The sequence below is a fragment of the Marinomonas foliarum genome (assembly GCF_003337275.1).
GTDB classification, from domain to species: Bacteria; Pseudomonadota; Gammaproteobacteria; order Pseudomonadales; family Marinomonadaceae; genus Marinomonas; species Marinomonas foliarum.
In genome coordinates this window covers 1-50,093 of the sequence record NZ_QPJQ01000036.1, presented here as the reverse complement: position 1 = coordinate 50,093, position 50,093 = coordinate 1, and the positions used below count along the sequence as shown (strand labels likewise).

Sequence of the window (50,093 nt, the reverse complement as noted above, 5' to 3'; positions counted from 1 at the left end):
TCATCTAGAATCAGTTAAAAACCAATCCGGACAATCTTCTGAAGCCTCTAGCGAGCGCCCACACAAATTATCTGATTATCTATTTTAAAGAGCGTTTGACGTGTCGTTGAACTTGCTTACCAAGGTAAGTTGCAAACCGTTGCTTGCGTTGTTCTCCGTGTCAGTGGGGGCGTATAATACATTCTGAATTTTTTAGCGCAAGCTCTTTTTGCTCTTTTCTGAAAGTTTTTTTGTTTTTAGCTATAAAGTCCCAAATAAACAAAAGGCACCTAAGTGCCTTTTGTTTGAACAGAGCTAAACACTAACCACCAACGTAACTCAACATTACACCTGCCGCTACGGCAGAACCAATAACACCAGCTACATTCGGTCCCATCGCATGCATTAAGAGGAAGTTTTGTTTATTCGCCTCAAGCCCCACTTTATTAGCTACACGTGCCGCCATAGGAACAGCAGACACACCAGCAGCCCCGATCAATGGGTTTATTGCCTCTTTCGAGAATCGATTCATTGTTTTCGCCATTAATACGCCTGCTGCCGTGCCAATAGAAAACGCAACCAAGCCTAAGCCCAATATCCCAAGCGTCTCTAAATTCAAAAAAGCCTCGGAGCTCAACTTGGAACCCACACCCAAACCTAAGAAAATAGTGACAATGTTGATCAATGCATTTTGAGCCGTGTCACTCAAGCGATTAACAACACCACACTCTCGCATCAAGTTACCAAAACAAAACATACCAAGCAGAGGGGCCGCAGATGGCAAAAACATAGCAACAAGAATAGTCACAACAATAGGAAAGACAATTTTCTCTTTCTTAGTGACAGGTCTGAGTTGCTCCATTTTAATTGAGCGCTCTTCTTTTGTTGTCAAAGCCCGCATAATTGGCGGCTGAATAAGTGGCACCAATGCCATGTATGAATAAGCAGCCACTGCAATGGCACCTAACAGATCAGGAGCCAATCGGCTAGCAACAAAGATAGCAGTCGGACCATCAGCACCGCCAATGATGCCGATCGCAGCAGCATCAGCTAACGAGAAGTCCATGATACCTGAAGCACCAAGAAACACAGCACCAATCACTGTAGCAAAAATACCAAATTGTGCAGCTGCACCAAGAAGCAATGTTTTCGGGTTCGCAAGCATAGGACCGAAATCCGTCATTGCACCAACCCCCATGAAAATAAGCAACGGAAACAACCCCGTCTCAATACCTCCATGGTAGATATAATATTGTAGCCCACCAGGCGACACCATGTGTCCGGTCGCATCGTAAACCGGAGCTGCCATAAATCCAGCCCCAGGAATATTAACGAGCACAGCACCAATACCTATCGGTAGAAGTAACAGCGGCTCAAACCCCTTCTTTATAGCTAGAAAGACCAACAACAAACCAACACAGATCATCACAAACTGGCCAAGCTCTAATTGATAAATTCCTGTATCGTAATAAAGGTTTAATAATTTGTTTTCCATTTTTAACTGGTTCCTTTAATTACAAAGTAAAAAGCGACTGACCGACCTGTACGGAGTCACCTTCTTTTACATTAATGGAACCCACGACACCTGACTTAGGCGCAGAGATTTCAGTCTCCATCTTCATTGCCTCTAAGATCATCACCGTATCACCTTCTTCAACTTGCTGCCCCGGAGACACTAGCACTTTAAATATATTTCCAGCCAATGGAGAAGGCACACCCTCACCTGAAGCTTTAGCTGGAGCTGATGCCTGAACCTGGGAAGCTTGAGTATTTGCAACAGGCTGAATATTACTTACATCACCACCTTCCGACACCTGAACAACAAAACTCTGCCCTGAAACCGAAACAGTATAAACACTTGCCTCACCCGAAGACGCACTTGCAACCGTAGGTTTACTATCAACAACATCATCAATTGTCGGCACAGGCTCAAAAGCACTGGAGTCACCACGATTTTGCAGAAATTTAAGACCTATTTGTGGGAACAAGGCATAAGTTAAAACGTCATCAATCTGATCACCTGATAGCGAAATATTCTTTTCCTTTGAAAGACCAACCAACTCCTCAGTCAACTTATCCATTTCCGGGGCTAGCAAGTCCGCAGGACGACAAGTAATGGCATCAGCACCATCCAGAACTCTCAACTGTAGCTCACTATTAAACTCAGCAGGCGCAGCCCCATACTCCCCCTTCAAAATTCCCGCCGTTTCTTTAGAAATAGATTTATAGCGCTCACCAGTAAGCACATTCAAAACAGCCTGAGTACCAACGATTTGAGAGGTAGGCGTTACAAGCGGAATCAAACCTAGATCTTCACGAACTTTTGGTATCTCCTTTAACACTTCGTCGAATTTATCTGCAGCGCCCTGCTCTTTTAACTGACTCTCCATATTAGTTAACATGCCGCCAGGAACTTGTGCTATCAAAATACGAGAATCCGTACCACGAAGAGACCCTTCAAACTTCGCATATTTCTTTCTCACTTCTCGGAAATATGAAGCAATATCTTCTAATAACTCTAGATCCAAACCAGTATCTCTATCTGTACCCTGTAAAGCTGCAACTACAGATTCTGTTGCACTATGACCATAAGTCATCGACATAGAAGAAATTGCTGTATCAACACGATCGATTCCAGCCTCAACTGCTTTTAAAATCGTCATATCCGACAAGCCAGAAGTTGCGTGTGCATGCAACTGAACTTCCAATTGAGTCTGAGCTTTAAGCAAGCTCACTAATTCAAAAGCATCATATGGCGTCAAAATTCCCGACATATCCTTGATCGCAATAGAATCAGCCCCCATATCCTCAAGGGTTTTAGCATAATCAACCCAGTTCTGAGTCGTATGCACTCGGCTTTTAGTATAAGAAATCGTACCTTGCGCATGCTTATCTTGCTTCTTAACCGCCTTGATAGCTGTTTCTAAGTTACGAGGGTCATTCATTGCATCAAAAATTCGGAAAACATCTACGCCATTAAAAGCGGCACGTTCAACAAATTTATTAACAACATCATCCGCGTAGTGGCGATATCCAAGCAGGTTCTGTCCACGCAACAACATCTGCTGAGGCGTATTAGGCATGGCCTTTTTAAGCTCACGGATACGCTCCCATGGATCCTCACCGATAAAGCGGATACAAGCATCAAACGTCGCCCCACCCCAAGATTCAAGCGACCAAAAACCAACTTGATCCAGCTTTTCAGCAATAGGGAGCATATCGTCAATACGCATCCGCGTAGCGAACAAGGATTGGTGAGCATCACGCAAAACGACATCAGTAATGCCAAGAGGTTGCTTTGTTGTTGTCATGTTTCAGCCTCGTAAAGAGTAAAGTTATTAATATGAAATTAGGATTTTTTGCTTTTTTGGTGCTGATGAACAGCTGCGGTAATAACTGCTGTTAGCTGCGCATCAACACCAGATGAATTCAAACCCTTAGACGAATTTGGCGCAACGACAGGCTGTTCAGGAAATAAATAATTAAGCAGGCGCGACATATATTTAGTCGCAAATATCAAAATAATCAAAAACAGGAAAACAAATCCCATTCCCAAGACCATTAGCCCAAAACCATCTTCTAGCAGCCCATTCATAGCATTAACACCTTATCTATCTTGCCTTGTTTGTACAGACCTTATGTGGTCAGATGCACACCCAGCAGCACTGTTTATTTGTAATAGATAGTTTTTATCACAAACCAGAACAGTTTCATATTTTTTTTGCATAACAGTTAGACTTATTTCGTGAACAATTCCCTAGAAAAAGCATCACTCCCAATAAATACGACACACAGCAACAATATTGTATTAGCCGTCGCGCCCATGGAGGGCGTCATGGATCACACAATGCGGGCATTACTTTCCAAAATTGGCGGAATGGACTACTTAGTTTCAGAATTTATCAGAGTTACCCAATACCCAATCCCTTCAAGTACGTTTAAGCGCCTCGTACCGGAAAACCAGCATAACGCCAAAACCCAATACAACCATCCGGTACACACACAACTACTAGGTAGCAACGCTGAACTAATGGCACATAGCGCATCCAATGCAGTTGAGGCTGGAGCAACACATATCGACGTGAATTTTGGCTGCCCAGCAAAACGTGTAAACGGGCATGGTGGTGGCTCAGTTTTACTGCAAACCCCTGATTCACTACACAAAATAATGGGCGCGATTCGCAAAAATCTACCGAGCAAAATCCCTGTCTCTGCAAAAATCCGCCTAGGTTTCGAAGATGAAGCGCTCTTATTTGAAAATGTTGCAGCTATTGAAACCGCGGGAGTAGACACACTCACTATTCATGGGCGAACTAAAAAAGATGGTTACAAGCCTCCCGCTCGATGGGAAAAAATTGGCGAAATTCAAGACAAAACAAAAATGATTATTGTTGCAAATGGAGACATTATAGATACAGAGTCTTTACTACGCTGCAAATCTATCACTGGTTGCCAACACTTTATGATTGGAAGAGGATCACTTAACAATCCATTTATTTTTCAACAACTAAGGACAGAGCTAAACGGGAACAAAAGCAACATTGATAAAGCAATATTTATAAATCTGTTCAACAGCTACACCAATGAACTACAACAGCACTATGATGAAGTTGCAACACTTGGCAGATTAAAACAATGGTGCGGGCATTTACGATTCAATTTTATAGAAATCAAAGAAAACCTGCAGGTATTACGTCGCAGCAAAAGCACAAACGAAATAGCAGCGTCTTTTAAAGACATTATGAAATAACAAAGGGGACATAAAAAGAATAGCAAAGGAGAAAAAAAGAAGAGAAAATGGTGCACCCGAGAGGATTCGAACCTCTGACCGCTCGGTTCGTAGCCGAGTACTCTATCCAGCTGAGCTACGGGTGCATAGCAATTTTTAACTACATCTTGTATGTGGATAAATAAAAAATGTATTAAGGAAGGAATGGTGCACCCGAGAGGATTCGAACCTCTGACCGCTCGGTTCGTAGCCGAGTACTCTATCCAGCTGAGCTACGGGTGCATAGCAATTTATTCCCACATTTTATTCTGGATAAAACAAAATGTATTTTTTGAAATGGTGCACCCGAGAGGATTCGAACCTCTGACCGCTCGGTTCGTAGCCGAGTACTCTATCCAGCTGAGCTACGGGTGCACTACAATTTCTTTCTCTCTTTTTATTTAGAAAGGATAGCTTCTAAATAAGACTTGAAATGGCGGAGAGTGAGGGATTCGAACCCTCGATGAGTGTTAACCCATACACCCTTAGCAGGGGCGCGCCTTCGGCCACTCGGCCAACTCTCCGTAACAAGTGGGGCGCATTATATACGACACATTTGTCTTGTAAAGGCTTTTTTAAAAATTAATCTTCTAAATCTTGGTCGTCTTGTTCTTTTTGAATGCGAAGATAAATCTCTTCACGATGAACAGAAACATCTTTCGGTGCATTAATACCGATACGAACCTGATTACCTTTTACGCCCAACACAGTGACAGAAACTTCATCACCAACCATTAAAGTTTCACCAACACGACGAGTAAGAATAAGCATTTGAGTAATCTCCCTGTAATAGCTTTTAGTATTTTAGCAGAATTGCCTGACACACAGTGTAGGGCAATTCCTACAAGACCCTATTGTAGCGCCTCTCTAAAAATTAAACCATCCATCCATACAGGGTTTTATGTATCCAATTGTTACTCTTCACTCACCCCTGGTGACACTTCGTTTAATTTGAATGCGGAATGTAACGCTCGAACAGCCAATTCCATGTATTTTTCATCAATAATGACTGAAACTTTAATTTCAGATGTCGAAATCAACTGAATATTTATCGACTCAGCCGCCAAGGCTTTGAACATAGTGCTCGCCACGCCAGCATGAGAGCGCATCCCTACCCCCACAATAGAAACTTTAGCAATCTTGGCATCAGACAAGACAGCGTTCGCACCAAGCTCTTTAGCGATCGCATTCAATGTCAAAAGTGCCTGATCATATTCATTGCGGTGAACGGTAAAGGTGAAGTCTGTCGTACCATCTACAGATACGTTTTGAACAATCATATCTACTTCAATATTCGCATCACTGATAGGCCCAAGAATACGAGAAGCGATACCGGGTATATCTGGCACACCTTTCAAGGTTAATTTTGCTTCATCTCTATTGAACGCAATCCCAGAAACCGCTGGCTGCTCCATACCCTTAACCCCCTCAGTTGTAATCAATGTACCTTCACCTTCTACAAAACTAGACAGAACCCTTAGTGGTACTTGGTATTTACCTGCGAATTCGACAGAACGAATCTGCAATACCTTAGAACCAAGGCTGGCCATTTCCAGCATCTCTTCAAAGGTGATCTTTTCCAAACGTCGAGCACTATCTACTACTCTTGGGTCAGTCGTGTAAACTCCATCAACATCCGTGTAGATCTGGCATTCATCAGCCTTTAAAGCAGCAGCCAAAGCCACCCCCGTCGTATCAGAGCCACCTCGACCCAAAGTCGTAATGTTACCGAACTCATCAGCCCCTTGAAAACCTGCTGCAACAATCACACGCCCAGCGTCTAAATCTGCACGCATCGCGTCGGTATCAATTTTTTGAATTCGGGCTTTACCATGCGCGTTGTCAGTTGTAATACGAATCTGAGACCCAGTATAAGAACGCGCATCAAGACCACGCTTCATCAGCGCCATCGATAAAAGCGCAATGGTAACCTGCTCTCCTGTCGACAAAAGAACATCCATCTCTCGCGCATTAGGGGCAGCATTGATACTTTTAGCAAGATCAATCAGCCGATTGGTTTCACCACTCATAGCCGAAACCACAACCACTATGTCATCGCCTTGCTGCTTATGCTTTAACACCCGGTCTGCAACTGCTTCGATACGCTCTATAGTACCTACCGAAGTGCCGCCGTATTTTTGAACTAACAACGCCATAATCTTTCTATCACCCAAATCAAAGCTCAAACAGAGCGTATCAAGTTATACTCGTTCAGCAACCCAATCAGGCACCAACGCAAGCGCAGCAGGCAAACCATCTGGATTATTACCACCAGCCTGAGCCATATCAGGACGACCACCACCTTTACCATCAACCAAAGGCGCAATCATCTTAATCAGATCACCCGCCTTCACATTTTTGGTCAATTCTTTTGTCACGCCAGCAATCAGACTTACTTTGCCATCATTAACTGCCGCTAAAAGAATAACTGCAGATTCAAGTTTGCTCTTCAATTCATCAAGCAAATCGCGCAATGCTTTTGGATCTTCCACTTCCACTTGAGTAACAAGCAACTTGCCACCGTTAATATCTACGGCCTGCGAAGCCAAATCAGCGCCCGCTAAAGCGGCCATTTTAGCTTTCACCGTATCCAACTCTTTTTGCAAGCTTCGCGCATGATCATTCAAGGCAACAACCTTATCAAAAACACTGTCTTGATTACCCTTAACAAGGCTAGCAATACCATCAAGAACTGATTCTGTCTGACGAGTTATATCAATCGCAACTTTACCGGTCACCGCTTCTATACGACGAACACCAGCAGCAATACCGCTTTCTGTTACAATCTTAAAGAAACCAATATCACCCGTTCGGCTAACATGAGTACCGCCACACAATTCAATCGAGTAGTCAGCCCCCATAGTCAATACACGTACTTCACTGTCGTATTTCTCACCAAACAACGCCATAGCGCCTTTCGCTTTAGCAGACTCAACATCCATGATGTCGGTTTCTACTGGACGGTTTAAGCGAATCTGTTCGTTAACCATGTCTTCGATTTGCTCGATCTCTGTCGCCGTAACACCTTCAAAATGCGAGAAATCGAAGCGCAAACGCTCAGCATTCACCAAAGAACCTTTCTGCAGAACATGGTCTCCTAAGATACGACGCAGTGCCTCATGCATTAAGTGAGTCGCAGAGTGATTCAATGTGGTCGCCATACGTAAAGTACGATCCACCTCACCTGTCACTTGCTCACCAACTGTCAAACTCCCCTCTTTCAGCTCACCATAATGCAAGTGCGCTTTGGCTTGCTTTGTTGTGTTAGAAACCTTGAAAGCACCTGAGCCACTCAACCAACCTTGATCACCAACTTGGCCTCCAGATTCTGCATAAAAAGGCGTAGATTTCAAAATCACGGCAGCAATTTGACCAGCTTCAATCGTTTTAACAGATTCACCATCAACAAGGATCATCTCAATTTCACAAGCCCCCGCCAGATTGTCGTAGCCAGTGAACTCAGTAACCGAGTCCAACTCAATACTGCCAGACATATCCATAGAGAAGTTACTTGCAGAACGAGCACGAGCACGCTGTGCGTCCATTGCCACTTCAAATCCAGCTTCATCTATTTCCAACTCATTTTCACGAGCAACATCATTGGTTAAATCAGCAGGAAAACCATAAGTGTCATAAAGCTTAAACACCGTCTCGCCAGGAATAGTTTTTTTATCACCTAGCTCAGAAATCGCTTCCTCAAGGATTTTCATCCCTTGATCAAGCGTCTTAGCAAACTGCTCTTCTTCTTTTAATAGAATAGAAGCAACACGCTCTTTTAACTTTGTTAACTCCGGGTAGGCTTCACCCATCTCAATATCAAGCGCTTCTACCAATTTATGGAAAAAGATACCTGTTTGACCTAGCTTGTTACCGTGACGTATAGCGCGACGAATAATACGACGTAAGACATAACCACGGCCTTCATTAGACGGGATCACACCATCAACAATCATGAAAGAACAAGAGCGAATATGGTCAGCAATAACACGCAGAGACTGTGCACTCAAATCCTGAGTACCAACCACTTTCGCAGCAGCTTTAATCAGATTTTGGAACAAATCAATTTCATAGTTACTATGAACACCTTGCAGAATCGCAGCAATGCGCTCCAAGCCCATGCCAGTATCAACAGAAGGCTTAGGCAAAGGCGCCATATTGCCATCAGTAGAACGATTAAACTGCATGAAAACTACGTTCCAAATTTCAATAAAACGGTCACCATCTTCTTCAGGAGAGCCTGGAGGCCCACCCCAAATGTGTTCACCATGGTCAAAAAAGACCTCAGTACAAGGACCACACGGGCCAGTATCGCCCATCGCCCAGAAATTATCGGACTGATAACGACCACCTTTGTTATCACCAATACGAATAATCTTCTCTTCTGGCAGACCAATGTCTTTATTCCAAATGTCAAAGGCTTCATCGTCGTCTGCGTAAACGGTTACCAACAATTTTTCAGTTGGCAACTTCAGCACAACCGTTAGAAACTCCCACGCATAATGAATAGCGTCTTTTTTGAAGTAATCGCCAAAACTGAAGTTACCCAACATTTCAAAGAAAGTGTGGTGACGTGCGGTATAACCGACATTCTCTAAGTCATTGTGTTTACCACCTGCTCGAACACAACGCTGAGATGTCGTTGCTCGTGAGTATGGACGAAGGTCCTCACCCAAAAACACATCTTTAAACTGGACCATACCAGCATTGGTGAACAGCAACGTTGGATCATTTCCAGGAACCAAAGAGCTGGACTCCACGATTTGATGCTGCTTACTTTCAAAGTACGATAAAAATGACTGGCGTAACTCAGAACTCTTCATAATGGGATGAGACTCTATCTATATTGTCTGGACGAATTGGATTGCGTGAACGGCAGATTAACACATGCCTAATCGATGCAATGAAAAGCACAAAATAGTACACGCAAAGGATAGGTGTTTTCAAAAGAAACTGTCGTATTTTCACGCTTATTTTGTGCATAACTTAAGCAAGAGTAGGATTTACGGATGTAAACCTACTTTTACAGTATGCTTTTAGAAAGGGATTACTAAGAACCTTCACCGCGAATATAACGATAATGAGGTCGCGCGGTCATCCTAGTCACCAACTCATAACCGATGGTACCTGCATAATCTGCGACCTGTTCGACCGGCACATCGCCACCCCAAAGCACTACTTCCTGCCCCATGGCAGGCTCAGCAGCGAAATCTTGCATACGCACCGTAATCATATCCATAGATACACGGCCTGCGAGGCAAGCGGGTTTTCCATCAATTTGCAACGGTGTGCCATTTTCTGCGTGACGAGGATAACCGTCACCATAACCCACAGCGACCGTTGCCAATACATGATCTTCAACAGCCACATAACCAAGACCATAACCAACTCTATCGCCTTGCTTAAGTTTGCGGGTCGAAATCACTTTTGAAGACAAAGTCATCGCTGGACGCAAGCCCACTGCTCGACCACTCACTTCAGCAAAAGGAGAAATCCCATACAGCATGATACCCGGGCGAATCCAACCACCTTCAGGCACACTCCATTTCATAATCGCCGCTGAGTTCGCTACACTGGCCTCGATATCACCAATCGATTGACGAGCTTGCTCAAAATAAGCTAACTGCTGCATAGTCGTTAGATCTGACAAATCATCCGCACAAGAAAAATGTGTCATTAAAACCACCTCTCCCACTTGCCCACTGTCTTTCAACGCAGACACAAACATTGGCGCCGTTTCTTTGTCAACGCCAAGACGATGCATACCTGAATCTAACTTCAAGAAAATCTTTTCAATTTTTGCATGACTAGCTTGCAACTCATCAAGCTGCTGAGCATTCTCTAGAGCAGACCAAAAACCATGCTTCTCGCACAGCGCCCACTCTTCACCTTCAAATACACCTTCCAACAACAAAATAGGCGAAACAATACCCGCCTCACGCAAAGCGATTGCTTCTTCAATGGCTGCCACTGCAAAAGCATCCACCTCCTCATCCAAGTAACGAGAGACCTCAACCGCACCATGTCCATAGGCATTGCTTTTAACAACAGCAAACGCCTTACAAGTTGGCTGTAATTTTTTCGCATAACGATAATTTTGTAAGATCGCCTCCAAATCTACCGTTGCCGTGAGTGGCCTTGCCATTTTTGCCCCTTAAATTTTAAAAGCGTTTTTATTACTTATAACGTCTTACAGAAAGATCCTGTGAATCGATGTCAGTCTTATCGCCTGAGATAATATCCGCAATCACAGCGGCAGAGCCGCAACACATGGTCCAACCTAATGTTCCGTGCCCTGTATTCAAATACAAACCATCAATATGGGTACGCCCAACAACTGGCGTACCATCTGGTGTCATTGGACGAAGTCCTGTCCAATAATCTGCTTCCGATAAATCACAGCCTTGGTCAAATAAATCATGAACAACATGAGTAATAGTTTCGGTACGAACTTTTGGCAAATCAAGATTATACCCGTTTAGCTCTGCGGTTCCTGCGGCACGAATACGCCCGCCAAGTCGAGTCACAGCAACTTTGTAGGTTTCATCCATTACAGTTGAAACGGGAGCAAATTGTGAGTCTGTAATAGGCACAGTTAAGGAATACCCTTTCACCGGATAAACAGGAACAGAAATATCGATATCTGAAAGCAATTCTTTTGAGTAGCTGCCCATTGAAACCAAAATATTATCAAACTCAAAGTCACCCTGATCGGTTTTAACGGCGCGTACTTTACCACCTTCTACGACCAAGCGCTCAATCGCCACACCAAATTTAAATGTCACACCTAATTCATCACAGTGTTTTTTCAATTCTTGGCAAAAAACAAAGCAGTCACCTGTCTCATCGCCAACCAAACGAAGTCCGCCTTTAAACTTATCAATAACCGGAGCGAGGCCTGGTTCAACCTCTAAAATTTGTGCTGGTGTTAATACTTGATGCGGAACATTCAAAGCTTTTAGCACCTTAATATCTTTTTCAGACGCTTCGACTTGCTCATCCTTACGAAATAGTTGAGTCAAGCCACCCTGTCCGTCATCGTACTTAATACCAATATCTTTGCGCATAGTAATAAATTGATCTCGGCTGTATTCAGCTAACGCCACCATACGAGATTTATTAACGTCATACGCCTTTTCAGTGCAATTGATTAACATCTTGCCCATCCATGCTATTTTTTTAAGCTCTGGATCAGCACTGACTTTTAACGGCGCGTGTTTTTGCATCAACCACTTAATAGCCTTAAGAGGAATACCTGGTGCCGCCCAAGGTGCTGAATAACCAGGAGAAATCTGACCCGCATTAGCAAAGCTTGTCTCAAGAGCAACACCCTCTTGACGATCAATCACGGTCACATCAAAGCCTTTTTTCACCAAATAATACGCTGACGTCAAACCAACAACACCTGCACCCAACACGCAAACACGCATAAAAAACCCCAAAAGAAGATAAAGTTATATCATCTATATTTGCACAAGATATCCAGTTTTATCATCTTATTTTATTTGAATATAAAGAATAAAAAACTATAAAAACAAAAAAATAAAGCTGATCACAAATTAAATGTAAAAGACTTATTTGACTGATAAAATATCGACTTAATCAGAATATGCAGCGAGAAAGACATGAAAGAGCACCAAACATCCATTTTCGACCAAGCCATGTCACTGCTAAGTCACAGAGAACACAGCAAAAAGGAATTAACCACAAAATTAAAATTAAGAGGTCACGAGGAAGAAGAGATTGAAACGACCATTGAGCGTCTTGAAGAAATGAACTATCTCAACGACACTCGCTTTGCAGAAATTTTTGTCAGAAGTCGACTAAATAAACCTCTTGGCGCAAGCAGAATACAGCAAGAGCTAATACAAAAAGGCATTCACAGTGAACTAGCAAAAAAAGCCATTTCGAACTCAAATGCAGATTGGTTTGAGCTAGCAAAACAACTTAAAGAAAGAAGGTTCGGAGAAGAGTATTGCACCGACTACAAGGAAAGGGCCAAGCAATCACGCTACCTACAATATCGAGGCTTTGACTTCGAGCAAATAAAATATGCAACCTCATCGAAAGAAAGTTATTAGACGCAGAAACATTAGTACAGAGAAACTACAACTTCTGTTCTTTAGCCATCATGGCTGCTAAATAGCGCTCTTCCATTTCGACATATTTTTTCTGAACTGCCTCAATCTTTATATCTAATTCAGTGATTTTTTTCTGCAATCTCACAGCGTCATCTGACAACGCCTGACCATCCGATATTTCGGCTTCTAGACGCTTTTTTTCTTCTTCCAGCTCGTCATTGATTTCTTGTAGGTTCTCAATTTCTTCTAAATCCTGGCTATTCAAAAGAGCCTCATCACCGACGGCGGACTCTGTATAGTCATCAGGGTGGAGCCTTTTATTCTCGAGCACTTCATGCAACACCCTTGCGTCTTCTAAATCTCGCTCGAGCATTTCAACATACAATTCAGACTCATCCACCATTTGGCGCAAAGAACTCAACTTTCCAGCTTGTTCATGAATATAGGTATCAGATTGCTCTGTGAACGAGCCCTGATATAGTAAATCTTCTATATTTTTCATGGTGCTACGCTCTTCCTCCATAACACCATATATATCCATCACTTGGGAGTTTGGTTGCTCCCTTTGACTCAATAATGCTGTCGCTTTCTTTAAAGCCTCATCACGCTTAGCCGCATCTATGTTTAGGTTGTATTGAATCGTTTGCAAACTTACCAACTTAGCTTCTAAACTTTTAACGACTCGCCCACTTTCCAATAGCGATTTTTCCAACCTTACAATTGATATGTCATACGCGCTTAAATCCTTCCCTTCCCCTGCGTTATCTATTTTTACTTTATGAACCCCTTCTTTTAGCGCTTCAATAATATTTTTTTGATAAGCCGCTAACGCCTTAAGGTCTGCAACTTTGTCATCTAACTCAGTCTTCACTGGATCTAAAAAAACCGACTCGCTAACGTCATGTATAAAGTTTTCTAACGCATTAACATAGGCAGCATGTTCTTCATCCCCCTTCAACTCCTCTAAATGCATCGCCAATCGCTCAGCAAATTCATGCATACAGGCCATTTCTGCACGCAGTGCAGCAAGATCATTATCCAAATCAGGCTCTACAGACAACTCAGCTTGTAATTTATCCAGCTGATTATTCAAATCAGATGTTACACCAACTTGAGAAAACACCTTATCCCCTGCTTTCTGGATAACTTTATTTAACTCATACAACAAAGATTGATTCACCTTAAGGGATTGAAGAAGCGCATCGATTTCTTGAGCTTGATCTACACGATCTAGCAGTCCTTTAAAAACACCCAATAACATAACTATTTTTTCATTAGGCACAGAACGCTCAATAATATGCATTTCGACATCTAGAAAAATAGCCCAGCAAGACAAAGCAGATCGTCCTTGCGAGTCAGCTTTTGATGACTTATCCAGTAAGTCAGTACAGATATTCCGTTGCTGTTTTAATAATGCTAACCATTGTATTTTTTTAGCCTCGGAGACAGTGTCATTATCCGAAGGATAAGCAGTACTATTCAATGCTTCATCAGACCCCATCAGCACTTTCTTCAAAGCAAAATAACGGTAGACAACAAATAGCAGGATGATAAATAGCATCACACTAGATATTACCAACCCCCAGTGCCAGATTTGCATAACAGCAGCCTCTTTAATTACAAAGAAAAATATCTTAAAAGGTTAGCCTCAAAGAAACCATAAAACCTACATTTTTTAAAGCATGCCCCACAAAAACAAAAAAAGCAGGCCGAAGCCTGCTTTCTAAATATAAAAAACCAAAAAAATTAGAAGTCTAGTTGCTCAACTTCTTCATCGGCTTCTTTCGCAGCAACATTTGCCTTAGCATCTGCTTTTTTAGGCAATAAATCTTCACGAATCTTCGCTTCAATCTCTTGAGCAATTTCTGGGTTATCCGCTAAATATTGCGCAGCATTGGCTTTACCTTGTCCAATTTTATTACCGCCATAAGCGTACCAAGCACCCGCTTTATCAACAAAGCCTTGCTTAACACCCAAATCAATTACTTCACCCATACGGTAAATACCAGCACCATACATAATCTGGAATTCAGTTTGTTTAAAAGGTGGCGCGATCTTGTTCTTCACAACCTTAACGCGGGTTTCATTACCGATCACTTCATCGCCCTGCTTCACCGAGCCGATACGACGAATATCCAAACGAACAGAAGAGTAAAACTTAAGTGCGTTACCACCGGTTGTGGTTTCAGGAGAACCAAACATTACGCCAATCTTCATACGGATTTGGTTGATGAAGATAACAAGGCAGTTTGCATTCTTGATAGATCCAGTCAATTTACGCATCGCTTGAGAAAGCAAACGAGCTTGAACACCAACAGAAGAACTACCCATTTCGCCTTCAATTTCAGACTTAGGAACCAAGGCAGCCACAGAATCGACGATAACAACATCGACACTATTAGAGCGCACCAACATATCTACGATCTCAAGAGCCTGTTCACCCGTATCTGGTTGAGAGATCAAAAGATCCGCAATATTAACGCCCAGCTTTTCAGCATAAGAAGGGTCAAGCGCGTGCTCAGCATCAATAAAGGCACAAGTCTTACCTTGTTTTTGCGCTTCTGCAATGACACTCAATGTTAATGTCGTTTTACCTGAAGACTCTGGTCCGTAGATTTCACAAATACGACCATAAGGAAGACCACCAGCACCTAGCGCAATATCCAGACCTAACGATCCAGTAGAAACGGTATCAATATCAAGCTTGGCACCTTCGCCCATCTTCATGATGGCACCTTTACCAAATTGACGCTCGATTTGAGACAGCGCTGCATCCAGCGCCTTTTTCTTGTTGTCTGCAATAGATGACATGATGAATTCCTTGTGGATACTTTTCGTTGTGACTAATTGTCGTTGTCGGTAACTCTATCGTTTTTTTTGGGTAATCTCAAGAAATACTGTATATAAAAACAGTATTATTTTTAAACTCTTTCAAGCATCTCTTTTACACCGCGAAGAGCCTCTAAAACCGTCCCCTCTCTTACCGCCTGACGATCCCCAGAAAACAAAAATCGCTCTACTCTGGCTTCTTCACCAATCCGTTGCCAGCCAATATAAACACAGCCCACAGGCTTTTCTGGTGAACCGCCCCCAGGACCTGCCACACCACTTACAGCAATAGAAATGTCGCCGCCCAATTGTAAAGCACCAGCACACATCTCTTTTACAGTTTGTTCAGACACGGCGCCAAAAGACGACAGGGTTTCTTCTTTCACTGACAAACCACGCATTTTAGCTTCATTGGCGTAACTAATCACACCACCGAAAAACCATGCCGAGCTACCAGCTATTTCCGTGCATACCGCGCCAATCAAGCCACCAGTGCAAGACTCTGCCGTGACGAGTAACAGCCCTCTTTTTTGTAAGAGCTCTCCAGCTTGTTGTGCCGCGTGTGTCATTTTTTGCATTGGATTCATTATCATTATCCCTTAAATCCTTGGAAAATATCCCGTAGAATACCCCTCTATTTTTTGGATCACAATCGAGCTTTCCCAGATGAGCAAAACACCAGCAGATAACCATACACCAATGATGCGCCAGTACTTCGGCCTTAAATCACAGCATCCGAACCAACTGCTATTTTATCGCATGGGAGATTTTTACGAGCTTTTCTACGACGACGCTAAACGCGCGTCTCAGCTGCTTGATATTACACTTACCGCTCGCGGTCATTCTGGAGGCATGCCTATTCCCATGGCTGGCATTCCCTTCCATGCAGCAGAAAACTACATTGCACGCTTGGTTCGCATGGGCGAGTCCGTTGTGGTTGCTGAGCAAACTGGCGATCCAGCCACCAGCAAAGGCCCAGTTGAACGCCAAATCGCTCGCATCGTCACACCAGGCACCATCAGTGACGAAGCCTTTCTTGAAGAAAAGCGCGAGAACCTTTTACTATCACTTGCTCACCAATCCCGTAAAGGACTCGATGTTTTTGGTTTTTCATATTTAGACATGGCCAGCGGCCGTTTTTGTCTGTTTGAAGTGGACGGTCACGAAGCGCTTTCTAGCGAATTGCAACGCTTATCTCCGAGAGAGATTTTGATCTCCGAAGATTTCCCTGCACGGGACACACTAAAACTAGAAAAAGGTATTGCAGAACTTGGCCCTTGGCATTTTGATTATGAATCCAGCTATCGCCAACTTATTCAGCAATTCAACACCAAAGATTTATCTGGCTTTGGTTGTGAAGCGTTAACCGCAGCTATAGCTTCTGCCGGTGCCTTACTGCAATACGCCAAAGACACACAACGATCTGCTTTGCCGCACATTCAATCCATCATGGTTGAGCACAAAGACGATTCTGTACTGATAGATGGCGCAACACGACGCAACTTAGAAATTGATGTCAACCTAACTGGTGGCACAAGCAACACGGTTGTGGAGGTATTGGACAAGTGCTCAACACCAATGGGCAGCCGTTTGTTAAAACGCTGGTTGCACACGCCCATTCGTGATTTGAACGAAATTCAGGCTCGTCAACAGGTTGTCGCTGAGTTAAAGAACAATCAAACTTACGATACTTTTGAAACACCACTGAAAAAAGTCGGTGACTTGGAACGTATTTTATCTCGTGTTGCTTTACGCTCTGCTCGTCCTAGGGATTTATTACGCTTACGGTTTGCCCTTGAAGCCGCACCAGAAATTAACCAGCTGCTAGCAAGTGTCCAATCACAACGCCTTGCAGAACTGAATCAACGTATTATCGCCCAGCCAGTCATTACAGAGACACTGGCAAGTGCCCTCGTTGAAAACCCACCATCCGTGGTTCGTGATGGCGGCATTTTTGCTAAAGGCTATGATGAAGAATTAGATGAGCTATTGGCGTTATCTACTAATGCCACCGACTTTCTTGCCGAAATGGAGCGCAGTGAAAAAGCTCGCACTGGAATCAGCTCATTGAAAGTCGGCTTTAATCGAGTTCATGGTTATTACATTGAGATCAGTCGCCTGCATTCCGACCAAGCTCCAGTGGAGTACATTCGTCGCCAAACACTAAAAAATGCTGAACGCTTTATTACGCCAGAATTAAAAGCCTTTGAAGACAAAGCCCTCAGTGCAAAATCCAAATCACTTGCCCGTGAAAAAGAGCTTTATGAAGCTCTTCTCGATCAATTAAATGAAGTTCTAGGCGAACTACAAACCACCAGCCAAGCTCTGTCACAGTTAGATGTACTAAACAATTTCGCCGAGCGCGCTAACATACTTAATTTCAGCTGTCCGGAATTACACAATCGCGGTGGCATTCAGATTATTGGCGGACGCCACCCGGTTGTCGAATCGGTTATTTCAGAACCCTTCGTGCCAAATGATCTCGACCTAAATGACAAACGCTCACTACTGATGATTACCGGTCCGAACATGGGTGGTAAATCCACTTATATGCGCCAAATCGCTCTCATCACTTTGTTAGCGCATACAGGTTGTTTTGTGCCTGCTGAATCTGCTTCCATTTCAGTAGTAGATCGAATCTTTACGCGTATGGGCTCATCAGATGACCTTGCTGGCGGTCGCTCAACCTTCATGGTAGAAATGACAGAAACAGCAAACATCCTAAACAACGCCAGTAAAAACAGCTTGGTTCTTATGGATGAAGTTGGACGTGGCACCAGTACTTTTGATGGCCTATCTTTGGCTTGGGCTGCTGTGGACTATTTAGCTAACAAGCTAAAATGCCACGTATTGTTTGCAACGCATTACTTTGAACTCACTACGCTAGCAGACCAGCTAGAAAATGCTGCCAACGTTCACTTAACAGCGACCGAGTACGAAGATGAAATCGTCTTCTTGCACAAGGTTCATGAAGGTCCTGCGAGCCAATCATACGGTCTACAAGTTGCACAACTGGCAGGTGTTCCTCGTGATGTTATTGGGCACGCCAAACAAAAACTTAAAGAACTAGAAGTCGTAACAGGAATAACCCCTGATAGTCACTCTTTGGAGACTTCAGCTATTTCAGCAACTTCAACCAAAGTAAAAAACAAAGAACGTGCTATACAGGAGAGCAACAATGGCTACCAACCTCAGCAAGCCGATATGTTTGCTCAGGCAGAGCAAAACGTCTTGAAAAATGCGCTTGAAGAACTAGATTTAGACAATATGACGCCGTTAGAGGCTATTAGTGCACTGTACAAGCTAAAATCTCAGCTTTGATATTAGTGATGTAGATATAAGCTAATAGCAGATAAATTTAGCCTAATGACGATTGTTGCTTGCCGCGAAATGGCCTATACCTCTAAAATAGTGCGCAATCATTTTTATAGCTTGTAAGGAGAAGTCGAATGGCTTTCATCGTTACCGATAACTGCATTCGCTGCAAATACACTGACTGTGTTGAAGTTTGTCCTGTGGACTGCTTCTACGAAGGCCCTAACTTTTTGGCAATCAATCCTGACGAGTGTATCGACTGTGCATTGTGTGAGCCTGAATGTCCAGCCAATGCCATCTTCTCTGAAGACGAATTGCCTGAAGACCAAGAAGTCTTCGTAGAGTTGAACCGTGATCTGTCTTTGATCTGGCCAAATATTGCCGAGAAAAAAGACGCACTTCCTGATGCTGCACAATGGGATGGTGTTGAAGATAAATTAGAGCATTTAGAACGTTAATTTAACGCAGTACTAAGTATAAAAAAAGCGACTTTAAGTCGCTTTTTTTATACTTAACATTAATACTAATGGACAAATGATAAATTTTAGGCAAAAAAAAGGGCGCCTATTGGCAGCCCTGCTTTTTGCTAACATCCTGTAAGCAACTCTTCCGATAAGTAAAACATCACTGTTTGCGTCGTCCTGAAGCTTCCAAACTGTCCTTATTTCATGGCGTATCCATCAAACCACGTTTATTCCCTTGAACAATCCATTGCTCTTGAACATCCGAATTCAATCCTCAACACCATTAATGGCACTCCATGTGCTTTTCATCCATGAATTCAGTCTGGATAAGATTCAATTTACCAGTTTTTAAAAGTTAATCAAATTCTATAAATACGACTGAAATTTTGTTTTTCTCTTTTATATCAACTAGATAAAAAATAACTACAGCGAAACATTAACTTTAGCCACACGACAAACGGGGAACACTTACAGACATGTAGGAAAAGGACTACAACCCCTCCCCCCTAGCTTTCGCACTGAATAGCACAGCATCAGATGGCAACAAGAAACTCATCAGCCCACTTGACCGCATCGAAGTACGTGGATTTTAGATCCTCAAAATCTTGAGCATCTTTAACTGTATGCCCGTTACTGTAGCTTTCTACCAAGTCCAGGGCATTCCCGACTCTTCCAGAACGATGAACGATGGCATTAATAAACTCATTTGGCAAAGGCAGTTCACCAAGCACTTCATCCAGTTTCATACCGGTGCACACATCAATCATCGACAACATCCCAGCTAGAAAATACTTATCTTGATTATTATAGCCTCGGCTATGGGCGAATAATTCTGCATGTTTCGCTCGAATCAGTATCTGCTCTAACAGCACATGACGTTCACCAACCATTTCTGACATTAATAAAAGGTTTGTCAGTGATTTCAGTTTTTCGGCGCCAATCAACATAATTGCCAATCGTACAGAATCAACAGAAGCGACCAGACCTGTGGAAGGGGAATTTAAGTATCGCAATAACTTATGAACTAACCCAGCATCTTGACTGACAATTCTGTCTAGGTCATCAATGCTGAGCGTTGACGTATTCAACAGCGAAGACATTAACTGAAGTAGCGTCATACTGTTTACTTTTGATGCTTTGCTGGATATCAACTCAGGCTTTTCAAAGAAATAGCCTTGGAAATATTCCACACCCAGTAAACGACAAAACTGATAGTCTTCCCACGTTTCGACTTTTTCGGCAATAATGTGAGCATTAAACCCTTTCAACAACTCAACCTGCTGATGAAAGCCATCATGTCCCAGCGTCAAAATATCTAGTTTGATGTAATCAGCTAGTTCGACAAAAGGTGTTAATTTGCTATCAAAAACAAAATCATCCAGCGCAATTGTACAACCAGAGTTCGCCCAGCGTCGTAAAGAAGCTAGCAAGATGGCATCAAAGCCCGAGTCTTCTAATACTTCAATAACAATATTTTCTTTATCTATTGGCATTCCGCTAGGGCTTAACAAATATGCTCTTGGGAAATTAATAAAGGCCTTACTTGAGCCAACGAGATTTTCCATACCAAACTCGAATAAGCCCGCAGAAATAACCTGTGCAGTCGCCCCGACCTCATCCATGATATCTGCTTGTACCGCCATCATATTCTTGCGGTAAAAAAGCTCGTAACCCATTACAGCAAGACGGCTATCCACAATTGGCTGTCTTGCCAATGCAATATTTGAATGAGCTGACAGTGAATTTTCAACCATATTGTTTCCATTTCAATAAAAGTATCGGGGGTGATTCATACAGTGTCTCAATATTGCCTAAAAATTGCCATTGGGCATAGGCAATAATCTTGGTAACATGGACGCATTAAATGTAGACAACTATATAAAATAAAATAAAGCAAAAAATCTGTGGGGAAAACAATGCCAGTATATCGCTCCAAAACAACTACATCGGGCCGTAACATGGCCGGAGCTCGTGCGCTGTGGCGTGCAACCGGAATGACAGACGATGATTTTCAAAAGCCAATCATTGCGGTGGTCAACTCTTTCACTCAATTTGTACCGGGTCATGTACACCTTAAAGACATGGGTCAACTGGTTGCTCGTGAAATTGAAGCCGCTGGCGGTGTAGCGAAGGAGTTTAATACTATCGCTGTCGATGACGGCATCGCCATGGGCCATGACGGCATGCTTTACAGCCTTCCATCTCGTGATCTGATTGCAGATTCTGTTGAATACATGGTTAATGCCCATTGTGCCGATGCTATGGTCTGTATTTCAAACTGTGACAAAATCACACCTGGAATGCTAATGGCCGCTATGCGTATTAACATTCCTGTGATTTTTGTGTCTGGCGGCCCAATGGAAGCAGGCAAAACCAAACTGTCTGAGAACAAACTTGATCTAGTCGATGCTATGGTTATCGCAGCTGACCCAACAGCAACAGATGAAAAAGTCGCTGAATACGAGCGCTCTGCATGCCCTACATGTGGTTCTTGTTCTGGTATGTTTACAGCCAACTCCATGAACTGCCTAACCGAAGCACTTGGTCTAAGTTTACCGGGCAATGGCACGACACTAGCAACTCACTCAGATCGTCGCCGTTTGTTTCTAGATGCGGGCCGTCGCATCGTAGACATCACTAAACGTTTCTACGAAAACGATGAAGCAAACTGGGCACCACGCTCAATTGCAAGCTTCGAAGCCTTTGAAAATGCCATGACGTTAGACATCGCTATGGGCGGATCAACCAACACAATCTTGCATTTACTAGCGATTGCCCGTGAAGCCGGTGTTGAGTTCACTATGGAAGACATCGACCGCTTGTCTCGTAAAGTGCCTCAGCTTTGTAAAGTAGCGCCGAACTCACCGAAGTACCACGTTGAAGATGTACACCGTGCAGGTGGTATCTTTGCTTTGCTAGGTGAGCTTGATCGCGCAGGCATTTTACACAACCAATGTCACACAGTGCACTCGAAAACCATGCTCGAAGCATTAGAGACATGGGATATTATGCGCTCACCGACTCCTGAGATTGTCGAGTTTTACAAAGCAGGACCTGCTGGCATCCCAACGCAAACCGCCTTCAGCCAATCTACCCGCTGGCCTTCTCTAGATGGTGACCGTGCAGAAGGTTGCATCCGTTCTATCGAAAACGCTTTTTCCCTCGAAGGCGGCCTAGCCGTACTTTATGGCAACATCGCGGCTGATGGTTGTGTTGTAAAAAGTGCCGGTGTAGACGAATCGATTCTTGTGTTTGAAGGACGTGCTCACGTAACGGAATCTCAAGACGAAGCAGTTAAGAACATTCTTGATGATAAAGTAGAAGCCGGTGACATTGTCATCGTTCGCTACGAAGGTCCTAAAGGCGGCCCGGGTATGCAAGAAATGCTTTACCCAACGTCTTACATCAAATCAAAAGGCCTTGGTAAAGACTGTGCTCTACTAACAGATGGTCGTTTCTCTGGTGGTACATCTGGCCTGTCTATCGGCCACGTTTCTCCTGAAGCGGCTGCCGGCGGCGCAATTGGTCTTGTTGAAAATGGCGACCGTATTTTGATCGACATTCCAAACCGTTCGATCAACGTATTGCTATCTGACGAAGAATTGGCCCACCGTCGTGCAGCGATGGAAGCAAAAGGCGCTGCAGCATGGAAACCTGTTGAAGAACGTCCTCGTAAAGTGTCTCCTGCACTCAAAGTGTATGCACACTTTGCAACCAGCGCAGACAAAGGAGCAGTACGCGATATTAGTCAAATCGACTAATATCTGAAAAGTAATAAGCAAAAGGCCGCTTTGCCAAATATAGGCGTTGCGGCCTTTTTCATTATCGATAACACAACTCATTACAGGAAAGACCATGCTCAGCTATCGCCATATTTATCATGCAGGCAACCACGCTGATATTTTAAAACATTTGACGGTCAGTCAAATATGTCGCCATTTCATAAAAAAAGACGCGCCCTTTTTCTATTTGGATACACACGCTGGCATTGGTCAATATTCCCTAAACTCTGAACAAGCGCAAAAGAACAAAGAATTTCACTCAGGTATCGCACGATTGTTAACTGAAGATAACCTTCCAGAGCCATTGGAAGATTTATTAGACATCGTCCGTGATATGAACCCAACGGATAAGTTGGAGTACTACCCTGGCAGCCCGAAAATTGTCGATTACTACGTTCGCCAAAAAGACAAACTACACTTATGTGAGCTACACCCAAATGATTACCCTCTTTTAGCGGCGCTTTTTCCAAATAAGCGTAAAGCCAATGTGGTTAAAGACAATGGCTTCGCTGCAGTTAAAGCCATGTTACCACCACCGCAAAAGCGTGGATTCGTTCTAATGGATCCACCTTATGAGGTAAAGAAAGACTACCAATACGTGGTTCAAGCATTGGAAGACGGTTACAAACGCTTTCCTCAAGGCACTTATGCAATCTGGTATCCTGTACTAAACCGCCAACAGGCAAACGAGCTAATAAAATCAGTCAAAGCCACTAATATTCGAAATGTGCTGTTACTTGAACTTTGTATTCGTAATACAGAGCAAGAGCGTGGTATGGCCGGCAGCGGCATGATCATAGTGAATCCACCTTGGACATTAGAAAAAGAAGCTAAGGAATTTTTACCGGTTTTGAGTGAATTGCTCGCCGAAGATAATGAGGCTGACTTCCAAGTCACTTGGATCACCCCAGAATAACCAAGCTTTATAGGAGCGCGTCATGAACACCCCTTTCGAACTCGCGTTTAAATATATGCCAACGCCTGCTTTTATAATAGAAAGTAGTTCCGGCAAACTATTATCGAGCAATCGCAACTTTGAAATTTTATTTGAAAACTTCAATGCAACACCATCCGACACATGGGAATCCCTTTGTGAAGATGCTGTCTGTGCAGAAGATTGGCAAACACTCCAAAATAAAATTAAAACAGGCAATATTGAACGTTGCGAGAGCGTTATTCGTGTTGGTGACAAGCTCGTCAATATGCAACTTGAAATGCGCCACCTTGGAGAAACAGTGCTTGCTTGTGTTTACAACACCGACCACATGGATCTTTCTGCGGCCGAAAACACACTGCTAAAATTCGCCTTAACCGAATCCTCTGCTGGGTTGTGGATCTGGGAAACAGGGTCAGATTTGGTCTCTTGTTCAAAATCCATTGCTACCTTATTGGGCTATCCTCTGGATCAAACACCACGTTCTACAACTGAATGGCACGCCCTTGTTCACCCAGATGATGTGAAACGATTAGCGACCGTCGTCAATGAGCATGTGGCTCTAAACCAAGATTATTACGAGGTAGAATATCGTATTCTGACTAGTGATCAACGTTACCTATGGGTAAAAGAACGTGGTAGAAGCTACACCAAAGGTCCAGATGGCAGCATCAAGAAAATCATTGGATTCATGGTCGATATCAGCCCCCAGAAAGCATTAGAAGAACATCTGCGCAACCAAGCAACCTTCGATGAACTAACAGGCTTATTAACCCGCGGCGCAGCGCTGACACACTTCAAAAAACAATTGGGGCTGGCAAAGCGTCAATATACGCCGTTAACCATGGCGAAAATCAACCTTGATGCTAATGAACGCCTAAGCAAGCTCCCAATGGAAGCACGTAATATAGCCATTCAAACTTCCGCTCGCTATATCTATAAAAAGATACGCGAGGCCGATGTATTGGCACGGGTAGAGCCTGATAAACTGCTATTGTTGCTACCTAACACCAGTGTAAAAGATGCCAAGACGCTATTAAAACATATCATCACCCCAACAGAAGATGAGCTGTCTGTATTATTGGGAGGCAACTCAGATCCACTGGACTTCTGCGTTGGTATAGCCGCCTTTCCAGAAGATGGTGAAACGATAGAAGAGTTAGCTCTCAGCGCAAATCAAGCGGTTGAAAATGGACAAGCCTCTTGTAAACAAATTGTCGTTAACTAGATAGAGCTATCTAAAATAAAAACGCCGCATTTTTCAATGCGGCGTTTTTATTTTCTCCAAATATGATTACGTCGTATTATTCACCTTGTAGCGTTAATACAATCCGCCTCGCACCGCCATGATCTCGATGCTCACCTAAATAAATGCCTTGCCAAATCCCTAAGCATAACTGCCTATCCCGAATCGGAATCGTCAAAGACGACCCCAACCTGCTTATATACAGTCCCTAGATATGTCGTCGCTGCCTTCATAAATATGCTCATAATAGGGCTGATCTTCTGGCACCATATGAGAAAAATGTTTTTCCATATCTCGGCGAACCGAAGGATCAGCATTTTCGTTTGAAATTTATATGCAACAACCCTATCGAGACCGGCGACATTTTTGACAACGCGGCTTCCACCTGACCGGTGATCAAATGAAAACCTCGGTGCATCGCAGGCAATTGAACTTCAACTTGCTGCCACATAACGAATTACTCTGCGCTGGTTCTTTGGTAAACAGAAAAGCGGTAGTCGTATGGATTCGGTCCTTCAGCAGCAAACGCTTCTTCACCTATCAGAGTAAACGATGGCCAATCTACTTCAGGGAAAAAGGCATCGCCTTTTACTTCTGCATCAACGTGAGTAACATACAAACGATCTGCGCGCTCAAGCGCAAGTTGATAAATTTGCGCACCACCTATTACCATGACTTCTTCTTGGCCATTGACCAAGCAAATATCTTCGCCAAGGGAAATGGCGTCTTCCAATGTCGTCACCACGTCGATTCCTTCTGCTTGATAAGCCGGATCACGACTAATGACAATATTGCGACGACCTGGCAATGGCTTGCCAATCGATTCAAAAGTTTTACGTCCCATGACAATGGGCTTTCCCATGGTCGCTTGTTTGAAATATTTAAGATCATTCGGCAAATGCCAAGGCAAAGAGTTATTAATACCGATGGTTCGGTTCGTAGACATAGCAACAATAAGTGACAACATAAAACAACCTGCGTAAAAATCTTGGCTCTTCTTTGCTCTGACAATCCAAGAGCAAAGGCTTCTGATATAATCAATGGCATTTATTATACCCATGACGAACCAGATTGCATTTCTTAACCTGAACTAGCAAACGTCATCAGGAAAAACAGACAAGGCATTTTTTATGAAACAGTATTTGGATCTTTGCAACCGCATTGTCAACGAAGGTGAATGGGTCAAGAACGAGCGAACAGGCAAACGTTGTCTAACCGTTATAAATGCCGACCTAACCTATGATGTCAGCAAAGGCGAATTCCCTCTGGTTACCACACGCAAAAGTTACTGGAAGTCTGCTATTGCCGAAATCATCGGTTATTTAAGAGGCTACGACAACGCAGCGGACTTTCGGGCGCTGGGCACCAAAACATGGGATGCCAATGCCAACGAAAACGACGTTTGGCTAAATAACCCTTACCGCAAAGGCGAAGATGACATGGGGCTTTGCTACGGCGCCATTGGTCGTAACTTCCCAAAACCAGACGGTGGTCATATCGACCTATTAAAGCAAATTGTTGATGATCTAAGCCGTGGCGTGGATAACCGTGGGGAAATCCTCACATTTTATCACCCAGGCGCGTTTCACATGGCGTGCCTTCGCCCTTGCATGTACAGCCATCACTTTTCATTGCTTGGTGATACACTTTATCTGAACAGCACTCAGCGTAGCTGTGATGTGCCGCTTGGCTTAAACTTCAACATGGTTCAAGTATATGTATTACTTGCCATCGTTGCGCAAATCACTGGCAAAAAACCAGGTAAAGCTTTTCATAAGATAGTGAACGCTCACATCTATGAAGATCAGCTAGAATTAATGCGTGACGTACAACTGAAACGTGAGCCTTACCCTCTGCCAACTCTAAAAATTAACCCAGAAATCAAATCTTTAAAAGACATAGAAACTTGGGTCACTATGGACGACTTCGAAATCGAAGGCTACCAATTCCACGAACCTATCGCTTACCCTTTCTCTGTTTAAGCAGCAAACAAAAAAACCAGCCCTATGGCTGGTTTTAATCTAACACTAAGTCTTTTAGCTATTTTGAAACATTCGTTTTTGGAAATGTATTTAGCTTGAAGCCAGCAATGATTAGGCCCGCACCAATGATAACCATTGGCAAAGAAAGGAGCTGTCCTTGCGTCACCCAGCCAAAAGCAAGGTAGCCAATTTGGATGTCTGGCTCACGGACAAATTCGACTAAAATTCGGAAAATGCCGTAGAAGAGTAGGAACATACCAGAGACACAGTAACGCGGCTTGGTTCTTTGCGAGAAAAACCAGAGAATAGTAAAGAGCGCGACACCTTCCAGTGCAAATTGATACAACTGCGAGGGATGTCGAGCAAGTTGCAACGGATCATTAGGGAAAATCATTGCCCAAGAGACATCTGTTGGCTTACCCCATAGTTCACCGCCAATAAAGTTACCTAATCGTCCAGCACCTAAACCGATAGGAACGAACGGTGCTAGAAAATCGGTTACATCAACAAGGTGCTTGTTGTAGCGGCGCGCAAAGAAGTACATAGCAGCAATAACCCCTAATAATCCACCATGGAAGGACATACCTCCTTCCCAAATGCGCACCAGAATAACTGGATTATCAACAAAAGCAGGAAACTGATAAAACAAAATATAACCAATCCGCCCTCCTAAAATAACGCCAAGTGCACCATAAAATATTGCGTCACTAACCATTTCAGACGTCCAAAGACCGTTAGAACGTTTTGCACGATACATGCCGAAAAAATAGGCTCCGGCAAAGCCAACTAGATACATAATGCCGTACCAATGTACGGAAATTGGCCCTATGGATACAGCAACAGGGTCAATATCTGGGTATGAAATCATAATAGTGAAGCGAACCTCTGGTAGGAGTTAATCTACATTGTTGGTTTTGGAAGGTCGAATCAAACGCTCAATATTGGCTTCGCGCATGAGTCGAGTCATGGTTTGTGTGACTGCTTCGGCATGAGATAGTTTCATCACCTCTTCAAGCATTGCCTGGGCCTGCCCCATAGAAATATTACGGATCACTGCTTTCACTTTAGGAAGGCTAGTTGAACTCATAGATAATACATCGTATCCCATGGCCATTAACAAAATAGCCCCCATAGGATCACCTGCCATTTCACCACACACACTTAAACCTACGCCTTCGTCTCTCACTTGATCAACAATGCTATACAAAGCACGTAACACAGATGGATGAAATGAATTATATAGATCGGCCACACGAGGGTTATTTCGGTCTACTGCCAATAAGTACTGGGTTAAATCATTGCTTCCCACCGACAAAAAATCAACCAATTCAGCTAATTCATTAACCTGATAAACGGCGGCAGGAATTTCTATCATCACGCCAACCTGAGGCATTTTAACGTCGTATCCTTCTTCTTTTACTTCAGCATACGCACGACGGATAAGAGCAAGTGCCTCTTCAACCTCTGCCACATTTGAGATCATTGGCAGCATGATTTTTAGATTATGTAGACCTGCACTGGCTTTAATCATGGCACGAATTTGCGCCATGAATATTTCCAGGTGATCCAAGGTTACCCGAATACCACGCCAACCCAAGAAAGGGTTGGCTTCATTAATTGGAAAATAAGGTAGTGCTTTATCGCCACCAATATCTAAAGTACGAACCGTAACCGGAGCAGGCGCAAATCCTTCTAATTGCTGACGATAAATAACTACCTGTTCAGCCTCAGTTGGAAAACGATCTCGCACCATGAAAGGCACTTCAGTACGGTAAAGGCCGATCCCTTCCGCCCCTCGGTCTAGAGAACGGGCAATATCAGCAGACAAACCAGTATTCACAAACAAAGATAAACGTCGGCCATCTAGGGTTTCACAAGGTAAGTCTTTTAGGGTTTCATATTCTTCTTCGAGCTGACGCTCTTCATCAACAATTTGCTGGTAATTATCAATCAGAGCTTCGGATGGGTAGGTATAAACTTTACCCAAATATCCATCTACGATCAGATCTACTTTATCAAGCTGGGCATAAGGTAAATCCAGCGCCCCCATGACAGTCGGAATACCCATCGCACGAGCCAAAATAGCAACATGCGAGTTACCCGATCCCATCACAGAAACTAAACCTTTAATCTTATCAATGGGGATTTCACCCAACATAGACGCTGTGAGTTCTTCACCAATAATGATAGATGGTTCGTTGAAGCGCTCTGCTAAATTCGGCGCTTTCTCTTGAAGATGCGATAATATCCGACGCCCAAGGTCACGAAGATCCGAAGCTCGCTCTCGTAAATATGGATCATCCATGCGATTAAACTGGTTAATGTGCGCTTGGATAACATGTCGTAGGGCACCTTGCGCCCAGTTACCCTCTTGAATTTTTCGAACCACTTCACCAGCGATTGAGTTGTCATCGAGGATCTTTAAATACACATCGAATAGTGCTTTTTCGTCTGCTGAAAGGTGCTGACTAATACGATTGCTGGCACGTCGGATATCTTGTCGAACCGCATCAAGTGCTTGATAGAAGTCTTGAATATCCTCTTCTGGATCAGTGACTATACGGTCAGGGATAACATCTAAATCAGCGGGGGGAAATACCACCACACCTCGGCCAATGGCTACACCAGAACTACCCGGGATGCCCTTATAGCGAAAGTCAGATCCGCTCGGAATAGCATTAGGACTAAGATTCGTAATCGCGCCAGTCGCTTCTGCATGAGCGATAACTCCAGCGAGTTGAGCGGATAGCGTAATTAGAAAAGCTTCTTCACCTTCATCAAAACGGCGCTTATCTTCATGCTGAACCACCAGCACGCCTAATACTTGGCGGTGATGTATGATAGGAACCCCTAAAAAAGAACGATAACGCTCTTCTCCAGTGCCTTTTAAATAATGGAATGATGGGTGAATATGGGCATCTTCAAGGTTAACAGGCTCTGCTCTTCGACCCACTAGACTTACCAAGCCCTCATCCGCTTTCAAGCTAATATTACCAGCCATATCGGCATTCAAACCACGTGTTGCCATTAAGACATATTCTTTGGAGTTTGAGTCGACTAAATAAATCGAACACACTTCAGCACGCATAGCTCTGCGAACACGTCGAACAATAATGTCGAGTGCAGCAGACAAGGACTGTGCGGCAGTCACCTCTTGGGTAATACGTCTTAATAAACTTAACATAGCTCTCCCATCAATCTATATAACCTCCATCATTAAGACATAGAGTTATTTTTTATCTAAGCTGCGGTGCGCACTTGGAATAAGTTCTTTCAGCGCCCGGCGATATACATCTTTTTTGAATGCCACCACTTGACCAAGCGGGTACCAATAACTCACCCAGCGCCAGCCATCAAATTCTGGTGTTTCTGTTCCGTCCACGCACACTGATGAATCGGTGCAACGAATAGAAAGTAAAAACCATTTCTGTTTTTGCCCGATGCATAAAGGTTTACTATTGTGTCTTAGCATGCGCTTAGGAAGACGATAACGTAACCATCCACGAGTCTTTCCTATTATTTCTACCTGATGGGGATCTAAGCCTACTTCTTCTTTGAGCTCTCGAAATAATGCGTCTTCAGGTGTCTCGTCGGATTTGATGCCTCCTTGAGGAAATTGCCAAGCATTTTGCCCAACACGTCTCGCCCAAAGAAGCTGGCCACGCTCGTTCATCAATATGATGCCCACATTCGGTCTGTATCCGTCTGCATCAATCACGAGCCATCACCTTCTAATATAAGAATAAATTAGATTCATTGTTCCATAATTCCCCCATCTGCACAATTAAGACTACTGTTATTTATTGTCTTGGAGGCTATAATTCACGCACTTTTGAAGAATTGAGGGCAGCTTGTGACACTCGCAATATTTGACTTAGATGGCACATTACTAAATGGTGACAGTGATTATACATGGGGGCAATTTCTCGTTGAAAAAGGCTTGGTCGATACTCAGGCCTACAAAGAGGCTAATGATAAGTTCTTTGTTCAGTATCAATCTGGCACTCTAGATATTCATGAATACCTTGCGTTTAGCCTAGCCCCCCTAACAAAGTTTTCTAAAGAAGAGCTAACTAAATTACACAACACCTTCATGCAGGAAAAAGTTCAGCCGATGATGCAAGAAAAAGCCAACGCTTTGCTAAAACATCACAAAGAGCAAGGCCATTTCTTACTGATGATTACTGCGACCAATCAGTTTGTTACTGGGCCAATTGGCGATGCCTTGGGCATGGATCATATCATTGCGCCAGTGCCAGAGATTATTGATGATCACTACACAGGAAAAATTGTTGGCGTGCCAAGCTTTCAAGCTGGCAAAGTCACTCGCCTAAACGATTGGCTGGCTGAAACTGGTCACACGATGGAAGGTAGCTATTTTTACAGTGATTCTCGTAATGATTTGCCATTACTAGAATTAGTCAGCCACCCTATTGCTGTTGATGCTGATGAGACTCTAACAAAAATTGCGCAAGATCGTGGCTGGCAGCATATTTCGTTAAGAGATTAATTAACAAAATAATAAGAATGCCAAACGAAAAAGTGCTGCCAGATCCAATCCGACAGCGCTTTTTTGCTATTACAGTCTAATAAGCAAACGGAGCTTATAAGCCCATATTGTTATGAATACGATAAAACATTGCTTTAAGGTATTCTGTTTCTTCAATCGCAGGATGCACAGGATGGTCAGGCGCTTGAGTACCACGATAAATCAATTGTGAGAAACGCTCTAATTGACGGCTGTTACTACGGATAATATCGTGTAATCGAGCTGTCTCTAAATGCATTGAACAAGAACCAGAAACTAAGATACCGCCCTTTGCAACCAAACGCATCGCTAGCTGGTTAGCGCGATGATAAGCACCCTCGCCTGCTTTAATGTCTTTACGACGAGCAATAAAAGCCGGTGGATCCATAACCACGACATCGAAACGCTCTTTATCTTCAATCAATGACTGCATCGCTTCAAATGCATCGCCATGCATCAAGGTTGAGCCGCCTTCATATTGATTCAATCTAAGGTTTTCATCCACATGGCTTAAAGCACTTTCAGAGGCGTCGATAAAAGTCACGTCCGTCGCACCTGCAGAAGCGGCTTGAACTCCCCAACCACCAATGTAAGAGAAAACGTCTAGTACACGTTTGCCATCGCAAAAACCTTGCATAGTTTTGCGGTTTTCACGATGGTCATAAAACCAACCTGTTTTTTGTCCGTCCCACACAGGGGCTTGGAACAACACATCATTTTCTTGTAGGAAAACCAATTCTGGCACTGAGCCGAAAGCTTCTTCCACATAAGTTTCCAAGCCTTCTATTTGACGCATCTTGCCATCATTCTTCATCAAAATAGCCGATGGTTTTACCACATCTTGTAAGGCTTCAACGACTTCACCTTTTACTCGTTCCATTCCCGCTGTGGAAATTTGTACAACTAAAATATCGCCAAAGCGGTCAACCACTAGGCCAGATAAACCATCAGAATCGCCGAACACTAGACGGTAATACGGCGCAGCATAGGTCATTTCTCGCAGAGATAGCGCAATTTTAAGGCGGTGAACTAATGTCGACTTATTCAGAAAAGTGTCCGTACTACGACTAATTAAGCGACCACAAATTAATGTATTTGGGTTAATCGTTGCAATACCAAGAGGTTTACCTTGTGCGGTTTCGACAACGACTTGATCACCAGGAGTAAATTGCTTTAATGGCGTATCTGAAGTATTTACTTCATTGCTGTAAATCCATTGATGCCCAGCTCGTAAACGGCGATCAGCTTGACCCTTTAGTCGAATAACACTCAAAATTTTCACCCAGTATAATTAAAAAAACGTTATTATAGTTACTCTAGTTTCAATTGCCACGAATTACGTAATTGTCCCCATACTTGCTACAAAAAAGTGCACCTAAGTCATGTCACAAACATTAAATGAAAATCAGCTAAGACGTATATTACAAGGCATTAGTATTCCACCGCAGCCACAAATCATGGTGGACTTACACATGGAACAAGCCATGCCTGATCCAGACATGGCACGCATATCTGACATTATTTCACAAGATGTCAGTCTATCTGCTGCGGTATTAAAACTGGTTAACTCAGCAGCATTTAGCCTACCTAGAAAAATCGCCTCGGTCCAACAAGCCGTCATGCTTCTGGGAACAAACAGCGTAACCAATATCGTAAATGGCTTAGCAGTAAAAAGTGAATTGTCCGATGACACCATACAATCTCTGCACAGCTTTTGGGATACAGCAACAGATGTAGCCGCGATCTGTTCGAGCTTAGCCAGCCAGTTAAACGTCAAATACCAAGATGAATGTTACGCGCTTGGTCTTTTTCACAATGCAGGCATTCCTCTGATGCTAAAGCGTTTTAAAGGCTACAAAGAAATATTGATAAAAGGCTATCAAGACCCAAATTTCCAATTAACGAACTTTGAAAATCTAGCCTTTAAAACCAATCATTCAGTCGTTGGCTATTACCTTGCAAAATCTTGGGGATTACCCAAAAGCTGCTGTGCAGTTATCGCCAAACATCACAGAATTGACTTTTTATTCTCTCATCGAGTTGCTGGCGACTCTATCAATTTAACCTTTGCATCTATTTTGAAAATGGCTGAGCACATTGCCGCTGCCCACAAACACATAGGCAATGTAGATAAGGATTATGAATGGGAAAAAATCGGCCATTACGTACTCGATCATTTAGAGCTGACCGAATACGATTTTGAAGGACTGATCGAAACCTGCCACGAACAAGGACTGGGGTTAAATTAAGGTCCGTTCGCCTAGCGTGAAAACATGACCAAATGATCTAGGTGTACACTCAAGCCTATTTCTTGACCCACCGAGTGATTGTGATGAGAAGAAGCAAAGCAATAAACGACTTTGCCGGAAGATAATTTAACTCGGTATAGAAAGTGCGAGCCACGAAACCACTTACTCACAATCACACCAACAAACTCACTATCATCATCATGCAAAATATCATCAGGCCGAACTAATAAATCCACCTGCTCATTATCAGCAAAGCCATGATCAAGCTCTCCACGTATATTCCCCAAATCGGAATGCACGCAATTCGAACCACACACAGTCGCCGTTAGAAAATCACCATGGCCTATGAAGCTCGCGACAAAACGTGTTTCAGGGCGATGGTAGATTTGATACGGTGAACCCGTTTGATGCACTTCTCCAGAATCCATAACCGATACTTGATCCGCCATCGCAAATGCTTCCATCTGATCGTGAGTCACCAATAAAGCACTCATTTTCTCATGCTGGAGAATACGGCGAATATCAGGCACCAACTCTTCCCTCAATTTGGCATCTAACCCCGAAAAGGGTTCATCCATAAGTAATAACTTCGGCTTTGGTGCAATCGCTCGAGCCAAGGCAACACGCTGCTGCTGCCCACCAGACAAAGAATGTGGATATCGTGATTGAAAGCCTGCCAATCCAACTAAATCCAGTAGATAAGCAACCCGCTCTTCTATTAAATTTTTCTGCCAAGCAGACAAACCAAAGGCAATATTTTGAGCAATCGTAAGATGTGGAAACAAGGCAATATCTTGGAAAACCATACCAATATAGCGATGCTCTGGATTCACACTGTGTGATGGATTTGAAATTATCTCACCATCAATTCGTATTTCCCCTGTCATCAAAGATTCAAAACCGGCAATAGCTCGTAATAGTGTCGATTTACCGCAACCACTAGGGCCGAGTAAACAGCCTATTTGCCCTTCTGATAGCTGAAACGATACGTCTTTGACGACAGCCTCTTTGTCATATCCGACAGAAACACCACTGAGTGTTAATTCTTTCAACGATGTATAAAGCGGTGATGATGTCATATGAAACCTTATTTTTAATACCCAGTACGCGATGAAATAGAACGGCTTAATAAAATCACTGGTACCAGCCCCACCAGCACAATCATTAACGAAGCAGGTGCAGCATCAACGAGCCGCTCATCAGAAGCCAGTTCAAATGCTCTTACTGCCAACGTATTAAAATTGAACGGCCGAAGCACTAAAGTAGCCGGTAACTCTTTAAGTACATCGACAAAAACGATCAGCATGGCCGTCAACACAGATCCTTTTAACAAGGGCACATGAACCCGAACTAACACCTTAAAAGGAGACATCCCCAAAGAGCGCCCAGCCATGTCCATACTGGGTTTAATCTTGCCAAGACCATTCTGTACAGCTCCCAAAGAAACCGCCATAAAACGAACTGAATAAGCAAACAACAGAGCTACCAATGTACCTGAAAAAAGCAGCCCCACTCTTTCGCCATTGTAATGCTTTACTAAATCAATAATCCTATGGTCTAGCCACGCCAAAGGCACAATAGTACCAATCGCGATAATCGTTCCAGGCAGAGCATAACCAAGTCCAGCTACGCCCACTGACGCTTTAACCGTCTTACCGTTATTTAAGCGAATGGCATAGCTCAAAACTAGGGCTAAACTCACGACAATAAGAGAAGCAATAGCGGCTAAGTAAAAAGAATTCCATGCTAGCTGGATAAAGTTTGAGCCAGGCATCTCAGCTTTAAACATTGCCCAATATGCCAACACGATGACAGGGATAAAAAAACCAACCAAAATAGGCAATGAGCAAAAGAGAGTAGCAAGCAAGCCACGCCCCCCCTTCAAAACCATACGACGGTTACTGGCCTTTTTTAAGCCAGATGCATGATAACGTATACGGTGCCTAGAGCGTCGCTCAAGCAAGATCAACACAGCAACAAACAGCAACAAAACGCCTGCTAATTGGGAAGCCGCCGCAATATCACCAAATCCATAAAAGGTACGCAAAATCCCCGTCGTAAAGGTGTTTACACTGAAATATTGTACCGTCCCGTAATCCGCCAATGTTTCCATTAGCGCCAAGGTCAGACCCGTGACAATCGCTGGGCGAGCTAAGGGAAGAGCCAATTTAAAAAAGACTGCACGACCAGAATAACCAAGTGTTCGACTGACCTCTAAAGTGTTCTCAGACTGCTCTAAAAAAGCCGCTCGGCTCATTAAATAAACATAAGGATAAAGTACCAAGGTCAACATCACCATGGCGCCCCCTAAAGAGCGTATTTCAAAGAACCAATATTCACCATAGCGCCAACCCGTAAACTCACGGATAAACGTTTGCACAGGTCCAGCAAAATCCAGCACACCCGTGTAGGTATAAGCAATAATGTAAGCAGGCATTGCCATTGGCAACAACAATGCCCAGGAGAAGAAAGTACGACCAGGAAAGTTACACATACTCGTCAACCAAGCAAAGGGCACACCGATCAACAGCACACCGATCCCAACGCCTAGCATTAACAATATTGAGTTTGAAATGTATTCAGCTAATACCGTCTGATAAAGATGTTGCCACACTTCACCATCACCGATTAATACATTCACTAAAACGACTAAAATGGGTAACGCCAAAATAGCGGCAATCATCATTGCCACTATTTTCAACCAATTCCATTTAAATTTACTTGCTACACTCAGGGGAGCTAAATCAGCCATTAAATGTCAAAAAACCTTAATAAAACGCTCTTTATTTAGAGCCTACGCCAGAAAAAATCACTTCCAACCAGCTGTATCCATAATTTCAACAGCTTCACGGTTATTTTCACCTAATTGGCTTAATGAAATCGTGTCTGCACGGAAGGTGCCAAATGGTGCCAACATTTCAGGAGCACCAACGCCTTTTACTACGGGATATTCATTGTTCACATGAGCGTACCATTCTTGCGAAGCTCGATTCGTCAGGAACTCCAGCAACAATGTTGCATTCTCAATGTTCGTTGCCGCTGCAGTGATACCTGCACCACTCACGTTTACATGAGCACCGCGTTCGCCTTGCGCTTGGTTAGGCCAAAACAATTTTACGTCGTTATAAACCGCTCTTTCATCTGCGCTATCACTTTGACCAAGACGACCATAGTAATAAGTATTCGCCAACGTTAGATCACATACACCCGCAGAAACGGCTTTTAATAGATCCACGTCACCACCAAAAGGCGGACGAGCTAGGTTAGAAACAAGCCCTTTGATCCATGCTTGCGTTTTCTCATGACCATCGGCTTCCAACATGGAAGCAACCAGAGATTGGTTATAAATATTGGCAGAGGAACGCACACAAATACGCCCTTTCCACTTCGAGCTCGCCAGGTCTTCGTAGGTAGACAGCTCACTTGGAGCAACTGTCTTAGGATTATAAAAAATAACACGTGCACGTTGGGATAAACCAAACCAATAGCCATCACTATCTCGTAAGTGGCTTGGTATGTTTGTACTTAGCACGTCGTTCTGAATAGGCTGCAATACTCCGGCCGCTTTCGCTCTGTATAAACGACCAGCATCAACGGTAATAAACATATCCGCAGGACTGGCATCGCCTTCCGCTTTTAAGCGACTTAACAGTGCATCAGCAGAACCCGTTATCAGGTTTACAACAACATCATTCTCTTCAGAAAAAGTGTTTAATACAGGCTTGATAAGAGACTCTTTTCGAGCTGAATAAATATTAATCTCTCCTTTTGCCTGAGCCCCTAAAGGGAGAAGAAGCGACGCAACCAATGTGACAAAACCAACAGAGCTCAATATAGATTTTCGACCTTTTTTATCAAGCAAGCTAGGTAACATCATTCGACCACTCTCCTTCTAACTATTCTCAGCCACTTACTGGATAAAAAAGCAAAAAACACGCTCTAAAGCCCATAAGGAACATCATAAAAATGAGACAAGAAATTAGCATAACAGAACGCTAAACACTAGCGATTATCATTTGCTTGATCACTTTAACAAGAGCAAGCAACTATAGAATAGTAAGACGCCATTAGAGATTAACTTATGCCAAGAAGTTCACTTCATAAATAGGCGATAAAGGGAATATTAAATGAGTTGATTTAGCCCATCGCCAATCATCAACGCATCGTCTAATTCATACACAACACCTTCATTTAAACCCGCTGCTTTCGCTACTGCCATAGGAAAACCTTCACGTACTAGGTCATATTCTCGCTCGGCACGGATACAAGCATTCAAGTAACATGCTAGATTCAATACGCATGCCAATGGATTAGGCTCTTCATTTGCAAACGGGCGTTTGTGTAACTGTACCGCCAGACCAAGGCCTGCTGGAAATTTCCACAAATCCATTAAGGCTTTTCCAGCATCTTGAGAGGTGAAGCCAAGTAAGTCTTGCTCTGCTTTTACTCGACCAGCTTTACGGTTAGCGACTAACTCTTGAATTTCTTGGGCAATTGTAGGTTCTGTAAGGTGCAATAACAAACGACCTATATTATGGACAATACCAACAGTAAAGGCTTCATCGGCTTGAACAAGCGGAGTACGTTTAGCTAACCATTGCGCCAACTCGGCAACTCGAAAAGAATCAGCCCAGAACTCTGGTAATTTTAAGCCTTCTACCTTGGAAACAGAGCTTGCAAAACCGGAAGCAATAACCAAGGTCTTCAACTTATCGGTACCCAGCAAGACAGTCGCCTCATCGATTGATGAGATTTTCCTCGATAAACCAAAGTAAGCCGAGTTAACCACACGCAGTACTTTCAGTGAAATTGTTTGGTCATGAGAGACTTTTTCCGTGAGTTCAGAGTAATTAACATCTGGATCACTTAGCAACTGAATGAGTTCACGAACGACATCTGGGACATTAGGGAGTTTATCGGTTTGCCTTAAAAGATCTTGTGCCTGCATACCATTCCACCTTACTCTGGTTGGTTATATTACTGTTTAAGCAGAATAAAACAGCGCCTACTTTTTGCAACCAGAAATAAGTAGTGTTTTGCAAGCAAACCAGAACTTCCATCTAGGCAGGAAACAAAAAATGACAAATACGTTATGAGAACGAAGACAAACCGGCCGCCCTAGCAACCAATTTCTTTTTCAAAGAAATGTTTTGATTAAACCCCTTCATGCCTATATTTCTCAACTGAACAATGAGTGGCTGTTGAGTAGAAAATAAACGTTTAAACGATTCCATGCCTGCAGCCATGGCAATATTATCCAGCATACGAGCACGCTGATAACGACGCAGCACCTTACTCGCACCAAGATATTCACCACGTCGATGAGCCTTTTCTAGAACGTCCACTAACGCCTTAACATCACCAAATCCCAAGTTTGCCCCTTGCCCTGCAAGAGGATGAATCGTATGCGCTGCATCACCTATTAACGCTAGCCCTGCTTTTACATATTGTTTGGCATGACGCTGTCGCAATGGAATAACCTGACGTGTTTGCATGATACCCAAGACATCAAAACGCTTGTTCATCGCGTAATGTAAACGGCGGCAAAATGCTTCTTCGTCGAGAGCCATTAGAGATTCAGCTTCTTTCGGTGGCACAGACCAAACAATGGAAACAAAATGTTTTTGCTCAACAGAAGGAAGCGGAAGAAACGCTAAAATACCTTCTTCGCCAAAGCTCTGCCAAGCGGTATTTCCATGGGGCTGGGCAATTTCAATAGTGGTCACAATAGCATGGTGACCATAATCCCACTCAACAGTATCAAAAGCATTTTCGCTACGAAGTTTGGACATCGCACCGTCTGCTGCAATGATCACCTGAGCATCAAGAGTATGACCAGAAGCTAACTCAACTCTCACACCAGACTCACTCAGCTCATGAGAATCTAGTGTATCGCCTAAATACAAGTCGATATTTTTTGAGCTTCTAGCTTGTTTCATTAGTTGCTGATTCAATACCGCATTTTCAACGAGATGCCCAAGCTCGGGCAGCACAACTTCTCCGGCATTAAAGTCAACATGCCCTTCACCAAGACCATCCCAAACCACCATATTGTCATAAGAAGCAATACGATCACGGGCAATTCCCTGCCAAACATTTGCGGTTTCAAGTAAGGCTTTTGATTGGCTAGAAATAGCACTCACACGTGCATCATAAGCGGGCGGAGTCGATAGACGATATTCGCCATCATGTTTATCGACAAGCGCAATACGTAAAGAAGATTTGGCTAATAATATCGCTGACAAAGCACCTACCATGCCGGCACCCACTATTATCAAATCATACGATTTAGCCATCATATGTACTCCGTCTCGTCTTTATAGTAATTATCGTTTTTCAGCCATGAAAGCTTCAATATCAGCGATTTCTTTTGGCAACCCGTGAGTTAAAACATAAGGCCCATCAGCACGAATAAGCACATCGTCTTCAATACGAATACCGATGCCACGCCACTTTGCATCTACTGATTCGTTGTCTGCCGAAACATAAAGGCCAGGTTCAATGGTTAACACCATGCCTTTTTCTAACAAGCGAGATTCACCAGCGATTTTATAAGCGCCACAATCATGAACATCCAAGCCTAGCCAATGTCCTGTATTGTGCATATAAAAGTCTCGATATGCTTTGCTCTCGATCAGGAAATCCACATCGCCAGTTAACAATCCGTGAGTCACTAAGCCTTGTGTTAATGTCCGAACCGCTGCGTTATGACAAGCTTCATACGGCGTTCCTACTTCAAGCTCTTTCATTCCCGCATGGTAAGCATCTAATACCACTTGATATAAAGCAGCTTGCGGCTCACTAAACTTACCTGTTGCAGGAAAAGTACGAGTAATGTCCGCGGCGTAGCAACCCAACTCTGCCCCTGCATCAATTAAGATCAGGTCACCCTCTTCGATTTCTTCGTCATTTTTGATGTAATGCAAAACGCAAGCATTGCTGCCTGAGGCGACAATATTGTTATACGCAGGCTGGCGCGCACCGGATTTCATAAACACGTAATTCAACTCAGCTTCTAACTGGTATTCGTACATCCCCGGGCGAACAGAGCGCATTGCCTGTTTATGGGCTTCAACACTAATTTGCGCAGCCGCTTCCATAATGGCAATTTCTTCTGCGTCTTTGTGCAAACGCATTTCAGCAACCTGAGGGAAAAGATCGATAAAACTTGCTGGTGCCACAGCGCCGATTCTGACCCGTGCAGCAATGGCATCACGCCAGCCGGCAATTTTTTCACGAAGAACATCGTCATTAAATAAATACACAACATGCTCGGCACCATCTAAAGCGGCAAACGCAACCTTATCTAACTCTTCCAGCGGAGCCGCATCACTTGCGCCAAAATTTGCTATCGCCCCTTCGCTACCAAAACGAAAACCATCCCATTGCTCACGCTCAGGATCTTTTGGTAGAGTGACGAGCGTCATCTCGCCACTGCCATAAATAATGGCGTAGGCGCTTGGCTCAGGATATCCCGTTAAATAGAAAAAACTACTATGAGGACGAAACTCATACTCGCAATCATTATTGCGTGTCGCCAGCTCACCAGTTCGCAACACCACTACACTGTTCTCAGGTAAGGATTGCATCAAGCGTTCGCGGCGAGCTTGATAAGTTTGAGTATCAATTTTCATAGAAGGTCTCACTTATTAATTGTCATTCCATCAAATACCATTGGTTACACTTTGCTTAGACGCTTTTTAGTGCGAAGGACTTAATGCAAAGAATTCTGTTTAGTATGATCAACATCTGGGTTGATATCATGATGCTCTGTGTACAACATCATCGCTGATAATCTGACGTATTCCACCAGCTCTGTTAAATCAGCTTCATTATCATTGTTATCTTCTAATGCGCGCATTTCTGCCTGCATGCCAGAGATATTGGCAAAATCACGTAAAATTTGCTTGGTTTCATCAGAGAGTTCATTCTTCTGACCAGATAAACCATAACCCGCTAAAAAGCCATGCGCCCATTGAGATAAAGTAACGCCTCTTTCACACAATTCAGCATCTTCATCTGAAATACTGGGCACAAGTGCAAACTCGCCATTTTGAAATAAAGTTAACGTTGCAGTATAAAGTTCAACAATAACAGCTCGACTTGCTTCTTCTTTCCAGCCCTCAATGTCACAAAACTCTACCACCATATTCAGCCAATCTTCTAATGGCAGAGCCACACCAGAAGCCAAATAGCCACAAAGCTGACCATGCAACTCGGATGGTGACGCCGTAATAGATTCTGTAACAAAAACATCGGCGATCAAATCAAAGTCCAATGCGTCTTTTAACATTTCTGTGGACATATCATGCCAACCTTTTGCTGTTCAGTTTATAAAAAAGAAGCCGCACCTAATGGCGCGGCTTTTTGTCCCATTTTGCGATCTTCTCTCAACAATATGGGGCTATTATACAGACCTTTCAAGTCTGCTTAGCCTAGTTGTTTCAGGCCAGATTCCAGCGTTTGCAGAATCAAAGTATTGATTGTCATGGGGCCAACACCACCAGGAACGGGTGTGTAAGCGGCAACACGGTCCTTCAATGGACCCAGTTCGATATCACCAATACCACCTGGGTGGTAACCAGCATCAACAACGACAGCACCGTCTTTAATCCAATCAGCTTTGATCAACTCAGGTTTACCTACTGCGCCAACAACCACATCGGCCTGCTTAACAAATTCAGATAAATTCTGAGTGCGAGAGTGACACATTGTTACCGTAGCATTGGCGTTCAGCATCATCATTGCCATCGGCTTGCCAAGAATCGGGCTACGACCAACCACAACAACATGCTTCCCTTCTAATGGGATGTCGTAAGCGGCAAGCAAACGCATAATACCCGCTGGAGTCGCTGCACCGTATGCCGGCTCTTTCATTGCCATACGGCCAAAGCCAAGGCAAGTCACACCATCAACATCTTTATGAGCTGCAATGGCGTCGAAGCACAGACGCTCATCAACTTGTGCAGGAACAGGATGTTGTAGCAAAATCCCATGCACATCTGGGTTATTATTTAGCTCATTAATTTTGTTTAAAAGCTGCTCTGTCGTAGTGCTTTCAGGCAGTTCAATGGCCATAGAGTCCATGCCAACACGACGACAAGCATTGCCTTTCATTTTCACATAAGTGGCTGATGCTGGATCAGCACCCACTAATATTGTTGCTAAAATAGGGGTGCAACCGGTACGCGCCTTAAGCTCAGTAACTTGAGCCTCTAGGCGGTTTTCAGTTTCTTTGGCGCAAAGTTTGCCGTCAAGAACCAGTGCAGTCATGAATGAGCTCCAGTAAAATTAGAGTGATGTATGAGGGAGCGGCATTATACCTCAACTTTTGTTTCGATACGCAATGCCTAAAACAATTTGTTCCTCAAAATGGAAAATCTTCCCCTTTTCGTTCTTTAACACCTAATTATGCAGGCTCTAAATAGTCCACTAATAGCTGCAAATTACGCTGACCTCGAAACTCATTCACATCCAGCTTATAAACTAAGCGTGCTTGAGTCGCTTTATCATTGGGCCATTGGTCTAAATCGACAAAAAAGCTAATCCCATCCAGCAATAGTCCACTGCTCGGCTCGCGCACCATAAGCTTCAAATGCTTTTCACCCACGATGCGCTGCTGCAGAATATCAAACACGCCATCAAAACATGGCTCTGGGAACATTTGCCCCCACGGACCAGATAAACGAACTTGCTCAGCAAAACTCAGACTAAAATCTTCTGGCGCCAGCTGGCCATCAGTCAACAAGGTTGCTTCTAGCTGTTCCGGCGTCACCCATTCAGTAATAATGGCATCGAATGCCAATTGAAAAGCCTCATAATGCGATTCTTTAATCGACATGCCCGCCGCCATAGCATGACCACCAAATTTGCTAAGCAACTGTGGATAACGCTTGGCCAATAAGTCCAATGCATCACGAATATGTACACCTGGAATCGAGCGCGCTGAACCTTTTAACTCATCTTCACCAACACGAGCAAAAGCAATCACCGGACGATGACATTTATCTTTCATCCGCGAGGCCAAAATACCAATCACACCTTGGTGCCAGTCCGCATCATAAAAGCACATGCCATTTGGCATTTCCTGCTCTTCATCCAATAAAGACTCAAGCACTAATTCTGCCTGCTCTTTCATATCCGACTCAATGGCTTTGCGCTCGCGATTAAACTGATCTAATTGCTGTGCATAATTACGTGCTTGATGTGGGTGTACAGCCAACAGACATTCAATACCAACCGACATATCATCAAGCCGCCCCGCCGCATTTAATCTAGGGCCGACAACAAAACCCAAGTCTGATGCCTTCAATTGAGTATAATCACGACGCCCTACTTCTAATAAAGCAAGGATACCTGGACGCGCCAAACCGGCCTGAATTCGCTTGATGCCTTGCTGAACCAAAATACGATTATTGGCATCCAAAGGCACCACATCAGCTACCGTACCAAGCGCAACCAAATCCAAATAGTCCGCCATTTTCGGTTCTGGAATATGCTGGTCAGCAAACCAGTTACGACTATTTAATTCGGCTCTTAATGCCGACATCACATAGAAAATCACTCCGACACCAGCTAAGTTTTTACTTGGGAAACCACAACTAGGATGATTTGGGTTCACAATAGCATCCGCATTTGGCAGCGTATCACCGGGCAAATGGTGGTCAGTAACCACGACTTTCATGCCATAAGCTTTGGCAGCTTGAACACCATCAATACTGGCAATACCATTATCAACTGTCACCAATACATTGGGAGAACTTTTTTGTGCGACCTCAACTATTTCAGGCGTCAGACCATAACCAAACTCAAAGCGATTTGGCACCAAGTATTCTGGAGCAATCGCTCCCATTGCCTCTAAAGCAAGAATCCCAAGACTGGTACTAGTCGCACCATCCGCGTCAAAATCGCCAACAATCAGAATCTTCTGACCTGCAACAATTGCATCAGCCAAAATCTTTGCCGCGATTGTTAGATCAAATAAAGAGCTAGGCCTTAGTAAATTAGGTAGACGGTAATCAAGCTCTAGGCTGGTGCCCACCCCCCTCGCCATAAAAATACGACGTAAACTCAAAGGCATGTCTTCTGGCAAGTCTTCAGCAATGGCTGGAATGGATCGACGCTCTATTCGCATAACTATAAACACTCAAAAACTAAAATGGTTACAAAACAATAGAGAAGGGTAACACAAATAGGATATTCCATTTTATGGCAAAGTGATTAAATACCTATAACATCGCAAGATCCGTTTGCTTAACTATAAATGTAAGTCTATAAATAATTATAGGCGTTGTACTAACAAACAACTTTTAGGATGAAAGATGACCTTATCAATAAAAACTCGTTTGATTATGATGGGTACCTTACTCGCCGTAGCCCCAACAGTGATTGTTGGATTAATTGTCAGCCAAAGTGCGCTAAATGAGGGAACGAAAGCTCTCCAAGAAAGCACTCAAAAACAGCTAATTACCTCTCGAGATTTAACCGCGCAATCAATAGAGACCTACTTTTCTTTTATAGATAAGCAGATAATTAGTTTATCTCAAAACAATAGTACCGTTTCTGCAGCTAAATCCTTTTCTAATGCCTTTAATGATTACCCAAACAACACAACGTCTGACACAGATAAAAAATTAGCTGACTATTACCAAAATCAGTTTGATAAAAATTACCAAAGCCTAAATTTGGGACAATCCAGTAATCCTTCTTCACTATTGGCATCATTAAGCCCAACAGCAAAAGCTATTCAATCAACGTACATCGCAAAAAACCCAGCGCCACTAGGTGAAAAAGACACGCTAGACACATCTGGGGATGGCACGACATATGACAAAATACATCAAGAATTCCACCCTATGTTTCATCAGTTTCAAAAGGAATTTGGGTTTTATGATGTTTTCATTGCCGATGCAACAACAAGTAATGTTATCTATAGCGTCTATAAAGAGTTGGACTTCGGCACCTCCTTAACGACTGGCCCTTACAAGAACTCAGGGTTAGCTGAGGCTTTCAAAAAAGCGGTGGATGGCAATGAAAAAGCAACCTACTTAACGGATTTTGCGCCTTACGGCCCATCTTATAATGCACAAGCCTCTTTTATTTCATCCCCTATATCTAGTGATGGGAAAATCATCGCTGTGTTAATTTTCCAGATGCCAATTGATCGTATTGATGCCGTGATGACATACAATCAAACATGGGAGAAAAATGGTTTAGGAAATACAGGGCAAACCTATTTGGTTGGTCATAATAAATTGATGCACAGCAACGACCGCTTACTATTAGAGAACAAAGAAAGATTTATACAAAAGGCAAAAGCAATAAGCTTACCCAATAAAACAATTGATGAAATTGCGAGCCGCGGTACAACCATTGGGCTTTTAGAAATAAATAACACAGCCGTAAATGAAGCAATCGCTGGAAAAGAAGGTTTAGTCATTGATAAAAACTACTTTAATGAACCCTCTTTAAGTGCATTCAAACCTCTAAAAATCCACGGCATGGATTGGATAATTATCAGTGAGCAAAGTCAATCGGAAGCATTCAGCCCCATAGAAAGTCTAAAAAACAACGTCTATACAACACTAACAATAGTCTCTGTTATAGCGTTAATTATTGGCGCTTTTCTAGGCCTACTACTTTCTAGAGTAATTATCCGTCCCATTAATAACATGGTCAAAATGATGCATGACATTGCTGAAGGAGAAGGAAACTTAACTCAGAGATTACCGGCCAAAAGTAATGATGAACTTGCTGAATTAGCCAAAGGCATTAACTTATTTATCGGTCATATTGATAAAACATTTTCAGCAGTTCTATCTTCTGTCGCGCGACTAAAACCTATTTCAGAAGAAATGGCTGACGTTAACGGCCAACTTTCATCAGCAGCAGACCAGCAAAAACATCAAGCCGAAAAAGTAAACGATTGCTTATCGGAAACCAATGAATCTACCAAAAAAGTAGAGCAGGAGCTTGAAGAGATTAATCAAGCATCAATACAAGGCAATACGACCGTTCTTTCTAGCAGTGAAATTGTCAATAAAGTCGCTGGAAGCATGACAGAACTTTCAGGTGATATTACAGAAGCTGTTGATGCACTTTCCAAGCTGAAAGGCGATACAGACCGTATAGCAGGTATTATTGATGTTATTAATAGCATCGCAGAGCAAACTAACTTATTAGCACTAAATGCAGCGATAGAAGCAGCTCGCGCTGGTGAAGCAGGTCGAGGATTTGCCGTTGTAGCCGATGAAGTGCGCTCTTTAGCCTCTAAAACTCGCCAATCTACCGATGAAGTAGCAAACATGGTGGGAGCTATTCAGAATGGCACTCAAGAAGTTGTTAAACGTATGGAGAACAGCAAATCTAATGCGAACCACTCCTTAGAAAAGGTACAACAAGCGACACAATCTTTATCTCAAGTTAAAAGCGCAATGGAAACGATCTCGGATAGAGTCGCGCAAATCGCTATGGCGATCACAGGTCAGCAAAATAATTTTTTGGAAGTCACCTCTCATTACAATGATATGAAAGCCAGCTTTGTACAAATTAATAAACAGACAGAACATTCAACAATGGTCGGAAAAAATGTTGTTCAGTTGTCTGAAGGCATCATGGTACAAATTAACCGCTTCCAAGTAACAGACAACAGTTGGTCTACTGATCGTAGAGACCTTGTCCGTCCCACTATTGATACAGACGACAAGTAAGTTAAAGTAGCGCCTCAGTATGTTTGCCTGCGTACCGAGGCGCAGCCTATACAAATAGTATCTGGCATCGCTGGCCTACAGCTATTCAGCCCGCATAAAACCCAAAAAAGAATTTGAAAATCAAACACCTAAAATCGATAGGCTTTGTTACATTATAAGCGCATAGGTGAGACTTTCTTACAATAGACAGCCAATAAAGGAATTTTATAGAACAATTGTTCCTTCAAACCCAACCCACCACTAAAAACAAATTTTCGATGCTATGATGCCGCACTTTTTTGATTTGGATTGACATCCTAAAGATAAAAACTGAGCAACTCTCGTTTTAACTCATCGGAAAAAATATGAATAATCAAACTTCCGTGGCAGACAAGCCACAATCAAACCAGCGTTTTGCCTTGATAGCTCTTACATCATTGTTTTTCATGTGGGGCTTTATCACATCACTGAATGACATTTTAATCCCGCACTTAAAAGGTGTATTCGACCTTAATTACACCCAAGCAATGATGATTCAAATGTGTTTCTTTGGCGCCTACTTTATTGTCTCCGTTCCAGCAGGAAACCTAGTCAAAAAAGTAGGTTTTCAACGTGGCATTGGTATCGGTCTAATGATTGCCGCAGCTGGCTGCCTATTGTTTGTTGCCGCAGCTAAAGCCCAACAATACAGTATATTTTTAACTGCCCTGTTCGTCCTTGCTGCTGGCATCACGATTCTACAGGTTGCAGCGAATCCACTTGTCACTGTTATGGGTCCGACTGAAACGGCATCAAGCCGTTTAACCTTGTCTCAAGCGTTTAATGCTTTAGGAACGACAGTGGCTCCTCTGGTTGGCGGCGCTCTACTATTCACTGTTGCAGGACAATACGCGACTAAAGCACAAGAAGCTGAAAGCGTTATTATTCCCTATATTGGTTTGGCAATTTTGCTGATTGTTCTAGCTGCTATTTTTACTCGTATTAGCCTTCCGACACCCTCTAGTATAGAAAGCACAGAGGCAAACGTACCAAGTGAAAGTATTCTAAAGCATCGTCACTTGGTACTAGGTACTGTGGCTATCTTCATGTACGTTGGCGCGGAAGTGGCCATTGGTAGCTTATTAGTAAACTTTTTCGGATTAGAAAACATCGCAGGTCTTGCTGAAGCAGAAGCAGCGCACTACGTTGCTTATTACTGGGGCGGCGCAATGGTGGGACGCTTTATCGGTGCAGCACTAATGCAGCGTATTTCAGCAGGAACGTTATTGACGATAAATGCACTTGCTGTAATTGCATTAATAGCCAGTGCCATCATCAACGATGGTCATCTAGCAATGTGGTCAATATTAATCGTTGGCTTGTTTAACTCTATTATGTTCCCAACCATTTTCAGTCTTGCCCTGAAAGACCTTGGACCACAAACAAGTCGTGGTTCCGGTTTGTTGTGCTTAGCTATTGTCGGTGGTGCAATCCTACCTATGCTTCAAGGCCTAATCGCTGACTCTATTGGCCTTCAGATCTCATTTATCATGCCTATTTTTTGTTACCTATACATCGCTTATTTTGGTGTATTTGGTTCAAAGCCAAAGCAGCAATAATCCGATAACATACAATCTGAAATAGTAAACCCGCCCTAGGAAAGCCTAGGGCGGGTTTACTATAAAATCATATATTAGAGCTACGCTCGACAGGTTTGATTCCTGCCAGATCGCTTCGCTTGATACAAACGATTATCTGCTAACGTAATGGCTTCTCGCAATGATGTACTGCTATTCATCCCAGCTAAACCAAAGCTTAAAGTCATATGGAAACGCTGGTCTAAATGAGAAAATTCGTAAGACTCTACTCGATGGCGCAAAATTTCAGCAAACTCAAATACCTCGTATTCGTCCATGCCACAAACAGCGATCAAAAACTCCTCGCCTCCCCACCTTGAAACTAAATCGTCTTTCTTCGGCAGAGATTCTTGGAATATTTTAGCTAACTGAGTTAACGCATAGTCACCAACATCATGACCATATTCATCATTAATTCGTTTAAAGAAGTCTACATCGGCCAACAAAAGGTGAAAGCTTTGTTGAGTACTTATTTCTAAGCGCTGTAATATCCCTCTTCGATTTAACAACTTTGTTAACGGATCGGTATAGGCATATAACCCTAAATTCAGATAATAAGTGCGACACTGCAAATCAGGTGTAGAAGAAGCCAACTGCTGAAGTTGATACACTTCTTCTTACCACAGATAAAGCAG

At 43.2% G+C, this 50,093-nt stretch carries 41 protein-coding genes and 4 tRNA genes; 12 read left to right on the top strand and 33 right to left on the bottom strand.

What is annotated here, in order from left to right; genetic code table 11:
• Positions 1-301: 301 nt before the first annotated feature.
• The 3 genes from DFP77_RS16190 to DFP77_RS16180 are packed head-to-tail and all read right to left on the bottom strand — an operon-like array spanning position 302 to position 3,574.
• Entirely contained in the window at positions 302-1,474 is a 1,173-nt protein-coding gene (locus DFP77_RS16190; RefSeq protein ID WP_114413260.1) for a sodium ion-translocating decarboxylase subunit beta, read from the bottom strand.
• A 19-nt stretch (positions 1,475-1,493) separates the two neighbouring features.
• Positions 1,494-3,290 (bottom strand): sodium-extruding oxaloacetate decarboxylase subunit alpha, encoded by a 1,797-nt coding sequence (gene oadA / locus DFP77_RS16185; RefSeq protein WP_114413259.1) that lies wholly within the window; start codon positions 3,288-3,290, stop codon positions 1,494-1,496.
• A 38-nt stretch (positions 3,291-3,328) separates the two neighbouring features.
• Positions 3,329-3,574, bottom strand: a complete 246-nt coding sequence (locus tag DFP77_RS16180; RefSeq protein ID WP_114413258.1) for an OadG family protein — start codon at positions 3,572-3,574, stop codon at positions 3,329-3,331.
• A gap of 228 nt (positions 3,575-3,802) precedes the next feature.
• On the opposite strand from DFP77_RS16180, the gene DFP77_RS16175 reads away from it, so the two are divergent.
• Positions 3,803-4,729 carry a tRNA dihydrouridine synthase gene (locus DFP77_RS16175; protein ID WP_181858580.1) on the top strand — a complete coding sequence of 309 codons (927 nt, stop codon included), beginning with the start codon at positions 3,803-3,805 and terminating at the stop codon, positions 4,727-4,729.
• A 48-nt stretch (positions 4,730-4,777) separates the two neighbouring features.
• Here DFP77_RS16175 and DFP77_RS16170 read toward each other — a convergent pair.
• The 9 genes from DFP77_RS16170 to DFP77_RS16130 form a co-directional block, all read right to left on the bottom strand.
• Positions 4,778-4,854 (bottom strand) — tRNA-Arg (locus DFP77_RS16170).
• A 59-nt stretch (positions 4,855-4,913) separates the two neighbouring features.
• Positions 4,914-4,990, bottom strand: a tRNA-Arg gene (locus DFP77_RS16165).
• Between the two features lie 55 nt (positions 4,991-5,045).
• Positions 5,046-5,122, bottom strand: a tRNA-Arg gene (locus DFP77_RS16160).
• Between the two features lie 59 nt (positions 5,123-5,181).
• Positions 5,182-5,271: transfer RNA gene (locus DFP77_RS16155), tRNA-Ser, on the bottom strand.
• Between the two features lie 58 nt (positions 5,272-5,329).
• A complete protein-coding gene (gene csrA, locus DFP77_RS16150) occupies positions 5,330-5,518 on the bottom strand; it encodes a carbon storage regulator CsrA (RefSeq protein WP_110577005.1) in 189 nt (62 codons plus the stop codon).
• Between the two features lie 143 nt (positions 5,519-5,661).
• Positions 5,662-6,903 (bottom strand): aspartate kinase, encoded by a 1,242-nt coding sequence (locus tag DFP77_RS16145; RefSeq protein WP_114413256.1) that lies wholly within the window; start codon positions 6,901-6,903, stop codon positions 5,662-5,664.
• 45 nt (positions 6,904-6,948) lie between these two features.
• Positions 6,949-9,567 (bottom strand): alanine--tRNA ligase, encoded by a 2,619-nt coding sequence (gene alaS / locus DFP77_RS16140; RefSeq protein WP_114413255.1) that lies wholly within the window; start codon positions 9,565-9,567, stop codon positions 6,949-6,951.
• A gap of 227 nt (positions 9,568-9,794) precedes the next feature.
• On the bottom strand, positions 9,795-10,889 hold the full coding sequence (alr, locus tag DFP77_RS16135) for an alanine racemase (protein WP_114413254.1): 1,095 nt from the start codon (positions 10,887-10,889) through the stop codon (positions 9,795-9,797).
• A 31-nt stretch (positions 10,890-10,920) separates the two neighbouring features.
• Positions 10,921-12,174: a D-amino acid dehydrogenase gene (locus DFP77_RS16130; RefSeq protein WP_114413253.1), complete on the bottom strand. Its 1,254-nt coding sequence runs from the start codon at positions 12,172-12,174 to the stop codon at positions 10,921-10,923.
• A gap of 195 nt (positions 12,175-12,369) precedes the next feature.
• On the opposite strand from DFP77_RS16130, the gene DFP77_RS16125 reads away from it, so the two are divergent.
• Positions 12,370-12,825: a regulatory protein RecX gene (locus DFP77_RS16125; protein ID WP_114413252.1), complete on the top strand. Its 456-nt coding sequence runs from the start codon at positions 12,370-12,372 to the stop codon at positions 12,823-12,825.
• A gap of 25 nt (positions 12,826-12,850) precedes the next feature.
• On the opposite strand, the gene DFP77_RS16120 is transcribed toward DFP77_RS16125, so the two are convergent.
• The 3 genes from DFP77_RS16120 to DFP77_RS16110 all read right to left on the bottom strand — a co-directional run bounded on the left by DFP77_RS16120 (position 12,851) and on the right by DFP77_RS16110 (position 16,241).
• Positions 12,851-14,425, bottom strand: coding sequence for a coiled-coil domain-containing protein (locus tag DFP77_RS16120; RefSeq protein WP_114413251.1), 1,575 nt, complete (start codon positions 14,423-14,425; stop codon positions 12,851-12,853).
• A 146-nt stretch (positions 14,426-14,571) separates the two neighbouring features.
• Entirely contained in the window at positions 14,572-15,636 is a 1,065-nt protein-coding gene (recA, locus tag DFP77_RS16115; RefSeq protein ID WP_205115791.1) for a recombinase RecA, read from the bottom strand.
• 110 nt (positions 15,637-15,746) lie between these two features.
• The gene (locus tag DFP77_RS16110) at positions 15,747-16,241 is read right to left on the bottom strand and encodes a CinA family protein (protein ID WP_114413250.1); all 495 of its coding nucleotides are present in this window, start codon (positions 16,239-16,241) and stop codon (positions 15,747-15,749) included.
• Between the two features lie 79 nt (positions 16,242-16,320).
• On the opposite strand from DFP77_RS16110, the gene mutS reads away from it, so the two are divergent.
• Positions 16,321-18,975: a DNA mismatch repair protein MutS gene (gene mutS / locus DFP77_RS16105; RefSeq protein WP_114413249.1), complete on the top strand. Its 2,655-nt coding sequence runs from the start codon at positions 16,321-16,323 to the stop codon at positions 18,973-18,975.
• A 128-nt stretch (positions 18,976-19,103) separates the two neighbouring features.
• The gene (fdxA, locus tag DFP77_RS16100; protein WP_012071401.1) at positions 19,104-19,427 is read left to right on the top strand and encodes a ferredoxin FdxA; all 324 of its coding nucleotides are present in this window, start codon (positions 19,104-19,106) and stop codon (positions 19,425-19,427) included.
• Positions 19,428-19,966: 539 nt separating this feature from the next.
• On the opposite strand, the gene DFP77_RS16095 is transcribed toward fdxA, so the two are convergent.
• The gene (locus tag DFP77_RS16095) at positions 19,967-21,187 is read right to left on the bottom strand and encodes an EAL and HDOD domain-containing protein (RefSeq protein ID WP_114413248.1); all 1,221 of its coding nucleotides are present in this window, start codon (positions 21,185-21,187) and stop codon (positions 19,967-19,969) included.
• A 162-nt stretch (positions 21,188-21,349) separates the two neighbouring features.
• On the opposite strand from DFP77_RS16095, the gene ilvD reads away from it, so the two are divergent.
• From ilvD to DFP77_RS16080, 3 genes are all read left to right on the top strand, one after another.
• Positions 21,350-23,194 carry a dihydroxy-acid dehydratase gene (gene ilvD, locus DFP77_RS16090; RefSeq protein WP_114413247.1) on the top strand — a complete coding sequence of 615 codons (1,845 nt, stop codon included), beginning with the start codon at positions 21,350-21,352 and terminating at the stop codon, positions 23,192-23,194.
• Between the two features lie 94 nt (positions 23,195-23,288).
• Entirely contained in the window at positions 23,289-24,131 is an 843-nt protein-coding gene (locus DFP77_RS16085; protein ID WP_114413246.1) for a 23S rRNA (adenine(2030)-N(6))-methyltransferase RlmJ, read from the top strand.
• 22 nt (positions 24,132-24,153) lie between these two features.
• Positions 24,154-25,377 (top strand): sensor domain-containing diguanylate cyclase, encoded by a 1,224-nt coding sequence (locus DFP77_RS16080; protein ID WP_114413245.1) that lies wholly within the window; start codon positions 24,154-24,156, stop codon positions 25,375-25,377.
• Between the two features lie 76 nt (positions 25,378-25,453).
• On the opposite strand, the gene DFP77_RS19985 is transcribed toward DFP77_RS16080, so the two are convergent.
• The 3 genes from DFP77_RS19985 to folA all read right to left on the bottom strand — a co-directional run bounded on the left by DFP77_RS19985 (position 25,454) and on the right by folA (position 26,362).
• Complete coding sequence (locus DFP77_RS19985; RefSeq protein ID WP_309477168.1) at positions 25,454-25,573, bottom strand: YjbQ family protein; 120 nt, start codon at positions 25,571-25,573, stop codon at positions 25,454-25,456.
• Between the two features lie 17 nt (positions 25,574-25,590).
• On the bottom strand, positions 25,591-25,686 hold the full coding sequence (locus DFP77_RS19980) for a hypothetical protein (protein WP_309477167.1): 96 nt from the start codon (positions 25,684-25,686) through the stop codon (positions 25,591-25,593).
• Positions 25,687-25,852: 166 nt separating this feature from the next.
• The gene (folA, locus tag DFP77_RS16070; protein WP_114413264.1) at positions 25,853-26,362 is read right to left on the bottom strand and encodes a type 3 dihydrofolate reductase; all 510 of its coding nucleotides are present in this window, start codon (positions 26,360-26,362) and stop codon (positions 25,853-25,855) included.
• 163 nt (positions 26,363-26,525) lie between these two features.
• On the opposite strand from folA, the gene DFP77_RS16065 reads away from it, so the two are divergent.
• Entirely contained in the window at positions 26,526-27,377 is an 852-nt protein-coding gene (locus tag DFP77_RS16065) for a thymidylate synthase (protein ID WP_114413244.1), read from the top strand.
• A gap of 58 nt (positions 27,378-27,435) precedes the next feature.
• On the opposite strand, the gene lgt is transcribed toward DFP77_RS16065, so the two are convergent.
• From lgt to DFP77_RS16050, 3 genes are read right to left on the bottom strand one after another with little or no spacing between them, the layout of a single operon-like run.
• Complete coding sequence (lgt, locus tag DFP77_RS16060) at positions 27,436-28,245, bottom strand: prolipoprotein diacylglyceryl transferase (protein ID WP_114413243.1); 810 nt, start codon at positions 28,243-28,245, stop codon at positions 27,436-27,438.
• 27 nt (positions 28,246-28,272) lie between these two features.
• Positions 28,273-30,561, bottom strand: coding sequence for a phosphoenolpyruvate--protein phosphotransferase (gene ptsP / locus DFP77_RS16055; protein ID WP_114413242.1), 2,289 nt, complete (start codon positions 30,559-30,561; stop codon positions 28,273-28,275).
• A 45-nt stretch (positions 30,562-30,606) separates the two neighbouring features.
• Complete coding sequence (locus tag DFP77_RS16050) at positions 30,607-31,095, bottom strand: RNA pyrophosphohydrolase (protein ID WP_114413241.1); 489 nt, start codon at positions 31,093-31,095, stop codon at positions 30,607-30,609.
• 135 nt (positions 31,096-31,230) lie between these two features.
• Here DFP77_RS16050 and DFP77_RS16045 point away from each other — a divergent pair, with 135 nt between their 5' ends.
• Entirely contained in the window at positions 31,231-31,887 is a 657-nt protein-coding gene (locus tag DFP77_RS16045) for a histidinol-phosphatase (RefSeq protein ID WP_114413240.1), read from the top strand.
• Positions 31,888-31,981: 94 nt separating this feature from the next.
• On the opposite strand, the gene DFP77_RS16040 is transcribed toward DFP77_RS16045, so the two are convergent.
• Entirely contained in the window at positions 31,982-33,178 is a 1,197-nt protein-coding gene (locus DFP77_RS16040) for a class I SAM-dependent rRNA methyltransferase (protein ID WP_114413263.1), read from the bottom strand.
• Positions 33,179-33,287: 109 nt separating this feature from the next.
• Between DFP77_RS16040 and DFP77_RS16035 the strand changes: the two genes are divergently transcribed.
• Positions 33,288-34,154, top strand: a complete 867-nt coding sequence (locus DFP77_RS16035) for an HDOD domain-containing protein (protein ID WP_114413239.1) — start codon at positions 33,288-33,290, stop codon at positions 34,152-34,154.
• Between the two features lie 11 nt (positions 34,155-34,165).
• Here DFP77_RS16035 and DFP77_RS16030 read toward each other — a convergent pair whose 3' ends face one another.
• From DFP77_RS16030 to recJ, 9 genes are all read right to left on the bottom strand, one after another.
• Positions 34,166-35,233, bottom strand: coding sequence for an ABC transporter ATP-binding protein (locus tag DFP77_RS16030; RefSeq protein ID WP_114413238.1), 1,068 nt, complete (start codon positions 35,231-35,233; stop codon positions 34,166-34,168).
• A 14-nt stretch (positions 35,234-35,247) separates the two neighbouring features.
• On the bottom strand, positions 35,248-36,906 hold the full coding sequence (locus DFP77_RS16025; protein WP_114413237.1) for an ABC transporter permease: 1,659 nt from the start codon (positions 36,904-36,906) through the stop codon (positions 35,248-35,250).
• A 57-nt stretch (positions 36,907-36,963) separates the two neighbouring features.
• On the bottom strand, positions 36,964-38,031 hold the full coding sequence (locus DFP77_RS16020) for a Fe(3+) ABC transporter substrate-binding protein (protein ID WP_220235549.1): 1,068 nt from the start codon (positions 38,029-38,031) through the stop codon (positions 36,964-36,966).
• A 246-nt stretch (positions 38,032-38,277) separates the two neighbouring features.
• Entirely contained in the window at positions 38,278-39,102 is an 825-nt protein-coding gene (locus DFP77_RS16015) for an HDOD domain-containing protein (RefSeq protein ID WP_114413236.1), read from the bottom strand.
• A gap of 142 nt (positions 39,103-39,244) precedes the next feature.
• Positions 39,245-40,453 carry a UbiH/UbiF/VisC/COQ6 family ubiquinone biosynthesis hydroxylase gene (locus tag DFP77_RS16010; RefSeq protein WP_258861194.1) on the bottom strand — a complete coding sequence of 403 codons (1,209 nt, stop codon included), beginning with the start codon at positions 40,451-40,453 and terminating at the stop codon, positions 39,245-39,247.
• Between the two features lie 27 nt (positions 40,454-40,480).
• Positions 40,481-41,788, bottom strand: a complete 1,308-nt coding sequence (locus DFP77_RS16005; protein ID WP_114413235.1) for an aminopeptidase P N-terminal domain-containing protein — start codon at positions 41,786-41,788, stop codon at positions 40,481-40,483.
• An 80-nt stretch (positions 41,789-41,868) separates the two neighbouring features.
• On the bottom strand, positions 41,869-42,459 hold the full coding sequence (locus DFP77_RS16000; protein WP_114413234.1) for a UPF0149 family protein: 591 nt from the start codon (positions 42,457-42,459) through the stop codon (positions 41,869-41,871).
• A gap of 125 nt (positions 42,460-42,584) precedes the next feature.
• Positions 42,585-43,427: a bifunctional methylenetetrahydrofolate dehydrogenase/methenyltetrahydrofolate cyclohydrolase FolD gene (gene folD, locus DFP77_RS15995; RefSeq protein ID WP_114413233.1), complete on the bottom strand. Its 843-nt coding sequence runs from the start codon at positions 43,425-43,427 to the stop codon at positions 42,585-42,587.
• A 136-nt stretch (positions 43,428-43,563) separates the two neighbouring features.
• The gene (recJ, locus tag DFP77_RS15990; RefSeq protein ID WP_114413232.1) at positions 43,564-45,288 is read right to left on the bottom strand and encodes a single-stranded-DNA-specific exonuclease RecJ; all 1,725 of its coding nucleotides are present in this window, start codon (positions 45,286-45,288) and stop codon (positions 43,564-43,566) included.
• A gap of 187 nt (positions 45,289-45,475) precedes the next feature.
• On the opposite strand from recJ, the gene DFP77_RS15985 reads away from it, so the two are divergent.
• Together DFP77_RS15985 and DFP77_RS15980 are read left to right on the top strand one after the other, a co-directional pair.
• Complete coding sequence (locus DFP77_RS15985) at positions 45,476-47,863, top strand: methyl-accepting chemotaxis protein (protein WP_114413231.1); 2,388 nt, start codon at positions 45,476-45,478, stop codon at positions 47,861-47,863.
• A 344-nt stretch (positions 47,864-48,207) separates the two neighbouring features.
• Positions 48,208-49,440, top strand: coding sequence for a sugar MFS transporter (locus DFP77_RS15980; RefSeq protein ID WP_114413230.1), 1,233 nt, complete (start codon positions 48,208-48,210; stop codon positions 49,438-49,440).
• Positions 49,441-49,520: 80 nt separating this feature from the next.
• On the opposite strand, the gene DFP77_RS15975 is transcribed toward DFP77_RS15980, so the two are convergent.
• On the bottom strand, positions 49,521-50,069 hold the full coding sequence (locus DFP77_RS15975; RefSeq protein WP_114413229.1) for a GGDEF domain-containing protein: 549 nt from the start codon (positions 50,067-50,069) through the stop codon (positions 49,521-49,523).
• Positions 50,070-50,093: the final 24 nt, after the last annotated feature.

Coding starts and splice junctions, on each gene's coding strand:
- DFP77_RS16010 (WP_258861194.1), bottom strand. CDS start 40,453: ATGATGGCTAAATCGTATGATTTGATAATAGTGGGTGCCGGCATGGTA.
- lgt (WP_114413243.1), bottom strand. CDS start 28,245: ATGATTTCATACCCAGATATTGACCCTGTTGCTGTATCCATAGGGCCA.
- DFP77_RS16020 (WP_220235549.1), bottom strand. CDS start 38,031: ATGATGTTACCTAGCTTGCTTGATAAAAAAGGTCGAAAATCTATATTG.
- alr (WP_114413254.1), bottom strand. CDS start 10,889: ATGGCAAGGCCACTCACGGCAACGGTAGATTTGGAGGCGATCTTACAA.
- DFP77_RS16130 (WP_114413253.1), bottom strand. CDS start 12,174: ATGCGTGTTTGCGTGTTGGGTGCAGGTGTTGTTGGTTTGACGTCAGCG.
- DFP77_RS16125 (WP_114413252.1), top strand. CDS start 12,370: ATGAAAGAGCACCAAACATCCATTTTCGACCAAGCCATGTCACTGCTA.
- DFP77_RS16015 (WP_114413236.1), bottom strand. CDS start 39,102: ATGCAGGCACAAGATCTTTTAAGGCAAACCGATAAACTCCCTAATGTC.
- ptsP (WP_114413242.1), bottom strand. CDS start 30,561: ATGTTAAGTTTATTAAGACGTATTACCCAAGAGGTGACTGCCGCACAG.
- DFP77_RS16180 (WP_114413258.1), bottom strand. CDS start 3,574: ATGAATGGGCTGCTAGAAGATGGTTTTGGGCTAATGGTCTTGGGAATG.
- DFP77_RS16025 (WP_114413237.1), bottom strand. CDS start 36,906: ATGGCTGATTTAGCTCCCCTGAGTGTAGCAAGTAAATTTAAATGGAAT.
- DFP77_RS16120 (WP_114413251.1), bottom strand. CDS start 14,425: ATGCAAATCTGGCACTGGGGGTTGGTAATATCTAGTGTGATGCTATTT.
- fdxA (WP_012071401.1), top strand. CDS start 19,104: ATGGCTTTCATCGTTACCGATAACTGCATTCGCTGCAAATACACTGAC.
- ilvD (WP_114413247.1), top strand. CDS start 21,350: ATGCCAGTATATCGCTCCAAAACAACTACATCGGGCCGTAACATGGCC.
- recA (WP_205115791.1), bottom strand. CDS start 15,636: ATGTCATCTATTGCAGACAACAAGAAAAAGGCGCTGGATGCAGCGCTG.
- DFP77_RS16080 (WP_114413245.1), top strand. CDS start 24,154: ATGAACACCCCTTTCGAACTCGCGTTTAAATATATGCCAACGCCTGCT.
- DFP77_RS16005 (WP_114413235.1), bottom strand. CDS start 41,788: ATGAAAATTGATACTCAAACTTATCAAGCTCGCCGCGAACGCTTGATG.
- DFP77_RS16095 (WP_114413248.1), bottom strand. CDS start 21,187: ATGGTTGAAAATTCACTGTCAGCTCATTCAAATATTGCATTGGCAAGA.
- DFP77_RS16065 (WP_114413244.1), top strand. CDS start 26,526: ATGAAACAGTATTTGGATCTTTGCAACCGCATTGTCAACGAAGGTGAA.
- oadA (WP_114413259.1), bottom strand. CDS start 3,290: ATGACAACAACAAAGCAACCTCTTGGCATTACTGATGTCGTTTTGCGT.
- DFP77_RS16175 (WP_181858580.1), top strand. CDS start 3,803: ATGGAGGGCGTCATGGATCACACAATGCGGGCATTACTTTCCAAAATT.
- DFP77_RS15980 (WP_114413230.1), top strand. CDS start 48,208: ATGAATAATCAAACTTCCGTGGCAGACAAGCCACAATCAAACCAGCGT.
- csrA (WP_110577005.1), bottom strand. CDS start 5,518: ATGCTTATTCTTACTCGTCGTGTTGGTGAAACTTTAATGGTTGGTGAT.
- folD (WP_114413233.1), bottom strand. CDS start 43,427: ATGACTGCACTGGTTCTTGACGGCAAACTTTGCGCCAAAGAAACTGAA.
- DFP77_RS16145 (WP_114413256.1), bottom strand. CDS start 6,903: ATGGCGTTGTTAGTTCAAAAATACGGCGGCACTTCGGTAGGTACTATA.
- recJ (WP_114413232.1), bottom strand. CDS start 45,288: ATGCGAATAGAGCGTCGATCCATTCCAGCCATTGCTGAAGACTTGCCA.
- mutS (WP_114413249.1), top strand. CDS start 16,321: ATGAGCAAAACACCAGCAGATAACCATACACCAATGATGCGCCAGTAC.
- DFP77_RS16000 (WP_114413234.1), bottom strand. CDS start 42,459: ATGTCCACAGAAATGTTAAAAGACGCATTGGACTTTGATTTGATCGCC.
- DFP77_RS16085 (WP_114413246.1), top strand. CDS start 23,289: ATGCTCAGCTATCGCCATATTTATCATGCAGGCAACCACGCTGATATT.
- DFP77_RS15985 (WP_114413231.1), top strand. CDS start 45,476: ATGACCTTATCAATAAAAACTCGTTTGATTATGATGGGTACCTTACTC.
- DFP77_RS19980 (WP_309477167.1), bottom strand. CDS start 25,686: ATGGAAAAACATTTTTCTCATATGGTGCCAGAAGATCAGCCCTATTAT.
- DFP77_RS16035 (WP_114413239.1), top strand. CDS start 33,288: ATGTCACAAACATTAAATGAAAATCAGCTAAGACGTATATTACAAGGC.
- DFP77_RS16030 (WP_114413238.1), bottom strand. CDS start 35,233: ATGACATCATCACCGCTTTATACATCGTTGAAAGAATTAACACTCAGT.
- DFP77_RS16110 (WP_114413250.1), bottom strand. CDS start 16,241: ATGAATCCAATGCAAAAAATGACACACGCGGCACAACAAGCTGGAGAG.
- folA (WP_114413264.1), bottom strand. CDS start 26,362: ATGTTGTCACTTATTGTTGCTATGTCTACGAACCGAACCATCGGTATT.
- DFP77_RS16190 (WP_114413260.1), bottom strand. CDS start 1,474: ATGGAAAACAAATTATTAAACCTTTATTACGATACAGGAATTTATCAA.
- alaS (WP_114413255.1), bottom strand. CDS start 9,567: ATGAAGAGTTCTGAGTTACGCCAGTCATTTTTATCGTACTTTGAAAGT.